Here is a 57,671-nt window from a genome sequence, read left to right on the forward strand (position 1 = left end):
CCGCCGTCCGGGGTCTTCCGGACGGCGGCGGGCGCCGCTGCCTTCACCTGCCTTCAGGGATGCGGAGCCAGGCTCTTTACTTGGTGGTGCCGATGTTCAGGTAGTCGTACTCACCCGAGAAGGCCGGGGTGGACGCCAGGTTGGTGGCGCTGTCCGGGCGGTACAGGAAGACCTTGAAGTCCGTCAGCGGGACGTACACCGCGTTCTCCATGACCTTCTTGTCGATGTCGCCGTAGATCTTCTCGCGGGCGGCCCGGTCCGGGTTGACCGCGGCGTCGTCCAGCATCTTGTTGACGGCCGGGTCGTTCAGCTGGGCCAGGTTGCTGTTGCCGGAGGCCTTGATCGCGCGGCCGTCGACGATCTGCTGCAGGAAGCCGTAGCCGGTCGGCCAGTCGGCGCCCCACTGCATCATCATCAGACCGATGTTGTGGTCCTGGGTGTACTGCGGCGCACCGGCCGAGTCGGTCAGGTACTTGCCCTGCGGGAACTGCTGGATCTCGGCGTTGATGCCGATGTTCTTGAGCTGCGCCTGGATCGCGGTGGCCGCGGCGACCTCGGTCGCGCGCTCGGTGCGGGCGGACAGCACGGTGGTGAAGCCGCCGTCCTTGCCGCAGGCCTTCAGGGCGTCCTTGGCCTTGGCCTGGTCGCCCTTGTTGTCCTTGGTCTCGAACAGGTTGAAGTCCTGGTGGCCCGGGATGTCCGGCGGGAGCACGGTGTTGGCCACCTGGCCGCGGATCGGGCCGCCGAGCGCGGTCTGCACCGCGACCTTGTCGACCGCGAACTGGACGGCCTTGCGGCACTCGATGTTGTCGAACGGCGCGACCTTGGTGTTGATCGCCATGTAGACCAGGCGGCCGCCGTAGGCGTTGTCGGTCTTCGCCTTGAGCTTCGGGTCGCGCAGGATCTGCGCCTGGGTCTGCGGGTCGACGCCGCCGCCGACCAGGTCGACCTGGGCGTTGCCGGCCAGCAGGTCCTTGTCGATGGTGGCCTGGTCGATGTTCATCTTGAGCACGATCTTGTCCGCGAGCTGCTTGCGGATCGGGTCGGTGCTCTTGTCCCAGTTGGTGTTCGGGACCAGGACGGCCTGCTTGCCGTCCTCGTAGGACTGGAACTTGTAGGTGCCCGAGGAGACGACGTGCTTCACGTAGTCGGCACCGGTGTCCTTGGCCTGCGGGACCGGCACCGTCTGCGGGGCGCTGACCAGGTAGTCGAAGTCCGCGAAGGGGTGCTGCAGGTGGAAGACGATCGTGGTGTCGTCCGGCGTCTCGATCGACTTGAGGTCGCCGGTCTTGTCCTTGTACGGACCCTGGTACGGCGTGGGGTTGTCGACCAGCAGGTCGTGGAAGTACGTCGGGCCGTTGGAGTTCACCTCGGGCGCGAAGTTCGAGCGCTCCACGGCGTACTTGACGTCCTTGGAGCTGATCGGGGTGCCGTCGTCGTACTTGAGGCCGGCGCGCAGCTTGTACGTCCAGGTCAGGCCGTCCGCGCTGGGCTGGCCCAGCGACTCGGCGAGGTCCGGGACCAGCTTGTTGCCGTCCGCGCCGGCGGCCGGGTTGAAGGTGGTCAGCGGACGCCCGTACAGGCGCGAGAAGTTGTAGATGTAGGCGTAGTAGGTGTTGCCCGGGTCGAGGGAGTCCGGGGTGCCCTTCATCTCGTAGGTGACCGTCCCGCCCTTCTTGTCCGAGGCGTTGACGATCTGCTTGGTGGCCGCGTCGGCGCCGCCACCGTTGGAGTCGGCCGAGTTGGAGCTTCCGCTGGCGCTCTTCGGGCTGGACGAGCAGCCGGTGACGACCAGGACCGCGGCAGCGGCCACGGCGGTCAACGCGACGGTACGGGACCTACGCATGGGTGGGATCAACCCCTTGAGGATGTGGAGGAGGGAGGGCCTGGCGCCTGCGCATTGACGCAGGGTCAGTTGCTCTTGGGATCGAGGGCGTCACGCAGCCCGTCGCCGAGCAGGTTGAACGCGAGCACGGTGATGAAGATCGCGACACCGGGGACCACCATGTACTGGGGGTCGACCTGGTAGTAGTTCTTCGCGTCCGCCAGCATGCCGCCCCAGGAGGCCTGCGGGGGCTGGATGCCGACGCCGAGGAAGCTCAGCCCGGCCTCGAAGAGGATGTTGGTCGGGATCAGCAGGGTCGAGTAGACCAGGATCGGGCCGACCAGGTTGGGCAGCAGTTCCTTGAACAGGATGAACGGGCCGCGCGCACCGAGGCTGCGGGCCGCGTGGACGAACTCCCGCTCGCGCAGCGAGAGGGTCTGTCCGCGCACGATCCGGCCCATGTAGGGCCAGTTGAAGAAGCCGATCACGAAGATCAGCACCAGGATGTGCAGCGGCAGGCCGTGCAGGCCGAACGCGCCGCCCTGGAGCGAGGCGGAGATCGCGATGGCGAACAGCAGCAGCGGGAACGCCAGGAAGACGTCCATCAGTCGGCTGATCAGGGTGTCCACCCAGCCGCCGTAGTAGCCGGCCATCACTCCGAGCACGGTGCCGATGGTGTTGGAGAGCACGGTCGCGCCGAAGGCGACCAGCAGGGAGACCCAGGAGCCGTCGACCACGCGGGAGAGCAGGTCACGGCCCTGCAACGGGTCGATGCCGAGCAGGTGGTCCCCGCTCATCCCGCCCCAGTCCCCGAGCGGGAGTCCGCCGAGGTTGGCGTCCAGCAGGTCCGGGTTCGGCTGGTCGGGGTCGAGCCCGAACAGGGCCTCGATCGGGCCGGACAGGACGGCCAGGAGGATCAGCAGGATCACCACGACGCCGCCGGCGACGGCGGCCTTGTCCCGCTTGAAGCGGGTCCAGGCGATCCGACCGAGGGAGCGGCCCTCGATCGTCTTGGCCGGGCTCGGGGAGGCGGGCGCCTCGGGTTCGTTCCCGGCGGTAGTGATGGGTGCGGTCATGGTCAGTTGGTCCCCTCGCCGACGGTGGCCGGCCCACGGGTGCCGGGCGCCGGCTTCGGCGGTACGGCTGCGGACGTGCGGAGGTGCTAGGAGCAGGTGGTCGCGGCAGTGCGTCGTGCACGGGCAATGCCTCCACGCGGGATGGGCGTCGCGTGGATCGAGCGGTCGGCGTGCGCGTTCACCTTCGTGGGGTTTCCAGTACGCGCGATGCGTTGCGCAGAACTCTCTGTCATCCGAACTGGCTTGCGCCAGCCCTGACAACCGACAGATGCCCAACTGTGATCTGCCTGCATGCACGCCTCCGATCTTCGGCATATACCTCTTCACATGGGTGTAACTGCCATGTCAAGCTGCCTCTGCGGAGAGTGGGGAAATTCGTCCGGAAAGCACCGAAGCCGACCTGATGGTGAATCAAGTCGGCTTCGGGTGACAGATTGTGGTTATCGGGTTTGGTGATCAGCGCCCGGGGTAGCCGGGCCACTGCGGCTGGGCCGGCTGCCCCCAGCCCTGCGCGGGCGGCTGGGTGCCGTACGCGTAGCCCGGCATCGACTGCCCGGGTACCGGCTGCCCCGGCACCGGCTGGCCCGGGTACGGCTGCGGCACCGGCGGGTACGGGCCGGTCTGCGGACGCCCGGCCTCCCGGTCGAAGAACGGCCGCGCGTTGGCGCGCATCCACAGCGCCACCGGGTCGAACTCGTCCGCCATCGCCACCGTGGACACCGCGAGCCCCTCCGGGGCCACCGCGATCGCGCGCTGCATCAGCGCCCGCACCGCCTCCACGGCCGGCGGCGAACTCTCGTACAGGTCCAGGCCGATCGCCAGGTACGGCTCCCCCACCGCCGGCTGCACCCAGGCCCGGCGCAGCGCCCGCACCGCGCGCACCTCACCGGCCTGCCGCTCCAGCAGCGCGAAGAACTGCTGCGCGTCGACCTGCGGCTCGCTCAGCTTCAACGGACCGGCCGGCAGCCGGTCCAGGCCCGCGGCGACCCGCCGCAGGTCCGCCCAGGGCACGCCGACCCCGCCGCCCGGCGCGTGCGGGTTCAGCCACAGGCCCCAGCGGGTGCGGTACAGCGAGGCGGCGATCTCCCGTCCCGAGATGACCTCGTGGGCCCGCGCCCAGCCGGAGGCCGTCAGCTGCTCGGGCGAGGTGACGGCCGGCGCGTAGCCGTGGCCGCTGATCTCCATGTTCCCGTACTGCGCGTCCGGGCTGCCCGGCGTGCCGTGCCAGAGCAGCATCCAGACCTGGCCGTCGGCCAGCGCGTGCAGCAGCCGCTCGTACGCGTCGAAGCGCTCCGGCGCGACCTCGCGCAGAGCCTGCTCCAACCCGCCCGGGTCCGCGCCCGGGCGCCCGGCCGGTGCCTGGCCCCAGGGCCCCGGCGCCCCGCCCGCTCCCGTTCCCGCACTCATGCGCCCACCTCGCCGCGCCTCTTTCCTGAACCCGCCGGCCCGTCAGCCGCCTGCACGCACCCTATGGCGCGGCACCGGCCGCCGCCACGGCGACGTGCCTGTGAAGGATCCCCGCTCACACCCGCGAGTAGAAGGGCATGACCCGGGTCGACAGCCACTCGACCACCGGGTCGTCGGCGAGGTCGAGCAGCACGAGGTGGACGCCTCCCGGCAGCGGTGCGGTTCCCAGGGCTCGGCCGAGCGCCTCGTTCACCGCCCCCGGGTCGGCCGGGGCCGCCGGATCGAGCTGCACGCCCACGAACATCACGGTCGGCTCGCCCTCGATGCTGGCCAGCGCCCGGCGCGCGGTCAACACCCCCGGCAGGGCCGACAGTTCGGCCCGGCAGGCGGCCAGGAAGTGCTCCGGGTCCTCGCCCGGCACCGGCTCGCGCAGGGCCACCCGGCCGCCGGTCGGCCCCTCCGGCTGCTGCTCCCAGCGGTCCTCCCGGGGGCCGCGGCGCAGCTCCGCCACGCCCTGCGGGGGCACCGGGATGCCCACCGCCGCCTCCGGGTTGACCGCGATGCCCACGCCCAGCGGCAGCCCGCGGGCGAACTCCCAGGCCGGCGCGACGGCGAAGGCCATCCCCGGCGCCTGCTGCAGGAACACCTCCTGCGAGGAGAACACCGGTACGTACGGGGCCCCGGCCAGCTCGACGGTCGGCAGGTCCAGCGACTGCCCGGCCGGGTCGCCCCCGGCCGGCAGCGGGATCCACACCTGGCTGCGGGCCAGCACCTCGATCACCCGCGGGGTCGCCCCCGGGTCGCCCAGCGCGGCCGTCAGCACCTGCTCCAGCTCGTTCGCGGGCCACGCGCCGCCCGACGGCGCCGCCTGCGGCCCGCCCCACCCCTGCTGCTGCTCCACCGGGTACTCCATGCGCCGCCGATCCGGCCCAGGGCCGGGTCGGCCGCCCACTGCTGCGCCGACGCGATGATTTTAGGGCCCGGGTCCGCCCGACCGCGGTGTGACCGGGTCCCCTCTCCCCTCCTCCGCGAGGACGTGCCATGATGTGCGCGTCCGACGGCATGCGCCGCGGGCCCCCACAACTCCACACCGGCCGCTCGAACCCGCGCGGGAGAGCCCGGAATGCCCCTCGGGGGGCACAGCCGGCGCCGAAGGAGCAAGTCCTCCCCGGAATCTCTCAGGCCCCCCTACCGTGCGGGTTAGGCACATCTGGAAAGCGGCGCACGACCCGGTCGCGCGCCCACCCACGGTGCAAGCCGCCGTCCTGTCCCCGATGCTGGAACCAGCCGACGCTGGTGCCGGCTGCGGGCAGGTGGGCGGTGAAGCTCTCAGGTTCGACGACAGATGGGGAGACCCACGCCGCCGCATGCCCGCGCGCGGGGTCGGTCCCCGAGCGGGTCCGGTCCGGCGCGCGCACCCCTGAGTGCCCCGACCGAGGAGTTCCTGGCCATGTCGTCCCTCCGCCTGACCGCGCTCGACGCGCTGCACCGCGCCCTCGGCGCGACCATGACCGACTTCGCCGGCTGGGACATGCCGCTGCGTTACGGCAGTGAGCGCGAGGAGCACCTCGCGGTCCGCACCAAGGCCGGTCTGTTCGACCTCTCGCACATGGGCGAGATCACCGTCACCGGCCCGCAGGCCGGCGAGATGCTGGACCACGCGCTGGTCGGCTTCGTCTCCGCGCTCGGCGAGCTGCGCGCCCGCTACACCATGATCTGCGCCGAGGACGGCGGCATCCTGGACGACCTGATCGTCTACCGGCTGCGCGAGGACGCCTTCCTGGTCGTCGCCAACGCCTCCAACGCCCAGCTGGTGCTGGACGAGCTGATCGCCCGGGCCAAGGGCTTCGACGCCGTCGTCACCGACGACCGCGACACCTACGCGCTGATCGCCGTCCAGGGCCCGGAGGCCACCGCGATCCTGGCCGAGACCACCGACGCCGACCTGCCCGGCCTCAAGTACTACGCGATCCTCCCGGCCACCGTGGCCGGCCGGGAGGTGCTGCTGGCCCGCACCGGCTACACCGGCGAGGACGGCTTCGAGATCTTCTGCGCCCCGGCCGACGCCGAGCCGGTCTGGCGGGCGCTGACCGCCGCCGGCGAGGGCCGCGGCCTGGTCCCGTGCGGCCTGTCCTGCCGCGACACGCTGCGCCTGGAGGCGGGCATGCCGCTGTACGGGCACGAGCTGTCCACCGACCTGACCCCGTTCGACGCCGGCCTGGGCCGGGTCGTGCGCTTCGACAAGACCACCAACGAGGGCGCGTTCGTCGGCCGCAGGGCGCTGGAGCAGGCCGCCGCCGCGGCCGAGACCAACCCCCCGAAGGTGCTGGTCGGCCTGGTGTCCGAGGGCAAGCGGGTCCCGCGCGCGGAGTACACGGTGGTCTCCACCGAGGGCGCCCCGATCGGCCGGATCACCTCGGGCGCGCCGTCCCCCACGCTGGGCAAGCCGATCGCGATGGCCTACGTGGACGCGGCCCACGCCGCCCCCGGCTCCACCGTCGCGGTGGACGTCCGCGGCAAGCACGAGCCGGTCCAGGTCGTGGCGCTGCCGTTCTACAAGCGCGCCCGCTGAGGCCGTCGCCGCCCCTCGTTTTCCCATCGGCGCACGTCGGAGCCGTCCGTGCGGCGGCCCGCTGCGTCGTACCCGCTTCCCATCCTGGAGAATGACGCCATGAGCAACCCCCAGCACCTGCAGTACACCAAGGAGCACGAGTGGCTGACCGCCGCCGAGGACGGTGTCTCGACGGTCGGCATCACCAAGCACGCCGCCGACGCGCTCGGTGACATCGTCTACGTGCAGCTCCCCGAGGTCGGCGACACGGTGACCGCCGGCGAGACCTGTGGCGAGCTGGAGTCGACCAAGTCGGTCAGCGACCTGTACTCCCCGGTGACCGGCGAGGTCACCGAGGTCAACCAGGACGTCCTGGACGACAACAGCCTGGTCAACAGCGCCCCGTTCGAGGGCGGCTGGCTGTTCAAGGTCCGCGTGGAGGCCACCGACACGCTGCTCAGCGCCGCCGAGTACGACGCGCTCACCCACGCCGAGGGCTGAGCCCCGCCGGGACGGGCCGCAGCACGGCGGTCCGTCCCGCTCTCCCACCGTCCCTCCGCTCTCCTCCCCGGGAAGACCACACCATGACGGTTCTCAACCAGTCCCTGCACGCCCTCGACCCGGAGATCGCCGCCGCGGTCGACGCCGAGCTGCACCGCCAGCAGACCACGCTGGAGATGATCGCCTCCGAGAACTTCGCCCCGGTGGCGGTCATGGAGGCCCAGGGTTCGGTGCTCACCAACAAGTACGCCGAGGGTTACCCCGGCCGCCGGTACTACGGCGGTTGCGAGCACGTCGACGTGGTCGAGCAGATCGCGATCGACCGGGTGAAGGCCCTGTTCGGCGCCGAGCACGCCAACGTCCAGCCGCACTCGGGCGCGCAGGCCAACGCCGCCGCGATGTTCGCGCTGATCCAGCCGGGCGACACCATCCTGGGCCTGAGCCTGGCCCACGGCGGTCACCTGACCCACGGCATGAAGATCAACTTCTCCGGCAAGCTCTACAACGTGGCCGCCTACCACGTCGACGAGAAGACCGGCCAGGTCGACATGGCCGAGGTCGAGCGCCTGGCCAAGGAGCACCAGCCGAAGCTGATCATCGCCGGCTGGTCCGCCTACCCGCGCCAGCTGGACTTCGCCGCGTTCCGCCGGGTCGCCGACGAGGTCGGCGCGCTGCTCATGGTGGACATGGCGCACTTCGCCGGCCTGGTGGCCGCGGGCCTGCACCCGAACCCGGTGCCGTACGCGGACGTGGTCACCACCACGACCCACAAGACCCTGGGCGGCCCGCGCGGCGGCGTCATCCTGTCCAAGGCCGAGTGGGCCAAGAAGATCAACTCGGCGGTCTTCCCGGGCCAGCAGGGCGGTCCGCTGGAGCACGTGATCGCGGGCAAGGCCGTCGCCTTCAAGGTCGCCGCCTCGGAGGACTTCAAGGAGCGCCAGGAGCGCACCCTGGAGGGCGCCAAGATCCTCGCCGAGCGCCTGCTCCAGGCCGACGTCGCCGAGGCCGGCGCCTCGGTGCTGTCCGGCGGCACCGACGTCCACCTGGTCCTGGTCGACCTGCGCAACAGCCAGCTCGACGGCCAGCAGGCCGAGGACCGGCTGCACGAGGTCGGCATCACGGTGAACCGCAACGCCGTCCCGAACGACCCGCGCCCGCCGATGGTCACCTCGGGCCTGCGGATCGGCACCCCGGCCCTGGCCACCCGCGGCTTCCGGGCCGAGGACTTCCGCGAGGTCGCCGACGTCATCGCCGAGGCGCTCAAGCCCGCCTTCGACGAGACCGTCGCCGCCGCGCTCAAGGCCCGGGTCACCGCCCTGGCCGAGAAGTACCCGCTCTACCCGAACCTCTAGTTCGGCCGCGGGTGACCGGCCTCACTCCGGCCGGACACCTGTCACTCCGGGGCACCGCGCACACTGGAAGTGCGCGCGGTGCCCCGTTCCGTGCACCGCCCAGTCCCTCCACGAGACCAGACAAGGACGTCCCCCGTGGCCCTCAGTGTCTTCGACCTCTTCTCCATCGGCATCGGCCCGTCGAGCTCCCACACCGTCGGCCCGATGCGCGCCGCCCGGATGTTCGCCCGCCGCCTGCGCTCCGAAGGCCTGCTGGAGCAGGTGACCGCCGTACGCGCCGAGCTGTACGGCTCGCTGGGCGCCACCGGCCACGGCCACGGCACTCTGAAGGCCGTCCTGCTGGGCCTGGAGAACAACTCGCCCCGCACCGTCGACGTCGACCAGGCGGACAAGGACGTCGAGCGGATCGCCGCCGAGAAGCGGATCAACCTGCTCGGCGAGCGCCCCATCGACTTCGACCCCGACAGCCAGGTGATCCTGCACCGGCGCCGCTCGCTGCCGTACCACGCCAACGGGATGACCCTGTGGGCGTTCGCGGCGGACGGCTCGACGCTGCTGGAGAAGACCTACTACTCGGTCGGCGGCGGCTTCGTCGTGGACGAGGACGCGCTCGGCGCGGACCGGGTCAAGCCCGACGACACCGCGCTCAAGTACCCCTTCCGCACCGGTGACGAACTGCTCCGGCTCAGCCGGGAGACCGGGCTGTCGATCTCCGGCCTGATGCTGGAGAACGAGAAGGCCTGGCGCAGCGAGGAGGAGATCCGCACCGGGCTGCTGGAGATCTGGTCCGTGATGCAGGAGTGCGTGCGGGCCGGCATGAGCCGCGAGGGCATCCTGCCGGGCGGGCTGAAGGTCCGCCGCCGGGCCGCCTCGGGCGCCCGGGCGCTGCGCGCCGAGGGCATCGGGCCGGCCAACGCGATGGAGTGGGTGACCCTCTACGCGATGGCGGTCAACGAGGAGAACGCCTCCGGCCGCCGGGTGGTCACCGCCCCGACCAACGGCGCGGCGGGCATCATCCCGGCCGTCCTGCACTACTACCTGAACTTCATCCCGGGCGCGGACGAGGACGGCATCGTCCGCTTCCTGCTCGCGGCCGGCGCCATCGGCATGCTCTTCAAGGAGAACGCCTCCATCTCCGGCGCCGAGGTCGGCTGCCAGGGCGAGGTCGGCTCCGCCTGCTCGATGGCCGCGGGCGGCCTCGCCGAGGTCCTCGGCGGCAGCCCCGAGCAGGTCGAGAACGCCGCCGAGATCGGCATCGAGCACAACCTCGGCCTCACCTGCGACCCGGTCGGCGGCCTGGTCCAGATCCCCTGCATCGAGCGCAACGGCATGGCCTCGGTCAAGGCCGTCACCGCGGCCCGGATGGCGCTGCGCGGCGACGGGCGCCACCACGTCTCGCTGGACAAGGCGATCAAGACGATGAAGGAGACCGGGGCGGACATGAAGATCAAGTACAAGGAGACCTCGCGCGGCGGCCTCGCCGTGAACGTCATCGAGTGCTGATCTCGGCCCGCTGACGAGCGGCCCCCGGGCGGAACCCCGTACCGCCCGCGGGGCGCTCGCGCTTTCTCGGGCCCCTACCGCCCCCGGCGGGCGGCAGGGCTACGGCGTGGCCGCCCGCACCGCCGGGCTCGGGCTCGGCTCGGGGCTCGACGACGGGGCCGGGTTGGCAGCCGGGGTCGGCTTTGCGGCCGGGTTCGGGTTCGGCCGGGCCAGGAGGGCGACCGCCGTCGCCACCGCCGCCAGGCCGAGGCCGCCGGCCACCGCGCCGTGCAGCCCGCTGGTGACCGCCGCGCCGACGGCGTCCCGGACGGCCGGGGGCAGGCCCGCCAGCGTGGCCGGGGTGAGCCCCCCGCCGCCGGTCAGGTGGGCGGCGTCGGCCGGGCTCAGCCGCGCCTCCAGGCCGGCGGTCAGCCGCGCCGTGTAGACCGCGCCGAGGGCGGCCATGCCGAGCGAGCCGCCGAAGCTGCGCAGCAGGGTCACCACGCCCATCGCCGCGCCCATGTCCTGGCGCGGCACCGCGCCCATCGAGGTCAGCATGGTGCTCTGCATCAGCAGCCCGATGCCGATCCCGGCGACCGCCGTGAGCCCGGAGGCCACCGCCACCGGCGTGTCCGTCCCCAGGAACAGCAGCAGCACCGACCCGGCCAGGGTCAGCGCCCCGCCCAGCACCGGGTAGCGCCGTTCACCGCCGGGCCGGCCCATCAGCCGGGCGGTGACCAGCTGGGTGCCCATCATGCCGAGCATCAGCGGCAGCAGGAGCAGCCCGCCGGTGGTCGGTGTCGCGCCCTGGACGAACTGCAGGTACTGCGGCAGGTAGCCGATCAGGGCGAGCATCACCGCACCGGCCAGGAAGCCCAGCACCTGGGCCACCGAGAAGTTGCGGCTGCGGAACAGCGCGGGCGGGATCAGCGGTCCCGGGGCGCGCAGTTCGACCGGCACGAAGGCGGCCAGTGCGACCACCGCGACCACGCCGGTGCCGAGGATCAGCGGCGAGGTCCAGGCGTACGTCGTCCCGCCCCAGCTGCTGACCAGGGTGAGTCCGAGGATGCCGGTGGTCAGCAGGGCGACCCCGGCCCAGTCGAAGGGGACGCGGACCCGTTCGGCCTTCGGCAGCCGGACCGCGAGGGCGACCGCGGCCAGGGCGAACAGGCCGACCGGCAGGTTGACGTAGAAGGCCCAGCGCCAGCTGAGCCGGTCGGTGAGGAAGCCGCCGAGCAGCGGCCCGCCGACGAAGGCGATCGGCATCAGCACCCCGATCACCGACTGCACCCGGCCCCGGTCGGTGGCGGGCACCAGCACCCCGATCACCGAGAGCGCGCCGACCATCAGCCCGCCCGCGCCGACCCCCTGGAGCGCCCGGAAGGCGATCAACTCGCCCATGTCCTGGGCGAGTCCGGACAGTGCCGAGCCGAGCAGGAAGACCGCCACCGCCCACTGGTAGGCGCCCTTGCGCCCGTACAGGTCGCCGAGCCGGCCCCACAGCGGGGTGGCGGCGGCGGAGGTGAGCAGGTAGGCGGTGACCGCCCAGGAGAGGTGCTCCAGTCCGCCGAGGTCGCCGACGATGGTGGGCAGCGCGGTGCCGATGATCTGCCCGTCGAGGGCCGAGAGGAAGATGCCGAGCATCAGCCCGAGCACGCCGAGCAGCGGCGGCTTGGGGCGGTCGTCGGTCGGTTCCGTGGTCATGGCGGTTCCCCCTGTCCCGTCCGGTTCAGGCGGTGAACGGCCGGGCCTGCCGGGCATCCCGCAACGCCTGCGCCCACCAGTCCAGTTGGTCGAGCAGGGTCTTGGCGGCGGCATCGGCGGCCGGGTCCTTCGGCTTCCCGTCGGCGTCGAAGGCCTGGGCGGCGCCGTGGAAGCTGACCGTGTTGCGGATCGTGACGGAGTTCAACTCGGCCATCACCACGCGCAGTTGCTCGACCGCCCGGAGGCCGCCGGAGAGTCCGCCGTACGAGACGAAGCCGATCGGCTTGCCGTGCCACTGCTGGTTGTGCCAGTCGATGGCGTTCTTCAACGGCGCGGGGAAGCTGTGGTTGTACTCCGGCGTGACGAACACGAAGGCGTCGGCGGCCGCCAGCCGGGGCGACACCGCGGCGAGCAGCTCACGTTCCTGCTCCGGCAGTTCCGCACCCCAGGACGGCATCACGGTGGGCAGCGGAGTGGCCGCCAGGTCGATCAGGTCGGCGGTCATGCCGCCGCGGGCGTCGAGGTGGCCGAGCAGCCAGTCGGCGACGACCGGGCCGAAGCGGCCGTCGCGGGTGCTGCCGAGCACGACCGCGACCTTGAGGTTCTGCTCCGTGGACATGGGGGTCCCCCTCCAAGATGATGTGTACGCCGTATCGGCGATGGATACAACGTACACACTGATGCGTACGGCGTCTACTAGACGGATACGGTGTACACGCGAGTGATACGGTGGCCCCTCCCACCGGAAGGAGCCCGCCCCCCATGCCCGCTCAGCAGGCCCCCAGCGGGGACGACGACCAGGACAAGCCGCAGCTCTCCCTCTGGGAGCGGCTCGACCGCCCGGCCGCCGCACCGCGCACCACCCTGACCCCGCACCGGATCGCCGAGGCCGCGGTCGCCATCGCCGACGCCGAGGGCCTGGACGCCGTCACCATGCGCCGGCTCGCCACCGCGCTCGGCGTGGCCCCGATGGCCGCCTACCGGTACGTCTCCGGCAAGGACGAACTCATCGAGCTGATGGCCGACTTCGTCTACGGCCAACTCCCCCTGGACGCCCCCGCCGACGGCTGGCGCGCGGCCATGCGCTCACTCGCCGTCCACCTGCGCGCGATGAACCTGGCCCACCCCTGGATGGTCCGGGCGGCCACCCCGTTCTCCCTCACCCCCCACCAGCTCGCCGTCCCCGAGCGGTCCTTCGCCGCCCTCGCCGAGCACGGCCTGGACGCCGACACCACCATGGCGATCTTCCGCACGGTGGCCGGCTACGTCCACGGCTCGGTCGCCTCCGAGGTCGCCCTGGCCGCCCTGCGCCGCGACCACAACTGGTCCGACGGCGACGAGACCCGCGCCGGCCTGGCCCCCCGGATGACCTACCTGATGGGCACCGGCCGCTACCCCGCCTACCAGCAGTACCTCCAGCGGGCCACCCGCAAGGACGACCCCGCCTGGCACTTCGAGACCGGCCTCGACTGCGTCCTCGACGGCATCGCCACCCACTTCGCCATCTAGCTCCCGGCTTCCAACCGGGCGGCGACCGCACCGAGGCGCCCCATCGCGTGGGCGACGCCGAGGCCGTCCATGTAGTCCCGGACGTGCACCAGCAGCCCGCCCCGGGCGCGCAGCACCAGCAGCCCCGGCAGGGCGAACTCCGCGCCGGTGGAGGCGACCGTGCCGATCACCAGCTGCTCCACGGTGAGCACCTCGGGGTCCGCCCCCGAATGGACGGCCACCTCCCGGACCTCCCGCGGCCGGGCGTCGCTCGCACCCCACGCGGCCCGGTACCCGGCCCGGACCTCCTCCCGCCCCCGGTAGCGCGCGGGCATCCCCGGGAACAGGAACGGGAACTCGTGCACCCCGTCCTCGGCGTACAGCCCGGCCAGCGCGTCCGCATCCAGGTCGAGCATCGCCCGCCGGTACCGGGCCAGTAGGTCGAGCGGGCCGGGTGTGACGGAATCGGACATGGCCTCAGGCCCCTTCGTCAGCGGACGGGGACGCCAGGATCCTTGTACGGCAACCCACTTGCCCCCGCGCGGATCACTCGATCACCCCACCCTACCCACCACTGAGCGGCGACTCCCCCGCCACCTGGCAGCCCACCCCGCTCCCCCGCCGCTCCAGCAGCCGCGCCGCCGTCGCACGGGCGGTGCCCGCCGGAGCCCCGACCTCCACCAGCGCCCGTGCCACCCGGTCCACCGCCCCGGCCGCCGACTCCGAGCCGTCCAGTGCGGGCAGCAGCAGGAGTAGCCGCTCGGCGGGGTGGTGCACGCCGTCGGCTGCCCGGTCGGGCGCGTCGGCGATGCGCTCCAGCTCCGGCCAGCCGAGCCCCGCCCCGGTGCGGTGCCCGTCGTCCTGAACGAGCAGCTCCGGCCGGGACGACCCGGGGCCGATCAGCAGGTAGTCGATCCCGGCATCGCCGTCCAGATTGCGGTAGACCACCGCCACCGCCCGCCCGCCGTCGAACGGGATCCGGAACACCGGCCACGCCCCGGCGTCGTACAGCCGCTCGGACATCGCGTCGGCATCGGCACCGTCCGCCCCGAACCACTCGGGCTCCGGCCACCCCTCCCCGGGCCCGGGCCACCCCAGCCCGACCAGGTGGCACCACCAGAACCCGGCACACCCCAGCAATGGCTCGCCCGCCACCAACGGGTCGCCCCCGCTTCCAGGGACCAGCACCTCGGTCACAGCGTTCACGGCGCCAGTCAACCAGCCCCCGCCGCAGGGGAAGTCGGCCGGGCCGACTTCCGGTGCCGGCCTACGCAGGCGAGCCACTCGGGCGACACGCGGGGATTGCGCCCGCTCCGGCGGGTGGGGAGTTTGGGCCTGGGGCGCCCCGGCCCCGATCACCCACTCCCCAGGAGTCATCGTGCGACGTCTCGCGACCGTGTTCGGCGCCCTCGCCACCGCAGGGGTCATGGCCCTCACCCTGCCCGACACCGCCTTCGCCGCCCGCGGCGAGCTCGTCTTCGCCCCCGGCGAGGTCATCAAGAACCCGAGCGGCTGCTACAACGCGCCGATCGTTCCGCTGATCCTGGAGAACAGGACCGACGGGCCCGCCCGCGTGTACGACGGCGCGAACTGCACCGGAAGGGTCATCGCGGTCGTTCCTCCCGGGGGCCACACGGCACAGGAGTTCGGTGCCAGCGTGCGCATCGACTGACGGCGGGCCCGGCCCGGTTTCACCCGCTGCACCGGGAGTCGGCCGGGCCGACTTCCCGTGCAGATGTGCGTCTAGCGCCGTTCGGGGAGGGCGAGGAAGGCGAGGCCGGCAGCGAGGACGGCGAGGCCGCACCAGGATGCTGCCGGGAGGCGCTCGCCCAGGGCTGCGACGCCGAGGACGGCGGCGACGGCGGGTTCGGCGAGGGTCAGGGTGGTGGCGGTCTGGGCCGGGGTGTGCCGCAGGCCGTGGCCGTAGAGCCGGTACGCCAGGAAGGTGGTGACCACTCCGAGGTGCAGCACGACGCCCGCGCCGCGCGCCGAGGCCAGCCAGTGGAGGTCGCCGAGCAGCAGCACCGGGAGCACCAGCACCGCCGCCCCGCCGAACATCGCCCCCATCACCCCGGCGGCCGGCCGGCCGCCCCCGATCAGCCGCCCGGCGATCAGCGAGTACACCGCGAACGAGAGTCCGGAGAGCGTCGCCAGCAGCACCCCGAGGAGGTCCACCGCCCGCCCGCCACCGGCGAGTTCGGGCCCTAGCACGAGCACCGCGCAGCCGAGCACGGCCAGCGCCGTGGCCCCGGCCCAGCGCCCGCCGGGCCGCCCCTGCCGGGTGAGCCATGCCAGCAGTCCGGTGAAGACCGGCGCGCTGCCGAGCGCGATCACCGTCGCCACCGCGACCCCGGCGCGGGGTACGGCCGGGTAGAAGGTCAGCGGGTACCCCGCCACGGCGACGGCCCCGGCCGCCAGCAGCCACCGTTCCCGCGTCCGGCAGCGGCGGGGCAGCGACCAGGCGGTGCGGTCGGTGAGGAACAGCAGCAGCCCGCCGAGCACCAGCGCGGCCGCGCCGATGCCGGTGGCCGGGGCGCCGGCGGGCGCCAGCGAGCTGGCCGTCCCGGTGGTGCCCCAGAGCAGGGCGGTGACGAGGATCGGCACCGGCCCGTCGATCGGGCGGGTGCGGCGGGGGGCGGGGGTCAGGCGGGCGCGCGCGGGCGCGGACAGGCGATTCGGCACAGTCGTGAACTTCCGTCGTCGAAGACCGTCAGAGGAAAGGTTTCGAGAACGGGCGCACGCCGCTGAGCCCCTGGGCGGGGCTGCGGGGATCAAGCCACCGGAGCGGGCGCCCGATCAGGCGCGGAGGGGTGGCAGCGCGACGCGCCAGTACGGGTTCACGCCCCCGATGCTAGCGGGGCCGAAACGGCACCGCACGGGAAGTCGGCCGGTCCGACTTCCCGTGCGGCAGCGGTGAGCGGTCAGAGGAGCTGGAAGGTCCACTCCTGCTGCCAGCCCGACTTACAGGTCCACACGCCGAGCTGCTTGAAGTCGGCGTCGTGGGCGAGGCAGTTGTCGTCGTCGATCTGGACCCGGTACTTCCCCCCACCGAGGCTCTTGAACTGCCACTTCTGGTTGGAGGTGTCACCCCACGCCTGCTGCTCGGCGACGTAGGTGTCGGGGTTCTCGGTGAGGTTGTACCCGCGGTCGTTGACGATCCGGTAGCGGTCCCCGCCCAGCGGCTTGATCGTCCACTTGGAGCCCTTGTACCCCAGGACCCCGGCCACGATCGGCGAACCCCAGCTGGCGGTCTCGGTGGGCGCCGACGCGCCCAGCCCGTTGGCGAGCTTGAGGAACAGCGGCCGCTCGGTCGGAACGCTGGCGCCACCGCCACCGCCACCGCCGGTGACACCGCCCGTGCCACCGCCGCCGGTGCCGGGGTCGGGCTTGGTCGGCGTGGTCCCGCCGCCGGAGTAGCCCTCCAGCACCCACTCCTGCTGCCAGCCCGACTTGCACGTCCACACACCGAGCTGCTTGAAGTCGGCGTCGTGGGCGAGGCAGTCGTCCTCGGAGATCCGGATCCGGTACTTGCCGTTGCCGACCGGGACGAGCTGCCACTTCTGCCGGTCGGCGTTGCTCCACGGCTGGAGCTCGGCCATGTAGTTGCTGTTCTCGGTGAGTTCCAGCCCGTACGAGCTGGTGATCCGGTAGCGGCCGCCGCCCACCGAGGTGATCTTCCACTTGGACTCGTTGCCGCCCCGGATGCCCGGGACGACCGACGCGCCGGCCGAACCGCCGACCGGAACGGCGCCCAGCCCGTTGTCGAGCTTGAGGATCACGTCGGCGCCGTTGGCGGGCGTGGTCGGGGTGGTGGTCGGCGGGGTGCCGCCCCAGGCCCAGTTCTGGTTGGGCGCGTCCCGCTTGTCCTCGGAGCCGCAGCCCCAGGCCACCACCGGGCTGCCGTTGCCGGTCTGCGAGTTGAAGTCGTCGATGCAGACGTCCTTGGAGCGGTCCTCCTGGTCCACCAGGTGCCGGAAGCCGCCACTGGCCGACATGTTCCAGCGCTGCCCCGGATTGTCCAGGCAGTCCCAGACCTGGAGCTTGTTCCCGGGCGAGGTGTTGTTGCCGGGCAGGTCCAGGCACTTGCCGTTGGCCGCCTGGAGCCGGTACCCGTTGTAGGTCCAGCGCTGCGCGTCGCCGCCGTTGCACTCCCACATCTGCACGGGGGTGCCGTTCGCGGTGCCGTTGCCGCTGACGTCCAGGCAGGCGTGGTGGTCGCGGCTGATGTCGGGGGTCAGGCTGCCGGTCCGGGTGCCGTAGCCCGAGCGCCCGGGGAAGTGGATGCTGCGGACGTCGCCGTCGCACTTGTAGGGCCGCGCGGTGCCCGACCGGCAGGTCCACGACTCCTTCTTGACGCTGTCGCCGTCCTGGCCGACGAACGCCCAGTTCATGAAGCCGCCGTCGGTCCGGTTCCGGAAGGTCGAGTCCCCCTGGAAGACCCAGATCCGGAACACGTCGTAGCCGGAGGGGTCCTTCTTGTCCTTGTCCAGGAAATGGTTGAGCTTGTACGTGGTGTCGAGCAGCACGCCCTTCATGTCGGCCTTGTACTCGCCCTTGAACCATTCGGTGTCGTACAGGTCGGTGCCCACCGTCTTGTACACCAGGACGTTGAACCCCGGGAACTTCTGGCTCAGCTTGGACGCGGTGCTCTGGGTGAACTCCGCGTTGTCCAGCTTGTTGTTGTTCGCGGCGGCGCGCATGCCCCGGATCATGTCGAAGGCCGAATTGATCAGCGCCGTCATGCAGTTGCCGCCGCCCACGGAGGCCGGGGTGCCGCAGGTCGTGTCCACGGGGGGCGCCGCCGACGCCGTCGGGGCCTGAACAGCGAGGCCGCCGGACACGGCGACTGCGGCGAGCCCACAGGCCAGGGCTCGTTTCAGGCGGGACAGGGATTGCACGTCAATTCCATCCTTCTTCTCGGTAAAGCTGGATGGTAGGGCCGGAAATCCCGCTGCAACGGCACTGTTGACGGCATTCATACGTCCCGAGCGAAAAGGCGTGAGGATTTTTACGCGCTACCCCGGAAGCACCGGACGGTTATCACGAATTGATGTCTTTCGGCGCCGCATGGGCGCCAACACTGTTGGGGCCTGCACAGGAAGTCGGCCCCGCCGACTTCCTGTGCAGGGCGCGGGCGGACGCCACGTCCGCCGCGAAGTCCTCATCCGGCCCGAGCCGCCGGAGAACGTCGTTGAGCGCGGCACCATTTCCCACAGGCCTCGGCCCGCTCACCGCGATGCGACGAGATCACCCGGGGCAGGGCCGGCGGGCGAGGGGAGGGCGAGTTCGAACCAGACGGTTTTGCCGATGTAACCCTTGCCACGCGGCTCGGCGCCCCAGGAGGTGGCGAGGGCGGCGACGAGTTCGAGGCCCCGGCCGGACTCGTCCTCGGGAGCGGCGTGCCGGGGCACGGGCAGCTTGGGGCTCGCGTCGGAAACCTCGACGCGGAGGAGGGTGGGGGTGGGGAGGAGCAGGCGGACACCGATCAGGCGGTCGCGCGGGCCGCGGGCGTGGTGGCACGCGTTGGTGACGAGTTCGCTGAGGAGGAGCAGGGCGGTCTCGGCGGACTCGACGTCGATCTCCCACTCGAAGGCCTGCCGAAGGAGCCGGATCCGGGCACGGCTCGCACTGCGGGGGTGGCGGGGGAGCGTCCACTCGACGGCGTCGGCGGGCTGAGTGATCATCAGAATCCTTGAGGGGATGGATTGCCGGGCGTCACTCGCAAGGGCTGAGTTCGGCCATTTCACCCCTCAAGAGTCGGGAGCCGGGCATACCCTCAGTAGTCACACCGTCGGTACAGCGTGAGAGTCGACCGCTGGATGACCAGGGGCGATGAGGGGGTTCGGGATGACCACGCCGAAGCAGAACCCGATGGCCTGGAAGTACTGCGGCGATCAGATCAAGCGGTGGCGGGAGCAAGCCGGGGTCACCCGCGAGCAGTTGTGCAAGGCCGCGAGCTACGACTACGAGAGCGTGCGGTCGATGGAGGCGGGGAGGCGGAAGCCCTCGCTCAAACTTCTCACCGTGGCAGACGAGTTGTGCAACGCACGGGGGATGCTGCTGGGGGCAACGGATTTCTTGAAGCCGGAGAAGTTTCCAACCTTCTCGCAGGACTTCATGAGATACGAGCCCGAGGCAACCGTCCTGAGCTCATACGAAAACCAGCTCGTCCCTGGGCTTCTCCAGACAGAGGCCACAGCCCGTGCGCTCCTCAATGCACATTGGCCTCCGCTGGACGATGACACGGTGGAGGAACGAGTAGCGGCTCGACTGGGGCGCCAAGAGATCCTCAACAAGCAGACGAAGTCGTTCAGCTTCGTCATTGAGGAGTTCGCCCTCATGCGCCAGGTCGGCACCGCACCAGAACACAAGGAACAGCTGGAACACCTCATCGACGCCGGCAAGCCCAGGAACATCGACGTTCAAGTCGTACCCGCCAAATGTGTCCACCCGGGAGTCAACGGCCCGTTCGTTCTACTGGAGACCGCTGACCATGAGCGGCTCGCCTACGAGGAGGGCCAGTCCATCGGAGTCCTGTATGCCGACCCAGAGAAGGTCAATCTGCTCTGGCAACGCCATGCGATGATCCTCCGGCATGCACTCACTCCCGAGGAGTCGGCATGCTTCATCAACAAGCTGGCGGAGGAGCTATGAGCACCAACCTGGTCTGGTCCAAGTCCAGTTACAGCGGAACCGAGGGCGGGAACTGCGTCGAGGTGGCCTCCTCCCCCTCCACCATTCACGTCCGGGACTCCAAGGACAAGACCGGCCCGGTCCTCACGTTCTCCCCCGCAGCGTGGTCCGCCTTCATCGCCGAAGCTCAAGCCGCCGACGCCGAGTGACCCTTTAGTCGAATGGGTGGGTAACCACCTTCCAACCACCCCTGCACGCAGCACATATGACTTATCGTCACGACTTCACCACCACCCGTCGCGCCGTGTAGCGTGCCCATAACGAGAACAACCCCCGACCGGTGCTACCAACACCGAACGGGGGTCTGACCACCCCGATCGAAGAGAGACTCGATCCTGTGGCTACCCATGACTCTACCGCCATGGCCTCCCCCGGATACGGCAAGCAGTCCGCCCCGGGGGAACTCCCCCGGGCCGCCGACGACTTCGGCCACCTCCCGGCCCGCGAGGCGTACCTCGCCTCGTTCGTCGACCACCTCCCCGACGGTGCCGCGATGGACGTCAAGACCCTCGCCGCCATCAACCCCCTCTTCGGGCAGATGGCCGTCCGCACGGCCCTCAACAACCTCTCCACCGCAGGTCACCTGCGTCGCGTCCGCGAGCGCGTGAACGCCGACCGTCCGCAGTGGGTGTTCCGCACCTACTTCTCCCGGACGCCCCGCTCCGACGCCTGGTGGAACCACTTCATCTCCACCGGGGAGGAACTCCAGGCCCCGGAGGCGTCAACGGATTCGGCGCCCGATCCCCCGGAAGAGCGACGCGCCGTCGTCTCGCCCGCTTACGCCGCCCTCGCCGGCCTCGGCCTCACGGACGCCCGCCTCCCGCTCTCCGCCGCCGACTGCGCGGCCCTCGAACCGCTCGCCGCCGAGTGGTTCGCCCGGGGCGCCACCCCGGCCCTCTTCACGGCCGCCCTCACCGCAGGCCTCCCGCCGGACGGCATCCACAGCCCGGTGGCCTTCACCCGCCGCCGCCTGCTCGACAAGCTGCCCCCGGAACGCCCGCTCCCCCAACAGCAGGCCGCCCGCATCGCCGAGTGCACCGACTGCCGCACCCCGTGCCGCCCGCACGCCCTCCTCGGCGGCCTCTGCCGCACCTGCCGCGGCACCCCCACGGCCCCGCCGCCGTCGCACCGGCACCTCTCCCCGGCCGCCGTCCGCGCACATGCCGCACGTGTCCGCCGAGCGGTGATCACATCAGCGCGATCGTGAATATTCACAGGCCGGAGCGTGAACCTATGCAAAATCCCAAGGTGAAGTAGGTTACAAACCTTGCAATCCAAGACGCCCGGTTTGCCCACATGCTGAGATCCGTGCGATAGTCAAGACATCGAGAACTTCGGCGGGCCCGACCTGGCACTGCCGACACCCATCGCGCGACACGCACCCCCTTGGCCGCGCGATGACCTGCACGGGCCCCCACCGCCGACCACGGCGAATCCGGGGGCCCTGCGCGTATCCGGACCCTGACGCCCGGGCCCGGAAACCAGGACCCGGAAGCCCGCCCCTCAGCCCCGCTCCCGGACCTTCAACTCGAACCAGACGCCCTTGCCTCGCGGCAGCAGGTCCGCACCCCACCGGTCCGCCAGGTCGTCGACGATCTTCAAGCCGCGCCCGCGCTCGTTCACCGGCCGGGGCTCGGCGAGGATCATGCAGGGCAACGCCCTCGACGAATCGCGGACCTCGATCCGCAGCCACCCGGGCTTGCGGCTGACGTGCAGCCCGATGGTGCGCCCGGCGGCGTGCCGCACCGCGTTGGCCACCAGCTCGCTGGTGAGCAACTCACCGGCCTCCAGGTGCTGGTGGAGCTCCCAGGACTCCAGGACGTTCAGGACCAGCCGACGGGCCACCGGGCCCGACTCCGGCCGGGACGGCAGCCGCACCTCGTTGGGCGCGGACTGGTCGCACAGTCTGCCGGAGTACATCTCCTGCAGCTCCTCGGAGCTGAGCCGCTCCAGCGCCGCGAGCGCACCCTGGACGTCGATCCACGACGCCTCCGCGACCCTGCCGGCCACGGGAACCGATGACTGATCTGCTTCGCCCCAACCCGCCATGCCGTCCATCATTGCGGAACGCAAGCGGCCGCGTACGGACAATGAGCAAACGATCTCGCCCGAGTCGGCATATGCCTCCAGCAACCCGGCCCCGGAAAAGCGTCGACCCGGGCCGACCGAAGTCAAGCCCGGGTTGACGTCTCACCGCAGCGACCTGCTGGTTACCACTTGCTCCACGGCAGGTTCCAGCCGCTCAGCCCGTTCGCCGGGTCGAGCGTCTCCTTCTTGATGGAGTTCTTCACGGTGACGACGTCCCCGACCAGCGTGTCCGCGTAGAACTTGCCCATCGAGGTGGAGTCCCCGCCGCCCTTGACGTCGCGCAGGCCCACGCAGCCGTGGCTGACGTTGTCCTCGCCGAAGGCGGAGCCGCTCCAGTAGTTGCCGTGCACGTACGTCCCGCTGGTGGTCAGCCGCATCGAGTGCGGCACCTGGAGGTCGTAGGACGCGCCGGTCATCCCGGGCAGGGTGCTGGACTGCATCCGCACCGTGCCCTCCTTGGACATGACCACCATCGTGCCGTTCCAGGTGGGGTGTTCGTCCGAGCCGGAGGTGATGTCGATGGAGTTCGACTGGCCGTCCCGGACCACCGTCATCGTGTGGGCGGCGGCGTCAACCGTCGAGACCTGGGATCGCCCGATCGTGAAGGGCTCGTCCCGGTCGCTGCCGTACACCCCGGGGGCGATCTCCACGCTCTTGAGGCGGTAGTGCACCGTCACCTTGGTGCCCGGCTTCCAGTACTCCTCCGGACGGAAGTCCACCCGGCGGTCGTCGAACCAGTGGCCCTTGACCTTGGTGCCGTCGCTGGCCTCGAAGGTGATGCCGTTCAGGACGGCGTCCTTGTTCTTGACGTCCTTGCTGAAGTCCACCGAGACGATCATGCCGACGCCGTACATCGCGTTGTCGTCCACGTTGTCGGAGGCCTTGGCGAGCGCCGCCGGGGTCAGCGTGGTGAAGCTGCTGTCCGCCTCGGCGACCGCGCCGTTGGCGTCCGCCGCCATCGCGCTGACCTGGTAGGCGGTGCCCACCGAGAGCCCGGCGGACGGGGTCCAGCTGGCGCCGTCCGCGGCGATCGTGCCGGGGACCTCCTTGCCGGCCTTGTCGCTCACCTTGACGGTGGTCAGCTTGCCGCCCGTCGCACCGATCTTGAGCGTGCCCGGCGCCACGTCCACCGCGCCGTTCTTCGGCTCGATGCTCACCGCGGCCGTGGACACCTTCGGCGCCGAACTGCCGGGCGCCGAGGCGGACGCCGAGGCCCCGGCACCGGCCCCCAGATCGGCCTTGGCGGCGCCGCTCCCGCTGCCGCCCCCGTTGCCGCCGCCACAGGCCGCGGTCAACGTCATCGCCCCGCCGACCAAACCGACGGCCACCACTCTGCGTATCGACCTCATCGCCGATTCCCTCCCTTGCTCCCCGCGGTCACGACGGACCCGCCCCATAGATGTGCCGGGCCACCGGAAAGGTTGCGCCGTTCGAGGGGCTTTCTGCCCCGAAAACCGAGCGGCCCGACCACCCCAACGGGTGAGTCCGGGCCGCTCGTACAGAAATCCGACCGGGCCTACCAGTTGGCCCAGGCGATGTTCCAGCCGCCCAGCCCGTTGGAGGGCGAGACGGTCTTCTCCTTGCTGTTCACGACCTTCACGACGTCGCCGACCATCGAGTCGTTGTAGAACTTGCCGGCCACCGAGGAGTCGCTGCCGCCCTGCACGTCCTGCATCGAGATACAGCCGTGGCTCCCGTTGAGGTTGCCGAACGGCATGCCCTTGTACCAGTAGTTGCCGTGCACGAAGGTGCCGGAGGTGGTCAGCCGGATCGCGTGCGGCACGTCCTTGATGTCGTACTCGCCGCCCAGGCCGACGGTGCGCGAGTCCATGTGGGTGATGCCCTCCTTGGCCATCACCACCATCGTCCCGCTCCAGGACGGCGTCGCGTCCGCGCCCATGGTGACCGGCAGGGTGGTGCTCTTGCCGTCCCGCTCGACCGTCATCTTGTGGGACTTGGCGTCGGCGGTGGAGACCATCGAGCGGCCGATGTTGAACGGCTCGTCCTTGTCCACGTCGCCGTAGACGCCCGGCGCGATCTCGACGCTCTTCAACCGGTACTTGATGGTCACCTTGGTGCCCGGCTTCCAGTAGTCCTCCGGGCGGAAGTCCACCCGGCGACTGTCGAACCAGTGGCCCTTGACCTTGGTGCCGTCGCTGGCCTCGAAGGTGATGCCGTTCAGGACGGCGTCCTTGTTCTTGACGTCCTTGTTGAAGCTCACCGAGACGATCATGCCGACGCCGTAGGTGCCGCCGTCGGCGATGTTGTCGTTGACGGAGGCCTTCTTCTCCGGCGTCAGCGTGGTGAACGAGGTCGTCGACGCGGCCACCAGCCCGGCGTCGTCCTTCGCCTGCGCGTTCACCTTGTACGCCATGCCGACGGCGAGCGCCGCCGCGGGCTTCCAGCCGGCGCCGTCCGGGGCGATCGCGCCCTCGACCGGCTTGCCGTTCTTGTCGGTCACCTCGACCGCGGTCAACTTGCCGTTGGAGACCGAGACCTGGAGCGCGTTCGGCGCGACGTCCTCGGCACCGTCCTTCGCCGACACCGAGAGCACCGCCGCCGAGGTCTTCGGCGTGGCCGCACCGCCGCCGCCGGGGGCGGCCGTCCCGCCGGCGTCCGCCGGGGCCGCCGCCGTCGCGTCACCCGAGGTGGCGCCCTTGTCGTCGTTGCACGCCGCGGTGAGCAGCAGCACGCTCCCCATGACCAGTGCCATCGCGCCCCTGCGCCGGTAGCGCCCACCGGTGCGTATCGCAGCGCCGGCCGTGTTCCCCGTCTTCACGGAATCTCCCCTCCAGGTATTCACTCACTTGACGCGATGGGCGCCCGGAAGAGTTGCACCGGGTCCCGATCTTTCGCATCGGGCCCGACGCGTCGGAGCAGGATAACCGTGCGGTCCGAGCGGATCCCGGGGAGGTGGCTGGGGGGAGGTGGCTACCGCAGCGCGCTGCCCGCCACCCACTGGTCCCACGGCACGTTCCAGCCGTTCAGCCCGTTCGACGGCGGCACGAAGTCCCCGGCCGAGGCCCGCACCTCGATCACGTCGCCCGGGACGGTGTGCTCGAACAGCCACCCCGCCGGGGTGTCCTTGCCGGCGCCCCCCTTGGCGTCCGCCAGCCCGATGCAGCCGTGGCTGGTGTTCGCGGTGCCGAACACCCCTTGGTCCGCCCAGTAGTTGCCGTGCAGGAAGGTACCGGAGGTGGTCAGCCGCATCGCGTGCGGGACGTCCTTGATGTCGTACTCGTCGCCCATCCCGACGGTCTGCGAGTTCATCCGGGTCAGCTTGTACTTCTCCGACACCACCATCACCCCCCGGTAGGTGGAGTGCTCGGGGCTGCCCCCGGAGACCTTGAGCACCCGCACCACCTTGCCGCCCGGCCCGGACCGGACCGTCAGGGTGTGCGCGTCCAGGTCCACCGTGGACACCTGGGCCCGGCCCACCGTGAAGCGCAGGTCCCGGTTCTGGCTGCCGAACGCCCCCGGCGCCCCCTGCACGTCCTTGAGCCGCAGCGCCACCGTCACCTTGGTTCCGGCCGCCCAGTACTGCTGCGGGCGGACGTCCAGGCGCTGGTTGCCGAACCAGTGCGCCGCCACCGGCACCGGCGGGTCCGCGGTGACCTGCACGGCCCGCTCCACCGCCGCCCGGTCGGCGATCGGCCTGCTGAACCGCAGCGAGACCGGCATCCCGACCCCGACCGTGGACCCGTCCTCCGGCGTGAAGAACGCCACGAAGGTGTGCGCCCGGGCCGCCGTGGAGAACTCCGAGTGCTGGGCCGCCCGCTGGCCCTGGTCGTCCTCCGCGACCGCGTCCAGGGTGAAGGCCGTCCCCAGCGGCAGCGCCCCCTCCGGCGCCCAGCTGGCACCGTCCGCGCCGATCGCCCCCGGCAGCTCGACCCCCTTCGCGTCGGCCAGCCGCACCGACACCAGCCGCCCCTGCGTCACGCCCACCCGCACCGGCCCCTCCGGCGGCACGTCCTGCGCCCCGTCCGCGGGCACCGCCGCCAGCACCGCCCGCGACGGCGGCGGAGGCGGCGTGGGCGCCCCGGCCCCCACCGCGTCCCCCGCCGGCGCCCCGGCCGACCCGCCGCAGCCGCTGACCACGGCCAGACAGCACACCGCCGCCGCCACCCGGCGCGCCCACACCCCACCTCGGCGCCGCATCCCGGGGCCTCCCACTGCTCGGGTCCGACGCCTGGAACACCGGACTCCGGGAACAACGACCCCGAACCACCCCGGGACACGCGCCCACCACCCGCACCACCCCATCCCCACCGACCACCCCCACCCCCCGACCGGGGCGAGCGGGACACGCTGCGGGAGGGGACGGTGGAAGGGGTGGGTGCGGAGAGGGGCGTAAACGGGAAAGAGAAGGTGAACGGGGCCCGGGACCCCCCGTTCAGGGAGGGCACGACCATGACCTCAGGCCAGGACCTGGAAGCCGAGGAGGCCGGGGTACGGCCGGGCAGCTGGCAGCCCCTGGGCGCCCGCTTCCGGACGGACCGGCCGGGCGGCCCCGGCACCAACTTCGCCCTCTGGGCGGCCGGTGCCGAGGCCGTCGACCTGTGCCTGTTCGACGAGGACGGCCGGGAGCACCGCCACCGCCTCACCGAGCAGGACCTCCAGGTCTGGCACGCCTTCCTCCCCGGCGTCCGCCCCGGCACCCGCTACGGCTTCCGGGTGCACGGCCGCTGGGACCCGTGGACGGGCGCCCGCTGGAACCCCGCGAAGCTGCTGCTCGACCCGTACGCCCGCGCCGTCGACGGCTGCTACACCTCCCACGACGCCGCGTGCTCCGCCGTCCGCAACTGGCCGGAGGCCGACGTCGCCGACACCGTCCGGGACAACCGCGACTCCGCCCCGTACGTGCCCAGATCCGTGGTCGTCCACGACGACGACGACTGGTACGACGACCACCGCCCGAAGACCCCCTGGGCCGAGACCGTCCTCTACGAGCTGCACGTCCGCGGCTTCACCATGCGCCACCCCGACATCCCCCCGCACCTGCGCGGCACCTACGCCGGCCTGGCCCACCCGGCCGCCCTCGCCCACCTCACCCGCCTCGGGGTGACGGCCGTCGAGCTGCTGCCGGTGCACCAGTACGCCAGCGAGGACCACCTCCAGTCCCGCGGCCTGGTCAACTACTGGGGCTACAACACCGTCGGCTACTTCGCCCCGCACGCCGGCTACTCCGCCTCGGGCTCACGCGGCGGCCAGGTCGGCGAGTTCAAGCGGATGGTCCGCGCCCTGCACGCCGCCGGGATCGAGGTGATCCTGGACGTGGTGTTCAACCACACCGCCGAGGGCGCCGAGCTGGGGCCCGCCCTCTCCCTGCGCGGCATCGACAACGCCGGCTACTACCGGCTGGCCCCGCACCGCCCGCGCGGCTACGCCGACTACACCGGCTGCGGCAACACCCTGGACACCCGCCGCCCGCAGGTGATCCGGCTGATCACCGACTCGCTGCGCTACTGGGTCTCCGAGATGGGCGTGGACGGCTTCCGCTTCGACCTCGCGGCCGCCCTGGCCCGGGCGAGCGACGGCGTCGACATGGAGCACCCCTTCCTCGCCGCGATCGCCCAGGACCCCCTGCTGAGCCGGGTGAAGCTGATCGCCGAGCCGTGGGACGTCGGCCCGGGCGGCTACCAGGTCGGCGGCTTCCCCCCGCTGTGGGCCGAGTGGAACGACCGCTACCGCGACACCGTCCGGGACTTCTGGCGCGGCGCCCGCCCGGACGTGCGCGAGCTCGGCTACCGGCTGGCCGGCTCCTCCGACCTCTACCAGCGCGCCGGCCGCCGCCCGTACGCCTCCGTCAACTACGTGACGGCGCACGACGGTTTCACCCTGCGCGACCTGGTCTCCTACGACCGCAAGCACAACGAGGCCAACGGCGAGGCCAACCGGGACGGCACGGACGACAACCGCTCCTGGAACCACGGCACCGAGGGCGAGACCACCGACCCGGAGGTGAACGCCCTGCGGCTGCGCCAACTGCGCAACCTGACCGCCACGTTGCTGCTCTCCGCGGGCGTCCCGATGATCACCGCCGGGGACGAGCTGGGCCGCACCCAGGGCGGCAACAACAACGCCTACTGCCAGGACGGCGAGGTCAGTTGGCTGGACTGGTCGCTGCTGGAGCAGCCCGGCTGGCAGGAGCTGTGCGCACTGACCGGGCGGCTGGTCCGGCTGCGCCGGGCCCACCCGGTGCTGCGCCGGCGGGCGTTCTTCTCCGGCCGGGCCGCCACCCCCGGCGGACAGCCGGACCTCGCCTGGTTCACCCCGCTGGGCAAGGAGATGACCGAGGCCGACTGGTTCGGCCCCACGGCCTGCCTCGGCATGCTGCTCTCCGGCGCCGCGCTGCCCGAACGGGACGACACCGGGCTCCCGCTGGCCGACGACAGCTTCCTGCTGCTGCTCAACTCCGGCCCCGAACCGGTGGCGTTCACCCTGCCCGGCGAACCCTGGGCGGAGCCGGAGGCCGCCTACGAGACGGTGCTGGACACGGCCGCCGCGGGCACCGGCGAGGCCCGGCCGCGGGGCGCGGTGGTACTGGGCGGGCGCTCGCTGCAACTGCTGCGCGCACCCGCCCGCGACGCCCTGGTCAGTTGAAGGGGTGGCTGACCTCGACGTTCTCCAGGACGCCGAGCGCGTCCGGCACCAGCACCGCCGCCGAGAAGTAGGCGCTGACCAGGTAGGAGGAGAGCGCCTGCTCGTTGATGCCCATGAAGCGGACGTTCAGGCCGGGCTCGACCTCGTCCGGGATGCCGACCTGGGTGAGGCCGACCACGCCCTGGTCGTCCTCGCCGACGCGCAGCGCGAGGAAGGAGGTGGTCCGGTCGGCCGCCACCGGGATCTTGTCGCAGGTGAGGATCGGCACCCCGCGCCAGACCGGCCGCCGCTTGCCCAGGACGTCGACCGTGCCCGGGTCGATGCCGCGCTTGGTGCACTCCCGCTCGAAGGCGGCGATCGCCTTCGGGTGGGCGAACAGGAAGTCGGTGTCGCGGCGCATGGAGAGCAGCTCGTCCAGGTCGTCCGGGGTGGGCGCGCCCGAGTGGGTCTGGATCCGCTGGTCGAAGTCGGCGTTGTGGAGCAGGCCGAACTCCGGGTTGTTGATCATCTCGTACTCCTGCCGCTCGCGCAGGGCCTCGATGGTCAGCCGCAGCTGTTCCTCGGTCTGGTTCATCGGCTTGCTGTAGAGGTCGGCGACCCGGGTGTGCACCTTGAGCACGGTCTGCGCGACGCTCAACTCGTACTCGCGCGGCGCCAACTCGTAGTCCACGAAGGCGCCGGGCAGCTCGTACTCGCCCTGGTGGCCGGCCGAGAGGTCGATCTCCGCCTCGCCGTGGGCGTTCTGCGCCTGGGCGGCGTCGGCGGCGAAGCCCAACAGCTGCTCGCGCAGCGGCGCGGAGCGGTCGACCAGCTCCTGCAGCCCGGCCGCGTTCAACGCCATGGCGACGCCGGCGGTGCCCGCCCGCACGGTGTACGGCCAGCTGCCGCCGGGCTCGGTGATCACCTCGTCGCCGACGTGGTCGCCGTCCGCGAGGGTGCCGAGCACCGTCTCCTCGCCGTACTTGCCGGTGCCGATCCGGTCGACCTTGCCGTGGGCGATCAGGAACACCTCCTCGATCGGCGCCCCCTCCCGCACCAGGACGTCGCCCGGCGCGAAGTCCCGCTGCACGAAGCGGCGGGCCAGCTCGGCCAGCACCTCCTGGTCCTCGAACCCGCGCAACGCCGGCACCTCGGCCAGCGAGGGCGCGATCACCGTCACCGTGGAACCGGCCTTGGCGAAGCCCACCCGGCCGCGCCCGGGGGCGTAGCTGAGGCGACGGTTGACCCGGTACGTACCCGCGCTGACCTGCACCCACGGCAGCACCCTGAGCAGCCAGCGGGAGGTGATCTCCTGCATCTGCGGCTTCGACTTGGTGGTCGTCGCCAGGTTGCGGGCGGCCGTGGTGCTGAGGCTGAGCTGGGCCCTGACCTGCACGGTTGCCGATCCTGGGCCGGGGGTGGGCTCGGTGTCGACCGTCATGTCCACACACTCCTGTCACTCGCTTGCCAATGGGCATCCGTCAGGAGATGTAATCGGCCGTTCGGCAGGCGCCCGCAAGAGGCGCACGGCGCACTCCTCCCTGCACGAACGGCTCCGCACTCCCCTCAGCACGCCCTCGCCTCACCCGTTCGGGTGGCCGGTTCTCGGCGGCCTTCACCGACAGGGGCGAAAAACCGGATGAGAAATGACGGGCACTCTGCCTACCCTCACCGCGATGGCCGAGAACCGACAAGACTCCGACCGCACGACCGGGCGACGCCGCTCCACGGTCCGCTCACTGCTGCGCCTGTGGCCCTACGCCCGGGCCGTCCGCGGCCGGCTCCTGGTCTCGGTGTCGGCCGCCACCCTCGCCATGCTGAGCACCCTGGCCGTCCCGGTGGTGCTCGGCCGGATCGTCGACGGCCCGCTCGCCCGGCACGACCTCGACGCGCTGTGGCCGCCGATCGGCCTGCTGCTGCTCCTCGGACTGGTCGAGGCCGCCCTGTTCTACACCCGCCGGGTGGTGCTGTCCCGCCCGCTGGGCCGGCTGGAGGCGGCCATGCGCGCCGACCTCTACGCCAAGCTCCAGCGGCTGCCGGTCTCCTTCCACGACCGCTGGGGCTCCGGCCAGATGCTTTCCCGGGCCACCACCGACATGAACGCCATGCGGCTCTTCCTGGCCTTCCCGCTGGTGTTCCTGGTCGTCAACTCGGTGACCTTCCTGGCCGGCACGGTGCTGATGTTCGCCCAGGACTGGCGGCTCGCCGTGATCATCCTGCTGCCCGCCGCGCCGCTGCTGGTGCTCACCCGGCGCTTCGAGTCCGAGTACTCCGTCACCGCCCGGCTCGCCCAGGACCAGAACGGCGACCTCGCCACCGTGGTCGAGGAGTCGGTGCTCGGCATCCGCATCCTCAAGGCCTTCGGCCGGCACCGCGCGATGGCCGAGCACTTCCGCGCCCAGTCCCACCGGCTGCGCCGCACCGAACTGAGCAAGGCGCACCAGCTCGCCAACCTGTGGGCGGTCATCGTCGGCCTGCCGGAGATCGCGCTGGGCTGCGCCCTGGCCGTCGGCGCCTACCTGGTCGCCCACGACGAGCTGAGCGCCGGCACCCTGGTCGCCTTCCTCTCCACCGCGCTCGCGCTGCGCTGGCCGGTCGAGTCGCTCGGCTGGCTGCTCGCCTACGCCAACGAGGCCGCCACCGCCACCGACCGGTTCTTCGAGGTCATCGACGAGCCCGAACCCGCCGAGCCCGCCGACCCGGCCACCGCGACCGCCGCCCCCGGCCCGCCGGGCACCCCCGGCACCCCGGGCACCCGGGACGGCATCCGCTTCACCGGCGTCCGCTTCCGCTACCCCGACGCCCCCGACGACACCCCCGACCTGCTGGCCGGCATCGACCTGCACGTCCGCAGCGGCGAGACGATGGCCCTGGTCGGCGCCACCGGCAGCGGCAAGACCACGCTCACCGCCCTGCTCCCCCGGCTGTACGAGGCCACCGGCGGCCGGATCACCCTGGACGGCCGGGACATCGCCGAGCTGCCCCGGCAGGAGCTGCGCGAGCTCGTCGCGGTCGCCTTCGAGGAGCCCACCCTGTTCTCCGCCACCGTCCGGGAGAACGTCCTGATGGGCGCCCCCGGCGCGGACGACCGGCAGCTGGCCTCCGCCCTGGCCACCGCCCAGGCCGGCTTCGTCGAGAAGCTCCCGGCCGGGGTGGGGACCGAGGTCGGCGAGCAGGGCCTGAGCCTGTCCGGCGGCCAGCGCCAGCGCCTCGCGCTGGCCCGCGCCGTGGTCGGCGACCCGCCCTTCCTGGTGCTGGACGACCCGCTCTCCGCGCTCGACGTGCACACCGAGGCCCTGGTCGAACGGGCACTGCGCGAGGTGCTCGGCTCCACCACCGCCCTGGTGGTCGCCCACCGCCCCAGCACGGTGCTGCTCGCCGACCGGGTCGCGGTGCTCGCCGACGGCCGGATCGAAGCCGTCGGCACCCACCAGGAACTGCTCCGGGACTGCCCCCGCTACCGCGAACTGATGTCGGGCGAGGCCGCCCCGGTGCCCGAGGGCCCGTTCGTCCTTGAGGAGGGCTCCACCCGATGACCACCACCGTCGAACCCGCCGGGCCCGCCGCGGCCGACCGGAGCGACCAGACCGACCCGACCGTCCCGGCCGAGGAGGAGCTGCCCGCGCCCCCGGCGGACGAGGAGGACATCCCCGTCCCGCCCGGCGCGCCCCGGGCACTGCTGCGCTCGCTGCTCGCCCCGCACCGGGCCCGGATCACCGTCGCCATGGTGGTGATCCTGGTCCAGCAGGCCGCCCTGCAGTCCGGCCCGCTGCTGGTCGCGGTGGCGATGGACCGCGGCATCCCGGCGCTGCGCGCGCACGACTCCGGCCCGCTGGTCGCGGTGGTGGCCGGCTACCTCTTCTGCGCCCTGCTCAGCCCGCTGCTGCAGTGGGTGTTCATCAAGATCAGCGCCCGGGTGAACCAGGACGTCCTGCTGGACCTGCGCGGCCGGATCTTCCGGCACGCCCAGCGGCTCAGCCTGGACTTCCACGAGCGCTACACCTCGGGCCGGATCATCTCCCGGGCCACCAGCGACATCGACGCGCTGCGCGAACTGCTCTCCGAGGGCCTCCAGGAGCTGCTGACGGTCTTCCTGTCGGTCTGCTACATCTCGGTGCTGCTGGTGGTGCTGGACTGGCGGCTGGGCCTGGCCTCGCTGGCGGCCTTCCTGCCGCTGGCCCTGGTCGCCCACTCCTTCCGCACCCGCTCGCGCCGGGTCTACCGCCGCTCGCGGACGGCCGCCGCCTCGATGATCGTGCGCTTCACCGAGACCATGAACGGCATCCGCCCGGTGCAGGCCTTCCGCCGCGAGAAGGCCAACGACGCCGCCTTCGGTGTGGTCAACCGCCAGGCCTCGGCGGCCAACGCGGAGGGCTTCATGGAGCTCGCCCGGTACGTCGGCCTCTCCCGCGCCACCGCCAACGTCTGGTTCACCGGCATCGTGCTGATGGGCGCCTACCTGGTCGCCGACGACGCGCTGGAGCTGGGCGTGCTGACCGCCTTCGCGCTCTACCTGCGCCGCCTGTTCGACCCGATCGACCAGCTGGCGATGTTCCTGAACAGCTACCAGGCCGCCGCCGCGGCCCTGGAGAAGATCGCCGGCCTGCTCGCCCACGAGCCGACCGTCGCCGAGCCGGCCGAGCCGGTCGAACTGCCGCCCCCGCCCCGAGCCGAAGGGCGCGCCGGTGCCGAAAGCGATGAGCGACAAGCGACCGACGAAGGAGGGAGTGCCGGAGCGAAGAACGTCGGCACCGGGTCGGAGCGCCCGGAGGCGAGCGGGCGAGTCACAGCCAAGGGACGAACGGTCTCCTTCGAGGGGACGCGCTTCGCCTACCGCACCGGCAAGGAGGTGCTGCCGCCCTTCGACCTGCTGATCCCGGCCGGGCAGACGGTCGCGGTGGTCGGGGCGACCGGCGCCGGCAAGTCGACGGTCGCCAAGCTGCTGGCCCGCTTCTACGACCCGACGGACGGCCGGATCCGGCTGGACGGCGTGGACCTGCGCGACCTCGCCACCCCGGAGCTGCGGCGCGGGGTGGTGATGGTGACCCAGGAGTCCTTCCTGTTCTCCGGCACCGTCGCCGAGAACATCGCGATCGGCCGCCCCGGCGCCACCCGCGCCGAGGTCGAGCAGGCCGCCCGGGAGATCGGCGCGTACGGGTTCATCGCCGCGCTCCCGGACGGCTTCGACACCGACGTGCGCAAGCGCGGCGGCCGGATCTCCGCCGGGCAGCGCCAGTTGGTCGCCTTCGCCCGCGCCCTGCTGGCCGACCCGGCCGTGCTGATCCTCGACGAGGCGACCAGTTCCCTGGACGTGCCGGGCGAGCAGGCCGTGCAGCGGGCGATGCGCACGGTGCTGGCCGGCCGCACGGCGGTGATCATCGCCCACCGGCTCTCCACCGTGGAGATCGCCGACCGGGTGCTGGTGATGGACCAGGGGCGGATCGTCGAGGACGGCTCGCCGCGGCAGCTGATCGAGGGGGAGGGCCGTTTCGCCACCCTGCATCGTGCCTGGCGGGACAGTCTGGTGTAAGAAAGGCCCTGGCCGCAGGGCCCCACAGTTGTGCCCGTCCGGGTGCGCCGTCACGCACCCGGGCGGGCCGCTCCATGTCCGGGCCCCGCGGGCCCCGGCCGCGTCAGTTCACCGTCACCACGTAGTCGGTGTGCCAGTCCGGCGAGGGGCGGTCCTCCACCGCGGCCACCACGTCCAGCGTGCCGCCCGGCAGCACCTGCCCGGCGACGGCCGAGGAGTCGATCACCACGGCCGGGTCGATGAAGACCGCGTCCTGGAACCGCGGCCCGCTCGCGTAGTGACAGGTCAGCGTGCGCGGCCCGGTGGCGGTGCAGCCGTACGGGGGCGTGCCGGTCAGCGTGGTGTGCTCGGGCACGGTGACCGCCAGGTCGATCGGGTGCCGCGAGTACGAGGGGCCGGCGTTGTACACCCACAGCGGCAGGTCGATCGTCGCCCCGGGCCTGCCGGTGAGGTCACCGGGCTGCGGGACGGGGTGCCCGGCCTGCCAGGCCGAGGAGGCGCCCACCATGAAGTGGGCCCTGGTGTCGGCGGTGGTCAGGCTGTACGCGGTGGTGTGGCCGGACTGGTCCGGGTCACCCGGGTAGAAGGCCTGGACGTCGCCGTCGATGGTGAGGAAGGGCTCGGTGATCGGCGCGACGTACAGCGCCAGCCGCTCGACCGAGGCCGCCCCCGGTGCCAGCCCGGCCGGGATCGTGTACGAGCTGCCGGTGCCGAAGTAGGTCAGGGTGACGGCCGGGTCGGCCGACCGGACCACGCCCGGCGCGGGGAGGTGCACCACCACCAGGGTGTCGTCGGTGGTGGCGGCCGGCCCCTGGTTGGTGACCTTCACCTCCAGCATCCCGGTCCCGCCCGGGACCACCGGGTCCTGCGGCGGGCAGACCTCCAGGGACAGCCGCGCGGTCGCCGGTGGCGCCGGGAGGGGGGCGGTGGCGGCCTGGGCCGGCCACGCCACGAGGAGCACGGAGAGCGCGGCCAGGGCGGCGGCGCGCAGGGTTCGCATCATGGCCTTCACGCTCCCCCCGCCCGTCACCCGGGGCAAGCGGGTGGCTGCCGTCCGTAGCAACGGCGGACGGCAGCCACCCGGTCCGGGGCCTCAGCGCAGCAGCCCGGCGTCCATCCCCGTCGACTCGGCCGGGAGGGCGACCAGCCCCAACTCGGCCGGCGACGCCAGCCGGGGGTGCGCGGGCAGCACCCGCACGGTGTACCCGAACGGGCCGGTGCGGCCGAGCTCCAGCGCGCCCTCGTAACGGGTGCGGCCGTCCAGGTCTGGCCCGCCGACCGGCTTGAGGGCGAGCACCTCGGCGTCCGAGATGCCGTCCGTCTCGTCGACCCGGCCGGAGACCGCCTGCACCTCGACGTCGCCCGGCTCCAGCGCGCCGAGCGCGACCTGCACCCGCAGCGCCAGCGAGCTGCCCAGCTCCTGGGCCTCGGCCGGACAGTCCGCCTCGACGTGCTCGACCCGCACGCCCGGCCAGCCCTCCCGGACCTTCGCCTTCCAGCCGGCCAGCTCCCGGGCACAGGCGTGGTCGCGGACCGCCAGCTCGCGCTGGGCCAGCGCCGCCGGGGTGTACAGCCGCTCGACGTACTCGCGGACCATCCGCCCGGCCAGCACCTTGGGGCCGAGGGTGACCAGGGTGTGCCGGACCATGGCGATCCAGCGGTGCGGCAGCCCGTCGGAGCCCCGGTCGTAGAACCGGCCGGCGACCTGCTCCTCGATCAGGTCGTACAGCGCGGCGGCCTCGATGTCGTCGCGCCGCTCGGCCTCGCTGCTCTCCGGGTAGAGCACGCCGGCGTCCTCGTCGGCGGTGGGGATCGCCCAGCCGTTCTGGCCGTCGTACCACTCGTCCCACCAGCCGTCCAGGACGGACAGGTTGAGGCAGCCGTTGAGCGCGGCCTTCATCCCGGAGGTGCCGCAGGCCTCCAGCGGCCGCAGCGGGTTGTTCAGCCAGACGTCGCAGCCCGGGTAGAGGTGCTGGGCCATCGCCATGTCGTAGTCCGGCAGGAAGACGATCCGGTGGCGCACCGTCGGGTCGTCGGCGAAGGCGACCATCTGCTGGATCAGCCGTTTGCCCCCGTCGTCGGCCGGGTGGGCCTTTCCGGCGACCACGATCTGCACCGGCCGGGTGGGGTGCAGCAGCAGGGCGCGCAGCCGGACCGGGTCGCGCAGCATCAGGGTGAGCCGCTTGTACGAGGGCACCCGGCGGGCGAAGCCGATGGTGAGCACGTCGGGGTCGAGCACCGAGGAGACCCAGCCGAGCTCGGCCTCGCCGGCCCCGCGCTGGCGCCAGGAGGCGCGCAGCCGGCGGCGGGCCTCGTCCACCAGCTGGGCGCGCAGGCTGCGGCGCAGGTCCCAGATCTCGGTGTTGCCGATCCGCTCCAGGCCGGTCCAGCGCTGGGTCTCGCCGGTGGTCATCGCCTCCTCGGCGCGTTCGGCGCCGATCTCGGCGGCGCCCAGGCGGACCACGGCCGGGTCGATCCAGGTGGCGGCGTGCACCCCGTTGGTGACCGAGGTGATCGGCACCTCGGCGGGGTCGAAGCCGGGCCAGAGGCCGTTGAACATCGAGCGGCTGACCTCGCCGTGCAGGGTGGAGACCCCGTTGGCGCGCTGGGCGAGCCGCAGGCCCATGGCGGCCATGTTGAAGAGCTTCGGGTCCCCGCCGGCCCAGGTCTCGGCGCCGAGCGCGAGCACCGGCTCGACCGGGACGCCGGGCAGCGCGGCGTCGCCGTCGAAGTGACGGGCGACCAGCTCCCGGTCGAAGCGGTCGATGCCGGCCGGGACGGGCGTGTGGGTGGTGAACAGGGTGCCGGCCCGGACGGACTCCAGGGCGGCGGCGAAGTCCAGCCCGGCCCCTGCGGCGACCAGTTCGCGGATCCGCTCGACGCCGAGGAAGCCGGCGTGGCCCTCGTTGGTGTGGAAGACCTCGGGGGCGGGGTGCCCGGTGAGCCGGCAGTAGGCCCGCACGGCCCGGACGCCGCCGATGCCGAGCAGCATCTCCTGGAGCAGCCGGTGTTCGCTGCCGCCGCCGTAGAGCCGGTCGGTGACGTCGCGCTCGGCGGGCGAGTTGGCCTCGATGTCGGAGTCGAGCAGCAGCAGCGGGACCCGCCCGACCTGGGCCTTCCAGATGTGCGCGGCGAGGGTGCGGCCGCCGGGCAGGGCGAGGTCGACCCGGCAGGGGGTGCCGTCGGCCTCCCGGAACAGGCTGACGGCCAGTTCGTCCGGGTCCAGCAGGGGGTAGCGCTCCTGCTGCCAGCCGCTCCGGTCGAGGGACTGGCGGAAGTAGCCGTGCCGGTAGAACAGCCCCACGCCGATGATCGGGACGCCGAGGTCGCTGGCGGCCTTGAGGTGGTCGCCGGCCAGGATGCCGAGGCCACCGGAGTACTGGGGCAGCGCGGCGGCGATGCCGTACTCGGGCGAGAAGTAGGCGATGGCGGTGGGCGGCGGGGTGGCGCCGCCGTCCTGTTGGGCCTGGTACCAGCGCGGGCCGGTGAGGTACTCGCGCAGGTCGTCGGCGAGGTCGCCGAGTCTGCGCAGGAAGCGCCGGTCGGCGGCGAGCGCGGCCAGCCGGGCGGCCGGGACCTCCCCGAGCAGCCGCACCGGGTCCTCGCCGGTCGCGGCCCAGACCTCCGGGTCCACGGACCGGAAGAGGTCCCTGGTCTCGGGGTGCCAGGACCAGCGCAGGTTGAGGGCCAGCTCGTGCAACGGCTGGAGTTGTTCGGGCAGGACGGTGCGGACGGTGAATCTGCGGATTGCCTTCACAGCGGTGAAGCGTAGCCTCGACGCCCGGTCCGACTACGGGTCAAGTGGACTATTGGGCATCCGTTCGGGCTATTGATGAGATCGCATTCGGCGCATTGGTCTGCACGGGGGGCGCGCGAGGCGCACATTTCCGGTCGTCGCGCTACCAATGCGTGAACTCTGCGGAACAGATCCATTTCCGGCTGATCCACGGCCCCGGACAAATCCCGAAACTACTGTCGTACCGCTGCGAAAACCGTGTCGCCGGTGCGAGGATGGCCGAAGGTCGTTGATGCTGCGGGGACAACGACGACGGGTGGCGTCCCCCGTGGAGCAGCACGTCCGAATCCTTTTCGCGTTGATCCTTCCCCTTCTCCCTTAGCCCGTTCGGCGCTCGCCGCGCACCGGCGCGTGTCCTCGCGCACGGTCGGCTCGTTCACGGGTCGACCGGCCCGCCCGGGGGCGTGCCCGCGGAGGCGTGCGCCGGAACGCGCACCGGTTCCGGGGCGCCCCGCCACCGGTTCGGCGGGCGCCGGGCAGGTTGCCGGGGACAGCGGCGCGGGCAGGCTTCCGGTCGCACGTCCACCCCACCCAGCAGTCCTCCCGGTACTCCCCCCGGCCCACCCCCGGCCCGCGCGGGAGCTGCCGCTGATCTCGGGCAGGAGTTTGGCATGCACGGCGACACGCGGGACCAGTCCACACCGGTGGCCGACACCGTCGACGCAGCGGTCGCGGAATCCGCCGGACGGATGGATTCTGACACTCGGACAGACCCGGCGATGCCGTCGCCCCGGGTGTCCGGGGCGGTCCGTACCGAATCCTCCGCAGCACAGGCTCCCACGGCGCAGCCCTCCGCAGCGGCCCCCCAACCCGGGGCCGAGGAGGGCCCGGCGGCGGCACCGCGCAGGCGCACCACCACCACGCGCCGCAGCACCGCCACCGCGGGGGCCGGCTCCGGGGCCACCCCGCCGGAGCCCTCGGGAACCGCCGCGAGGACGCCCGCGCGCAAGGCCCCCGCCCGCAAGACCGCCACCAAGACCGCCACCAAGCCCTCCGCCCGCAAGACGACAGAGAGCGACACCGTGATCGGCCGCATCCCCGTCCTGGACGTCAGCCCCCAGATCGACGCCGGCCGCCGCCCGGCCAAGGCCGTCGTCGGCGAGACCTTCCCGGTCACCGCGACCGTCTTCCGCGAGGGCCACGACGCCGTCAACGCCAACGTGGTGCTGCGCGACCCGCGCGGGCGCAGCGGCCCGTGGACGCCGATGCGCGAGCTCGCCGAGGGCACCGACCGCTGGGGCGCGCACGTCACCCCGACGGGCCCGGGCCGCTGGTCGTACCTGGTGGAGGCGTGGAGCGACCCGGTCGCCACCTGGCGGAAGACCGCCGCGGTGAAGCTGCCGGCCGGGATCGACACCGCGCTGGTCCTGGAGGAGGGCGCCCGGCTGCTGGAGCAGGCCGCCGCCGGGGTGCCGAAGAAGGACGGCCGGGCGCACGTGCTGGCCGCCGCGGACGCGCTGCGCGACCCCGGCCTGCCGCCGCTGTCCCGACTGGCCGCCGCGCTCGCCCCCGAGGTGCTGGAGCTGCTGGCCCGCCACCCGCTGCGGGAGCTGCTCAGCGCCTCCCGCCCGCTGCCGCTCCAGGTGGACCGCGAGCGCGCGCTGTTCGGCTCCTGGTACGAGTTCTTCCCGCGCTCGGAGGGCGCGGTGGTGGACCCGAACGGGGTCGAGCCGCCGCGCTCCGGCACCCTGCGCACCGCCGCCGAACGGCTGCCGGCGGTCGCCGCGATGGACTTCGACGTGGTCTACCTGCCGCCGGTGCACCCGATCGGACGAGCCTTCCGCAAGGGCCCGGACAACACCCTGACGGCCGGTCCGCACGACGTCGGCTCGCCCTGGGCGATCGGCTCGCCGGAGGGCGGCCACGACGCCGTCCACCCGGACCTCGGCACCATCGAGGACTTCGACCACTTCGTCGCCGAGGCCAGGGCGCTGCACCTGGAGGTGGCGCTGGACTTCGCCCTCCAGTGCTCCCCCGACCACCCGTGGGTGAACAAGCACCCGGAATGGTTCAGCCACCGCGCCGACGGCACCATCGCGTACGCCGAGAACCCGCCGAAGAAGTACCAGGACATCTATCCGGTCAACTTCGACCAGGACATGGACGGAATCGTCAAGGAAACCGTCCGGACCCTCCGGTTCTGGATGTCGCACGGCGTCCGGATCTTCCGGGTCGACAACCCCCACACCAAACCGGTGGTGTTCTGGGAGAAGGTGCTCGGCGACATCGCCCGGACCGACCCGGACGTGGTGTTCCTGGCGGAGGCGTTCACCCGCCCCGCGATGATGCACACCCTGGCGAAGATCGGTTTCCACCAGTCGTACACGTACTTCACCTGGCGCACCACCAAGCGCGAACTCACCGAGTACCTCACCGAACTCACCGGCGACGCGGCCGCCTACATGCGCCCCAACTTCTTCGCCAACACCCCGGACATCCTGCACGCCTACCTCCAGCACGGCGGCCGCGCCGCCTTCGCGATCCGCGCCGTGCTCGCCGCCACCCTCTCCCCCAGCTACGGCGTCTACGCCGGCTACGAGCTGTTCGAGAACGAGCCGGCCCACCCCGGCTCCGAGGAGTACCTGCACTCGGAGAAGTACGAGCTCCGCCCCCGCGACTGGAACCGCACCGACACCCTCGCCCCGCTGCTCACCGTGCTGAACCGGCTGCGCCGGCGCCACCCGGCCCTGCAGCAGCTGCGCGACCTGCGCTTCCACCCGACCGACAACGAGCAGGTGCTCGCCTACTCCAAGACCGCGACCACCGCCGACGGCCTGACCGACCGGGTCATCACCGTGGTCAACCTCGACCCGCACCACGTCCAGGAGGCCACCGTCACGCTCGACGGCGACGGGCCCCACGCGGTGCACGACGAGCTCACCGGCGCCGCCTACACCTGGGGCCGGCACAACTACGTCCGGCTCGATCCCTCAGCCGAGCCGGCTCACCTCCTCACGGTTCGGAGGAACCCAGCGTGACAGTGAACGAGCCCGTCCCCGACACCTTTCCGGAGACCTCGAAGAAGAACCTGGACCCGGAGTGGTTCAAACGTGCGGTCTTCTACGAGGTGCTGGTGCGGTCCTTCCAGGACAGCAACGGCGACGGGGTCGGGGACCTCAAGGGGCTCACGACCAAGCTCGACTACCTGCAGTGGCTCGGCGTCGACTGCCTCTGGCTCCCGCCGTTCTTCGCCTCGCCGCTGCGCGACGGCGGGTACGACGTCGCCGACTACAAGTCGGTGCTGCCGGAGTTCGGCGACCTCGCCGACTTCATGGAGTTCACCGACGCCGCACACGCCCGCGGCATGCGCGTGGTCATCGACTTCGTGATGAACCACACCAGCGACCAGCACCCGTGGTTCCAGGCCTCCCGGGCGGACCCGGACGGGCCGTACGGCGACTTCTACATGTGGGCCGACGACGACAAGCAGTACCCGGACGCCCGGATCATCTTCGTCGACACCGAGACCTCCAACTGGACCTACGACCCGGTGCGCAAGCAGTACTACTGGCACCGGTTCTTCTCCCACCAGCCGGACCTCAACTACGACAACCCCCGCGTCCAGGACGAGATGATCGCCGGGCTGCGGTTCTGGCTCGACCTCGGCATCGACGGCTTCCGGCTGGACGCGGTGCCGTACCTGTTCGCCCGCGAGGGCACCAACTGCGAGAACCTGCCGGAGACCCACGAGTTCCTCCGGCGGGTCCGCAAGGAGATCGACGCCGACTACCCGGACACCGTGCTGCTCGCCGAGGCCAACCAGTGGCCGGAGGACGTGGTCGACTACTTCGGCGACTTCACGGCCGGCGGCGACGAGTGCCACATGGCGTTCCACTTCCCGGTGATGCCGCGGATCTTCATGGCCGTGCGCCGGGAGTCCCGGTACCCGGTGTCGGAGATCCTGGCCAAGACCCCGGCGATCCCGGGCGGCTGCCAGTGGGGCATCTTCCTGCGCAACCACGACGAGCTGACCCTGGAGATGGTCACCGACGAGGAGCGCGACTACATGTACGCGGAGTACGCCAAGGACCCGCGGATGCGCGCCAACGTGGGCATCCGCCGCCGGCTCGCCCCGCTGCTGGAGAACGACCGCAACCAGATCGAGCTGTTCACCGCCCTGCTGCTCTCCCTGCCCGGCTCGCCGGTGCTCTACTACGGGGACGAGATCGGCATGGGCGACAACATCTGGCTGGGCGACCGGGACGGCGTGCGCACGCCGATGCAGTGGACCCCGGACCGCAACGCGGGTTTCTCCTCCGCCGACCCGGGCAGGCTCAGTCTGCCGCCCATCATGGACCCGGTGTACGGCTACCAGGTGACCAACGTCGAAGCGCAGCAGAGCAGTTCGAGTTCCCTGCTGCACTGGACGCGTCGCATGATCGAGATCCGCAAGCTCAACCCGGCGTTCGGCCTGGGCACCTACACCGAACTGCCGTCCAGCAACCCCGCCGTGCTGGCCTTCGTGCGCGAGTACGAGGGGGACCTGGTCATGTGCGTGAACAACTTCTCGCGGTTCGCGCAGCCGACCGAGCTGGACCTCCGGCAGTACGGCGGGCGGTACCCGGTCGAGCTGATCGGCGGAGTGCGCTTCCCGTCGATCGGCGAGTGGCCCTACCTGCTCACGCTGGCCGGCCACGGCTTCTACTGGTTCCAACTCCGGCAGCCCCCGCGCACGAGCGGAACCGGGCGGTCGAAGTAACGATCCGCCGAGCCCTGCCACCAGCGGCCCGCACAGCACCACCAGACCCTCCGGGGGCGCGAGTTGACCCCCGCGCCCCCGGAGTTCTCTGCACCACCGCGTACGGAGAACAGCCCAACGGCCACCCACACGAAGGCGTGACACCCGAGCCGTGCTCGCGTGCCGCGACCGCCGCGCCGCCGAAATCCGGAAGACTGACGGACCCCGGCCACGACCCGTCGGGCCGTCCGCGTGCTTCCGGGGAAAGGGAGTCATGTCCGAAACCTCCCGTTCGCAAGCCCATGTGCAGCACGACGCCCCGGCCGGCTCCGCGCCGCACCCGGGCGCGCGGGGCACCGGGGTCCGGAGAACGGCCCTGGGGGTCAGCGAGCTCGTCCAGGCGGCCCTGCCGCTGATCGCCGACTGGCTCCCCACCCAGCGCTGGTACGCCGGGAAGGGGCGCCCCATCACCGGCCTCGTCCCGGTGGTCGGCACCCCGCTGCAGGTCGGCGACCCGGCCCTGCTGCACCTGCTGCTGCGGGTCGAACACGCCACCACGGCCGGCCTCCCGCACGGCGACACCTACCAACTGCTGCTCGGCATCCGCTCCCAGGGGCCCGCCGGGATCGAACCCGGCGCCGTGCTCGGCCGGCTCACCCAGGGCCCGTACGACGGCGCCGCCCTCTACGACGCCGTGCACGACCCCGAACTCACCGGACGCCTCCTGGAACACCTGGCCACCGGCGACCGGTTCGGCTCGCTCTCCTTCCGCCGCACCCCCGGCTCCGGACTGCCCGCCAACCTCCCCGGCCGCGCCTCCACCGCCGAACAGTCCAACAGCTCGGTCATCTACGGCACCTCGTACATCCTCAAACTGTTCCGGCGCGTCCACCCCGGCACCAACCCCGACCTGGAACTCTCCCTCGCCCTCTCCCGGGCCGGCTCCACCCGCATCCCCCGGGTCGCCGCCTGGTTCGAGAGCCGGATGGAACGCGCCGAACCCGCCACCCTCGGACTGCTCCAGCGCTACCTGCCGGACGCCGAGGACGGCTGGGAACTCGCCCTCGACCAGGTCGGCCGGCTCAAGGGCGACCGCTCCCCCGGCAACTTCGCCATCGAGGCGCACCGGCTCGGCCGGGCCACCGCCGAGGTGCACCGGGTGCTCGCCCGCTCCATGCCCGTCGCCCGGCTCGACCGCACCGAGACCGGCCGGCTCGCCACCGCGATGGCCGACCGGCTGGACAGCGCCGTCGCCGCCGTCCCCGGCCTGCTGCGCTTCCGCGCCGCCCTGCGCGCCGCCTTCCAGCAGCTCGCCGACGCCCACCCGGACGGCCTGCCGGTCCAGCGCATCCACGGCGACCTCCACCTCGGCCAGGCCATGCGCACCCCGCACGGCTGGGTGCTGCTGGACTTCGAGGGCGAGCCCGCCAAATCCGTCAACGAGCGCCGCGAACCCCAGCCCGCCCTGCGCGACGTCGCCGCGATGCTGCGCTCCTTCGACTACGCGGCCGCCCACCTGCTGGCCGGCGGCCCGGTCGACCCCGAGCTGGCCCACCTCGCCGCCGCCTGGGCCCAGCGCAACCGCACCGCCTTCTGCGCCGGCTACACCGCCGGGGGCGGCGCCGACCCGGCCGCCTCACCCGAGCTGATGCGGGCGCTGGAGATCGACAAGGCGGTGTACGAGGTGGTGTACGAGGCCCGGCACCGGCCCAGCTGGCTGCCGATCCCGCTCGCCGCGATCAACCGGCTCGCCCTGTCCGTCTGACCCCGCGCTCCCGTCCCGCCCGCCCGCCACGAGTTCGCCCATCCCCGCCGCTGGAGGACCACGCCGTGACGCCGCTCGACCCGACCGGCCGCCCCACCCGCCCCGTTCCGGCCACCTTCCTGGCCGGGGCCGCCGAACCCGGGGCCGCCGACCGCGGGGGCTCCGAACGCGGGGGCTCCGAACGCGGGACCGACCGCAGGGCCGCCGCCCCGGCCGGTCCCGCCGCGGACGCCCCGGTCGGCGCCCTGCGCCTGCCCGAGGCGCCGCTGCCGCCGGCCGAGGTGGACCGGCTGGTGAACGGGCAGCACCACGACCCGCACGCCCTGCTCGGCGCCCACCCGGTGCACGGCGGGACGGCGATCCGGGTGCTGCGCCCGTTCGCCGACCGGGTGGTGGTGGAGACCGCCCACGGCCCCGCCGAACTCACCCACCAGCAGGGCGGGTTGTTCACTGGCCTGCTGGCGGGCGGCGAACAACCGGACTACACCCTGCTGGTGGACTACCCCGACGGCGAACCCCAGCGCCAGCACGACGGCTACCGCACTCCGCCCACCCTCGGCGAACTCGACCTGCACCTGATCTCCGAGGGCCGGCACGAACAGCTGTGGCAGGCGCTCGGCTCGCACGTGCGCACCGTCGACGGCGTGGCCGGCACCGCCTTCGCGGTCTGGGCGCCCAACGCCGCCGGAGTGCGGCTGATCGGCGACTTCAACCACTGGAACGGCAGCGGCCACCCGATGCGCTCGCTCGGCTCCTCCGGCGTCTGGGAGCTGTTCGTCCCGGGCGTCGCCGAGGGCGCCACCTACAAGTACGAGATCCACACCCGGCAGGGCTGGGTCCTCGACAAGGCCGACCCGCTCGCCCGGGCCGCCCAGTGCCCGCCCGGCACCGCCTCCGTCGTCACCTCCTCCACCCACCGGTGGCAGGACGACGAGTGGATGGCCCGCCGGGCCCGCACCGCGCACCACCGGGCCCCGATGTCGGTGTACGAGCTGCACCTCGCCTCCTGGCGGCCCGAGCTCACCACCTACCGCGCCATCGCCGAGGAACTGCCGCGCTACCTCAAGGAGTTGAACTTCACCCACGTGGAGTTCATGCCGGTGATGGAGCACCCCTTCGGCGGCTCCTGGGGGTACCAGGTCTCCGGCTACTTCGCCCCCACCGCCCGGCTCGGCAGCCCCGACGACTTCCGGTACCTGGTCGACACCCTGCACCGGCACGGCATCGGCGTGATCGTCGACTGGGTGCCCGCGCACTTCCCCAAGGACGACTTCGCCCTCGCCCGCTTCGACGGCGAACCGCTGTACGAGCCCGCCGACCCGCAGCGCGCCGAGCACCCCGACTGGGGGACGCTGGAGTTCGACTACGGCCGCACCGAGGTGCGCAACTTCCTGGTCGCCAACGCCGTGTACTGGTGCGAGGAGTTCCACATCGACGGCCTGCGGGTCGACGCGGTCGCCTCGATGCTCTACCTCGACTACTCCCGCGAGGGCGGCGGCTGGACGCCCAACCAGTACGGCGGCCGGGAGAACCTGGACGCGGCCGCCTTCCTCCAGGAGATGAACGCCACCGTCTACCGGCGCTGCCCCGGCGTGATCACCATCGCCGAGGAGTCCACCGCCTGGGACGGCGTCACCCGGCCCACCGACGCCGGCGGCCTCGGCTTCGGGCTCAAGTGGAACATGGGCTGGATGCACGACTCGCTGGTCTACATGTCCAAGGAGCCGGTGCACCGCAAGTACCACCACAACGACATCACCTTCTCGATGGTGTACGCCTACTCCGAGAACTACGTCCTGCCGATCTCCCACGACGAGGTCGTCCACGGCAAGCAGGCCCTGGTCTCCAAGATGCCCGGCGACTGGTGGCAGCAGCGCGCCAACCACCGCGCCTACCTGGGCTTCATGTGGTCCCACCCCGGCAAGCAACTGCTCTTCATGGGGCAGGAGTTCGCCCAGGGCGCGGAATGGGACCACGAGCAGGGCCCGCAGTGGTGGGTGCTCGACGAGCAGTGGCCCGCCCACCAGGACCACCGGGGCGTGCGCCGCCTCGTCCGCGACCTCAACCGGGCCTACCGGGACACCCCCGCCCTCTGGGAGCTGGACACCACCCCGGACGGCTTCCGCTGGCTCGACGGCGGCTCCGCCGAGGACAACCTGCTCTCCTTCGTCCGCTTCGCCGCCGACGGCACCCCGCTGGTCGCCGTCTGCAACTTCTCCCCCGTCGTCCGCCACGGCCACCGGGTCGGCCTGCCCGCCCTGGACGGCCGCGAGCAGCTCTGGGAGGAGCTGCTGAACACCGACGCCGAGGCCTACGGCGGCAGCGGCACCGGCAACTCCCGCCCGATCAAGGCCGATCCGGTCGAGTGGAACGGCCAGCCCCGCTCCGCCGAACTGGTCCTCCCCCCGCTCGCCACCCTCTGGCTCCGCCCGGCCTGAGCAGCCCCGGGCGCCCGCCCCCACGGGCGGGCGTCACCGGGGGGCCGTGACCGGGAACCCGAGCTCCTCGGCGGCCCGGCCGAGCTCGCGGTCGTAGGTGACGAAGTCGGTGAGTTCGGCCCGGAAGGGCTCCGCGCTGGCAAGGTGGAGCGCGTCCAGCGATCCCAGCCGCGGAGTGCGGTAGGCGAGCGCCCTGGCCAGCACCGCGCTGCTGAGGTCGACCCGGTAGGCCCCCCGGAGCGCCTGGTCCACGTGGTACGGGACCAGCTGGTGCGACAGGCCCGCACGGATCAGCGTGCGGGTGATCTCCAGCCGGGCCAGTTCACTGGTGATCAGTTCGGTGCCGTCGGGCAGCGCCTCCCGCCAGGCTCGCAGCGCGGCGGTCTCCGGCTCCGGCTTGATGAACTTCAGCAGCGCGCAGGAGTCCAGGTAGATCAACGGTCGCGCTCCCGGTTCCGGTCCTCGATCAGCAGGTCCGACAGGCTGCCGACGTCCGGCAGCAGGTCGAGGGCGAGCTCGGGCATGCCCTGCTCGGTGGGCGGAGTGACCTCGCCGGCCGCGACCAGGCGTTCGAGGGTCGACTCCGGGGCCGCCTCCGGCACCAGTCTCAGCACGGGCCGCCCGCGGTCGGTCACGACGATCGTCGCGCCGGCCCGGACCCGCGCGACCGCCTTCGACGGGTTCTGGTTCAGCTCACGCAGTCCCATGGTCTCCATACCAGCCAATGTAACTACATAACGTAGGTACATCAAGGGCTGGTGTCGACGCAAGTCCTCGGTCCGGGCCCTTGGTCCCTTGTCCCTCTCCCCCGCCTCTGCTCGCGGACGGGCGTTCGTGGTGCGAAGGTATGGTCGATATGACCAGCTTCCGAGGCGACGGGACGGAGACATCCGCGTGGCGCGCAGCGTGTACGTGACCGGGATCGACCGGGGGGACGGCCGGCAGGCCGTCGAACTCGGGGTCATGGAACTGCTCACCCGTCAGGTGGACCGGGTCGGGGTGTTCCGTCCGCTGGTGCACGCGGCGGCGCCCGGCGGGCCGGGGTCGGACCACGTCGTCGAGCTGCTGCGCGGGCGGTACCGGATCGACCTGCCGGGCCCCGAGCTGTACGGGCTCACCTACGAGGAGGCGGCCGCGCTGCAGGCCGCCCAGGGGCAGGACGAGCTGGTCTCCGCGCTGGTCGACCGCTTCCGGGCGCTGGAGCGGCGCTGCCAGGCGGTGCTGGTGCTCGGCACCGACTTCGCCGACACCAACATCCCGGACGAGCTGGCCTTCAACGCCCGGCTCGCCAACGAGTTCGGCGCCGCCGTACTGCCGGTGGTCGGCGGCCAGGGCAAGGACCCGGAGGCCGTGATCGCCGAGGTGCGCAACGCCCACCGGGCGTACACCGACCTCGGCTGCGAGACCCTGGCGATGATCGCCAACCGGACCTCCCCGGGCGCCAAGCAGCGGATCCAGCGCACGCTCACCGAGAAGCTGCCGATCCCGGCGTACGTGATCCCGGAGGAGCCGGCGCTGGCCGCGCCGACGGTCGCCCAGCTGGTGGAGTCGACCGGCGCCGAGGTGCTGCTCGGTGACGCGGCCGGGCTGGCCCGGGACGTCCGCGGCTTCGTCTTCGGCGGCGCCATGCTGCCCACCTTCCTGGACGCGCTGACCGAGGGCGCCCTGGTCGTCACCCCCGGGGACCGCGCCGACCTGGTGATCGGCTCGCTGGCCGCGCACGCGGCCGGCGCCCCGCCGATCGCCGGCGTGCTGCTGACCCTCGGCCAGCACCCCGGCCCGAACGTGATGGCGCTGGCCGCCCGGCTCGCCCCCGGCACCCCCGTCGCGGTCGTCCCCGAGGGCAGCTGGCCCACCGCCGCCACCCTGACCCACCTGGAGGGCAAGCTCACCGCGGCCAGCCCCCGGAAGGCCGAGATCGCCCTCGGACTGTTCGAACTGCACGTGGACACCGCCGAGTTGACCAACCGGATCGAGGTCGGCCGGTCCGAGCGGGTGACCCCGATGATGTTCGAGCACGAGCTGCTGGAGCGCGCCCGGGCCGGCCGCCGGCACGTGGTGCTGCCCGAGGGCACCGAGGAACGGGTGCTGCGGGCGGCCGAGATCCTGCTGCGCCGCAACATCTGCGACCTCACCCTGCTCGGCGAGGTCGACGCGGTGCGCCGCAAGGCCGCGAGCCTGGGCATCGTCCTCCCGCAGGACGACACAGGCGCCGACCGCGCCCAGGTCCGGGTCGTCGACCCGAGCACCAGCCCGCTGCGCCGCCAGTTCGCCGAGCTGTACGCCCGGCTGCGCGCCCACAAGGGGATGACCGTCGAGCTGGCCCTGGACGTGGTCACCGACGTCTCCTACTTCGGCACCCTGATGGTCCAGGAGGGCATCGCCGACGGCATGGTCTCCGGCGCGGTGCACTCCACCGCGGCGACCATCCGGCCCGCCTTCGAGGTGATCAAGACCTCCCCGGGCGCGTCCATCGTGTCGAGCGTCTTCTTCATGTGCCTGGCCGACAAGGTGCTGGTGTACGGCGACTGCGCGGTCAACCCGGACCCGGACGCCCAGCAGCTGGCCGACATCGCGATCCAGTCGGCCGCCACCGCCGCCCAGTTCGGGGTGGAGCCGCGGGTCGCGATGCTCTCGTACTCGACCGGCACCTCCGGCTCGGGCGCGGACGTCGACAAGGTCCGCAAGGCCACCGAGCTGGTCCGCGCGCTGCGGCCGGACATCCTGGTGGAGGGCCCGATCCAGTACGACGCGGCGGTGGACGAGCACGTCGCGGCCACCAAGCTGCCGGGCTCGCCGGTGGCCGGGCGGGCGACCGTGCTGATCTTCCCGGACCTCAACACCGGCAACAACACCTACAAGGCCGTCCAGCGCTCGGCCGGCGCGGTCGCGGTCGGCCCGGTGCTCCAGGGGCTGCGCAAGCCCGTCAACGACCTCTCCCGCGGCGCGCTGGTGGAGGACATCGTCAACACCGTGGCGATCACCGCCATCCAGGCCCAGGACGACAAGGAGCCGCAGGCATGACCGCAGGGACGCGCGTCCTCGTACTCAACGCCGGCTCCTCGTCGGTGAAGTACCAGCTGATCGACATGCTGGACGGCGCCCGGCTCGCCTCCGGGCTGGTGGAGCGGATCGGCGAGGCGGGCGGCCGGCTGGTGCACACCCCGCGGGCCGGCGAGCGGCGCGAGCTGGTGCAGGCCTTCCCGGACCACTCGGCCGCGTTGAAGGCCGTCGCCGAGGAGCTGGCCGCCGACGGCATCGGGCTGGACTCCCCCGAGCTGGCCGCGATCGGCCACCGGGTGGTGCACGGCGGCAAGCGGTTCACCGAGCCGACGGTGATCACCGACGAGGTGCTCAGGGAGATCCGCCGGCTGATCCCGGTCGCGCCGCTGCACAACCCGGCGAACATCACCGGCATCGAGGTGGCCCGGGCGCTCCGGCCGGACCTGCCGCAGGTGGCCGTGTTCGACACCGCCTTCCACGCCTCGATGCCCGAGTACGCGGCCCGCTACGCGATCGACAAGGCCGTCGCCGACGAGCACCGGGTGCGCCGCTACGGCTTCCACGGCACCTCGCACCAGTACGTCTCGCGGGCCACCGCCCGGCTGCTCGGCAAGGACCCGGCCGAGGTCAACGTGATCGTGCTGCACCTGGGCAACGGCGCCTCCGCCTCGGCGGTCAGCGGCGGCCGCTGCGTGGACACCTCGATGGGCCTCACCCCCCTGGAGGGCCTGGTCATGGGCACCCGTTCGGGTGACATCGACGCGGGCGTGGTGTTCCACCTGCACCGGGTCGGCGGCCTGTCCGTCGACCAGATCGACGACCTGCTCAACCGCCGCAGCGGGCTGCGCGGCCTGTGCGGCGAGAACGACATGCGGGAGATCATGCGTCGCGCCGACGAGGGGGACGCGGACGCGAGGCTCGCCTTCGACGCGTACGTCCACCGGCTGCGCAAGTACATCGGCGGCTACTACGCGGTGCTCGGCCGGGTGGACGCGATCGCGTTCACCGCGGGCGTCGGGGAGAACGCCGCGCCGGTGCGCGCGGCGGCCACCGCGGGACTGGAGGAGCTGGGCATCGCCGTGGACCCGGAGCTGAACTCGGTGCGCTCGGGCGACGCCCGGATCATCTCGCCCGGGTTCTCCCGGGTGGCGGTCGCGGTGGTGCCGACCGACGAGGAGCTGGAGATCGCCCGGCAGGCCTTCGCCCTGGTGCACCGCGAGAGCGAGCTGTCCGAGGACTGACACGGAATCGTCTCGTTCCTCGGGATCATTCGTCGGCGATTCCTCCCGGTCCGTGCCGAATGCACCTATAACACGAACGGATAGACTGATCCATATGCGCCGAGCGAAAATTGTCTGCACCCTGGGTCCGGCCACGGACTCCTACGAACAGCTGAAGGCCATCGTCGAGGCGGGCATGAACGTCGCCCGACTGAACATGAGCCACGGCAACCACGCGGACCACGAGGAGCGGTACCGCAAGGTCCGCCAGGTCTCGGAGGACACCGGCAAGGCCATCGGCGTCCTGGCCGACCTCCAGGGTCCCAAGATCCGTCTGGCGACCTTCGCCAACGGCCCGGTGACCGTCGACAACGGCGACGAGTTCACCATCACCACCGAGGACGTCCCCGGTGACCAGCACATCTGCGGCACCACCTACAAGGGCCTGCCCGGCGACGTGAAGCCCGGCGACCCGATCCTGATCAACGACGGCGTCATCGCCCTGGAGGTCGTCAGCGTCGACGGCCCGCGGGTGAAGACCGTGGTGGTCGAGGGCGGCGTGCTCTCGAACAACAAGGGCATCAACCTGCCCGGTGCGGCCGTGAACGTCCCCGCCCTGTCCGAGAAGGACAAGGACGACCTGCGCTTCGCGCTGCGTCTGGGCGTCGACATGGTCGCGCTGTCCTTCGTCCGCAACGCGGAGGACATCAAGGACGTCCACGAGGTCATGGACGAGGTCGGCATCCGGGTGCCGGTCATCGCCAAGATCGAGAAGCCGCAGGCCGTCGAGGCCATGGAGGAGATCGTCCTCGCCTTCGACGCCATCATGGTCGCCCGCGGCGACCTGGCCGTCGAGTACCCGCTGGAGCGGGTGCCGCTGGTCCAGAAGCAGCTGATCACCCTGGCCCGCCGCAACGCCAAGCCGGTCATCGTCGCCACCCAGATGATGGAGTCGATGATCCACGCCTCGCGCCCGACCCGCGCCGAGGTCTCCGACGTCGCCAACGCCATCCTGGACGGCACCGACGCGGTGATGCTCTCCGCCGAGTCCAGCGTCGGCAAGTATCCGGTCGAGACCGTCCGCACCATGAGCCGGATCTGCGAGAAGGCCGAGGAGGAACTGGTCTCCCAGGGCCTCCAGCCGCTCAACCCGGGCCGCAAGCCGCGCACCCAGGGCGGCTCCGTCGCCCGCGCCGCGTGCGAGCTGGGCGACTTCCTGAACGGCAAGGCGCTGATCGCGTTCACCAAGTCCGGTGACACCGCGCGTCGGCTGTCCCGCTACCGTTCGCCGATCCCGGTGATCGCGTTCACCCCGGACTCGGCCACCCGCAACCAGCTCTCGCTGAGCTGGGGCGTCGAGTCGTACGTCACCGAGCAGGTGGCCACCACCGACGCGATGGTCGCGCAGGTCGACCGCGAGCTGCTGAAGCTGGGCGAGCTGGGCGAGGGCGACACCGTGATCGTCACCGCCGGTGTCCCGGTCGGCATCCCCGGCACCACCAACATGGTGCAGGTGCACCGCGTGGGCGGCCACGGCGAGTGACGCCCCGGTAGAACGAACGCCGGTGGGGCGGTCCTCCCGTTACGGGAGGGCCGCCCCACCGGCGTTTTCGCGTCCGCTACCCGGCGCCGTGCGTCCGCCGCTCGGCGGTCACTTGTCGCTGTAGGGCGCGTCGTCGTTGAACAGGTGCATCCCCGGGATGTGCAGGGTGCCGCCGAACTGGCCGGCCTGCTTGGCCGTCACCCCGGTCAGCTCGATGTCCAGCGGGATCGGGATGGCGCCGATCAGGTCGTACAGCCAGCGCGGCAGGGTGTCCGGGGTGAGGGTGATCTCGCCCAGGTCGATCGGGATCGGCAGGCCGAGCAGCTTGGACAGGTGGCCGGACAGCCGCTCCACGTACATGGTGACCGGGCCGTTGCGCATGGTCGAGGTCGAACCCGGGGCGCTCTGGACGTGGAAGGTGACGCCGTTGCCCTCCAGGGTCGACATGTCGAGGTTCTCGATGTCGACGCTGTCGACCACGAACTTCAGCACCCGCTTGGTGCCGGTCGGGGTCTTCACGTCGTAGACGCCGTGGAAGGCCGCGCCGTGCAGGCCGAGGCGGCTGGTCTGCAGCGTCCAGTTCTGCTCCGGGACGACGTGCTCGGCGGTGGCCGCACCGGCGGTCAGGTTCCGGGCGTCCACGTCGCAGTTGGGGTTCGCGGTGGGCGAGCCGGACGGGGTGGCGGCGGCCGAGGAGCCCGCCGACGGGGTCGTGGACGGAGCCGCCTTGCCACTCGCCCTGCCGCCCGCCTTGGCGCCCGAGGCGGTGGCGGCCGGCGAGGGCTGCCCACCCGAGGGCTGGTCGGCGGCGGACTTCCCGTCCGGGGACTGTGCTGCGGGCGGCGCGGCCTGCTGGGTGCCGGCGGCCGGGCCCTGGGGGGTGGCACTCGGTGTCGCGCTCGGCGAAGGAGTGGCCGAACCGCCCGGGTTCAGCAGGTGGTTGATGCCGCCGACGAGGTCGTCGATCAGCCCGGCCCGGCTCGCGGTGGCCGTGCCGCTCCCGGTGCCCGGGTAGACGGCGCTGACCGCGCCGGAGCCGCCGGTGGTGGCGGAGCGGACGGCCGACTGGGTGGCCGCCGTCGCCGGGGGCTTCACCGGCGCGGTGGTCGGCGCCGTGGTCGGTATCTGGGTCGGCGCGGTGGTCGGCGCGGTGGTCGGCAGCGAGCTCGGGCCGGACGAGGGCGTCGTCGTCGGGCTCCCGGTCGCCCCCGGCGTACCGGTCGGCGCGGGCGGCGGCTCGGGCAGCTCGCTCTTGGGGACGGGCGTCTCCTCGACCGGCGCCACGTCCGGCACGGCCACCGGCGCGTTGCCGCACGGCTTGCCCGCGGCGGACTCGGCGACCGCCGGGTTGGGCGTGTAGGCGGCCGCCATCAGCAGCGCGGTCGGCACCGCGGCCATCGCCAGGGCGCGGCCTCTCAGCCGGACCCGGACCGGCGTGCGCGGCGCGGCGTGCCGGCCGGAGCGCTGCGCGGGGACGGCCGTGCCCTCTGCTTGCTCGGCCGGCCCGGTCACCGCGCCCCCTCCTGCTCCCCGGCGGTGCCCTGCTTCGGAACGGCGGCCTCGGCGGCGGCCTCTGCGGCGGGCTCGGCCGCGGGCTCGGCCGCCTGCTCCACGGGCCCGCCCTGGGCGGGCAGCTTCGCGGTGGGCGCCTCGACGGCGGCGGTCTCGGTGGCGACCTCAGCGGTGGCGACCTCAGCGGTGGCAGCCTCGGCGGTGGTGGCCTCGGCAGCGGCGCTCTCGGTGGCGACGCTCTCCGCCACCGCACCGTCCGCCTGCCGACCGCGCCGTGCGCGCCGCCCCTTGGCCGGCGCGGTGGACGGCTCCGGCAGCGGCGCCCAGGAGACCATCAGTCCGCCGCCGATCAGACCGGGCAGCAGGGCGAGGCCGAAGCCCGCGAGGTTGGAGACCGGGATCGAGACCAGCGTCAGCAGGATGGTCGCGATGCCCGCGAAGACCCGGACGGCGGGCTGGAACCAGGCGGTCAGCCCGAGGATGATCATCAGTACCCCGATGATCAGCGACCCGGCACCGGCCGTGGTGGACATCGCGATGGTCAGCCCGCCGAAGGTGAGGTGGGCGTACGGGAAGTAGAGGATCGGGACGCCGGCGATCATGGCCAGCAGGCCGCCCCAGAAGGGCCTGGAGCGGCGGAATTCACGGAAGTGCCGCCAGAGCCACCCGACGGGGTTCTGCTGACGGGGCCGCGTCTCGACCGTTGCGCTGGACATGGTGCAGCTCCTCGACGTCGCTACGAGGGAAGAACGAAAAAGGTGGGTGCCGGGGGTGGCGGTCGCCCGCCGCCCCCGGCCCCGGGTTGCCCAGTCATCCGGGCACGCCGGTCGGCGTGCCGTCAGACGTGGCTCAGAAGCACTCGTTGCCGGCGCCGTCGCCGCTCTTGAGCGCGAGGTTGAGGCCGTTCAGCTTGAACGTGCCGGCCGAGGTGGCCCGCGCGGTCTGCTGGACGCCGCTCAGGTCGGCGGTCTTGGCGGACTGGGCGAAGCCGGTCGCGCCGGTCGGCAGGCCGGCGCCGCCGCCCGCCTTGGTGACACCCGCGTGCGGGGCCCAGCCCTGGGTGGCCGTACCCGAGAGGGTGGAGGCGTCCTGGCCGATGTTCATCTGGGTGAAGGTCGCGTCCGCCTTCAGCTGCTCCAGGTCGATCAGCAGGTTGTCGGCCTGGACCGGCTTGCCCGCCTCGGTACCGGCGTGCAGCTGGAGGGTGATCTTGCCCAGCCCGAAGCCGGACAGGTCCGTCACCACCGACTGGCACAGGTTGGTGATGTCGGCGTGGTCGAAGGCCGAGACCGCGACCGGGTGGGGCTTGCCGTTCGCCTCGATGTCGACCGAGCCGAACTGGGAGAAGTTGGTGCCGTGCAGCTGGTCGGTGCTGACCTTGAACTGCTGGCCGGAAATGCTGAACGAGGCGGCGAGCGCACTGTTGGCGATCGAGACGCCGACCATCGCGGTGGCCGCGACGCTCGGCACCATCACCAGGGCGAAGCGCTTCCAGCGGGTCTTGCCGTAGGTCTTGGACATGCGAGTCCTCCTTCTAGGACGTACATCTCCGGCTTCCCGGCGGCGCGTCCCGCGCCGGTGGGAGCCTGGGATGGGAGAGAGCTACGTCCTCGGTAGCGGAGAGCGCCTTGGGCGTCGTCGGACGCGGGAGCGGCCTGCGTACTGCGGCACTCCCGTCCCGAAACCGGCCGTCCTTGCGGGACGACGGGTCGGACCGACGACATCGGCGATCACCCCCGAGCGACAACCAGCGACCGCGCAGGGCCGCGCGGCCGGTCGAGGACAGGAACCGCCGTGGGACCGCGGATACCCCCCTGCCCTCCCTACCGCCGACCGGAGCCGGCGGATCACCCGGTGGGGATCCCGCGCTCCGCGTGGCCGACGGGCTGTCGGAGGGTGTGGAGTCTGGGACCGGGCGTGGCCGATCGTGCTTGAATCCCGGGCGAAGCACAAGGGGTGCCTTACTGACGGGTAATGCAACACCAGGTGGCATTGATCATGGAATTGACCCGAGTTGCACCGTGCGTGACGCGTTGAAGGAAACGTGACGGCGAAATCTGCCGGAAACAGGAGCGAAACACCCGTGGGTGGTCACGGAAAGTGACCACCCACGGGTGAAATCAAGATTTGGTAAACCTCTGTCCGGTTGACCGGATTGTCGCCAAATCACCAGGCGACACCGCAGGTCATCCGAGGTGCCAGGCACCCGGTGCCAGCACCGGGCCGGGCCGCCGCGGGAGCGGCTCGGAACGGCGGGCTCAGAACAGCACGCGGCTCAGAACAGCACGCGGGCCAGCGCCGCACGGGCCACGACCACCCGCGGGTCCTCCGGGCCGATCACCTCGAACAGCTCCAGCAGGCGCAGCCGGGCGGTGTCCCGGTCCTCGCCGAAGGTCCGGCCGACGGTGTCCACCAGGCGCCCGAAGGCGTCCTCGACGTGACCGCCCACCAGGTCCAGGTCAGCGGCCTGCAGCTGGACGGCGACGTCCTTCGGGTCGGCGGCGGCGGCCGCCCGGACCGACTGGAGGTCCAGGCCCTCGACCCGGTGGAGCAGCTCGGCCTGCGCCAGGCCCAGCTTGGCCTCGGTGTTGCCCGGCTGGTCGACCAGCACGTTCCGGTACGCCTGGACGGCGCCGCTCAGGTCGCCGGCGTCCAGCGCGTCGTGCGCGGCGGCCAGCGCCGGGTCCTCCGGCCGCTGCACCGCGGCGTCGTCGGCCTCGCCCGGGACGACCGCGCCGCCGGAGATGCCGAAGCGCTGCTCGGCGACCAGGATCAGCTGGTCCAGCACCTTGCGGACGTTGGCGGCGCTCTCCGCGCCCTGGAACAGCGGCACCAGCTGACCGGCCACCACGGCCATCACGGCCGGGATGCCCTGGATGCCGAACTGCTGGGCGATCAGCTGGTTGGCGTCCACGTCGATCTTGGCGAGCACGAAGCGGCCGGCGTACTCCTCGGCCAGGCCCTCCAGGATCGGGCTGAGCTGCTTGCAGGGCCCGCACCACTCGGCCCAGAAGTCGATGACGACCGGCACCTCGGCGGAGCGCTGGACGACCTCGGTCTCGAAGGTGTCCTCGGTGACGTCGATGACGAGCGGGTAGGCGGGCTGGGGGGCGGCGACTCCGTCCGCTTCGGCGGCGGCCGCCTGACGGGCCCGCTCGGCCCGGGCCTGCTCGGCCTTCTGGGCGGCCTCACCGGCCGCCTTCACCGCGGCGAGGTCGACCGCACCGCGCAGGGAGGAGCTGTTGAGACGCGAATTCCGTGGCTGCATGGCACCATCCTCCCCCGTCCGTACTGCTCGCGGGCACCAACCTCCGGAAAGTCGCCCCGCGCGGGCTGCGCGGTGCGGGTTCCCGGTCGGTGCGCCCTTCCCCCGGTAGCCTGAACCGTTCGGCGCGGATCCCCACCCGCACCCGCGCCGCCCCGCCCCACGGGGTCGG

The 57,671-nt window shown here is 72.2% G+C and carries 43 protein-coding genes and 1 riboswitch; of the genes, 19 read left to right on the forward strand and 24 right to left on the reverse strand.

Annotated features, from left to right (window positions below; all coding sequences use genetic code 11):
- Positions 1 to 76: 76 nt before the first annotated feature.
- The 4 genes from ACFXPX_RS03800 to ACFXPX_RS03815 form a co-directional block, all read right to left on the reverse strand.
- Positions 77 to 1,846, reverse strand: a complete 1,770-nt coding sequence (locus tag ACFXPX_RS03800) for an ABC transporter substrate-binding protein (protein WP_375891533.1) — start codon at positions 1,844 to 1,846, stop codon at positions 77 to 79.
- A 65-nt stretch (positions 1,847 to 1,911) separates the two neighbouring features.
- Positions 1,912 to 2,901 (reverse strand): ABC transporter permease, encoded by a 990-nt coding sequence (locus ACFXPX_RS03805; protein WP_375891532.1) that lies wholly within the window; start codon positions 2,899 to 2,901, stop codon positions 1,912 to 1,914.
- Positions 2,902 to 3,357: 456 nt separating this feature from the next.
- Positions 3,358 to 4,308 (reverse strand): enhanced serine sensitivity protein SseB C-terminal domain-containing protein, encoded by a 951-nt coding sequence (locus tag ACFXPX_RS03810; RefSeq protein WP_380639506.1) that lies wholly within the window; start codon positions 4,306 to 4,308, stop codon positions 3,358 to 3,360.
- A 115-nt stretch (positions 4,309 to 4,423) separates the two neighbouring features.
- Positions 4,424 to 5,221, reverse strand: a complete 798-nt coding sequence (locus tag ACFXPX_RS03815; protein WP_380521926.1) for an enhanced serine sensitivity protein SseB C-terminal domain-containing protein — start codon at positions 5,219 to 5,221, stop codon at positions 4,424 to 4,426.
- A gap of 186 nt (positions 5,222 to 5,407) precedes the next feature.
- A riboswitch (glycine riboswitch) is annotated at positions 5,408 to 5,512 on the forward strand.
- A gap of 246 nt (positions 5,513 to 5,758) precedes the next feature.
- On the opposite strand from ACFXPX_RS03815, the gene gcvT reads away from it, so the two are divergent.
- The 4 genes from gcvT to ACFXPX_RS03835 all read left to right on the forward strand — a co-directional run bounded on the left by gcvT (position 5,759) and on the right by ACFXPX_RS03835 (position 10,215).
- Positions 5,759 to 6,880 carry a glycine cleavage system aminomethyltransferase GcvT gene (gene gcvT, locus ACFXPX_RS03820; protein WP_375891529.1) on the forward strand — a complete coding sequence of 374 codons (1,122 nt, stop codon included), beginning with the start codon at positions 5,759 to 5,761 and terminating at the stop codon, positions 6,878 to 6,880.
- A 99-nt stretch (positions 6,881 to 6,979) separates the two neighbouring features.
- Entirely contained in the window at positions 6,980 to 7,360 is a 381-nt protein-coding gene (gcvH, locus tag ACFXPX_RS03825) for a glycine cleavage system protein GcvH (RefSeq protein ID WP_375891528.1), read from the forward strand.
- Between the two features lie 83 nt (positions 7,361 to 7,443).
- Positions 7,444 to 8,712, forward strand: coding sequence for a serine hydroxymethyltransferase (gene glyA / locus ACFXPX_RS03830; protein WP_375891527.1), 1,269 nt, complete (start codon positions 7,444 to 7,446; stop codon positions 8,710 to 8,712).
- A 135-nt stretch (positions 8,713 to 8,847) separates the two neighbouring features.
- Positions 8,848 to 10,215 carry an L-serine ammonia-lyase gene (locus ACFXPX_RS03835; RefSeq protein ID WP_375891526.1) on the forward strand — a complete coding sequence of 456 codons (1,368 nt, stop codon included), beginning with the start codon at positions 8,848 to 8,850 and terminating at the stop codon, positions 10,213 to 10,215.
- A 99-nt stretch (positions 10,216 to 10,314) separates the two neighbouring features.
- Here the strand turns inward: ACFXPX_RS03835 and ACFXPX_RS03840 are convergent, their stop codons facing one another.
- Together ACFXPX_RS03840 and ACFXPX_RS03845 are read right to left on the reverse strand one after the other, a co-directional pair.
- Positions 10,315 to 11,898, reverse strand: a complete 1,584-nt coding sequence (locus ACFXPX_RS03840) for an MDR family MFS transporter (protein WP_380639508.1) — start codon at positions 11,896 to 11,898, stop codon at positions 10,315 to 10,317.
- Positions 11,899 to 11,923: 25 nt separating this feature from the next.
- Positions 11,924 to 12,517: an NADPH-dependent FMN reductase gene (locus ACFXPX_RS03845; protein WP_375891524.1), complete on the reverse strand. Its 594-nt coding sequence runs from the start codon at positions 12,515 to 12,517 to the stop codon at positions 11,924 to 11,926.
- A 143-nt stretch (positions 12,518 to 12,660) separates the two neighbouring features.
- On the opposite strand from ACFXPX_RS03845, the gene ACFXPX_RS03850 reads away from it, so the two are divergent.
- The gene (locus ACFXPX_RS03850) at positions 12,661 to 13,407 is read left to right on the forward strand and encodes a TetR/AcrR family transcriptional regulator (protein ID WP_380521932.1); all 747 of its coding nucleotides are present in this window, start codon (positions 12,661 to 12,663) and stop codon (positions 13,405 to 13,407) included.
- On the opposite strand, the gene ACFXPX_RS03855 is transcribed toward ACFXPX_RS03850, so the two are convergent.
- Together ACFXPX_RS03855 and ACFXPX_RS03860 are read right to left on the reverse strand one after the other, a co-directional pair.
- A complete protein-coding gene (locus tag ACFXPX_RS03855) occupies positions 13,404 to 13,859 on the reverse strand; it encodes a nuclear transport factor 2 family protein (protein WP_380639510.1) in 456 nt (151 codons plus the stop codon). The genes ACFXPX_RS03850 and ACFXPX_RS03855 overlap by 4 nt on opposite strands.
- A gap of 91 nt (positions 13,860 to 13,950) precedes the next feature.
- Positions 13,951 to 14,592: a hypothetical protein gene (locus ACFXPX_RS03860; protein WP_375891521.1), complete on the reverse strand. Its 642-nt coding sequence runs from the start codon at positions 14,590 to 14,592 to the stop codon at positions 13,951 to 13,953.
- Positions 14,593 to 14,764: 172 nt separating this feature from the next.
- Between ACFXPX_RS03860 and ACFXPX_RS03865 the strand changes: the two genes are divergently transcribed.
- Complete coding sequence (locus tag ACFXPX_RS03865) at positions 14,765 to 15,058, forward strand: hypothetical protein (protein ID WP_380639512.1); 294 nt, start codon at positions 14,765 to 14,767, stop codon at positions 15,056 to 15,058.
- Between the two features lie 71 nt (positions 15,059 to 15,129).
- Here ACFXPX_RS03865 and ACFXPX_RS03870 read toward each other — a convergent pair whose 3' ends face one another.
- From ACFXPX_RS03870 to ACFXPX_RS03880, 3 genes are all read right to left on the reverse strand, one after another.
- Complete coding sequence (locus ACFXPX_RS03870; RefSeq protein ID WP_380639514.1) at positions 15,130 to 16,068, reverse strand: DMT family transporter; 939 nt, start codon at positions 16,066 to 16,068, stop codon at positions 15,130 to 15,132.
- Positions 16,069 to 16,307: 239 nt separating this feature from the next.
- Positions 16,308 to 18,176 carry a ricin-type beta-trefoil lectin domain protein gene (locus tag ACFXPX_RS03875; RefSeq protein ID WP_380639516.1) on the reverse strand — a complete coding sequence of 623 codons (1,869 nt, stop codon included), beginning with the start codon at positions 18,174 to 18,176 and terminating at the stop codon, positions 16,308 to 16,310.
- 438 nt (positions 18,177 to 18,614) lie between these two features.
- Positions 18,615 to 19,070 carry an ATP-binding protein gene (locus ACFXPX_RS03880; protein WP_380639518.1) on the reverse strand — a complete coding sequence of 152 codons (456 nt, stop codon included), beginning with the start codon at positions 19,068 to 19,070 and terminating at the stop codon, positions 18,615 to 18,617.
- Between the two features lie 163 nt (positions 19,071 to 19,233).
- Between ACFXPX_RS03880 and ACFXPX_RS03885 the strand changes: the two genes are divergently transcribed.
- From ACFXPX_RS03885 to ACFXPX_RS03895, 3 genes are all read left to right on the forward strand, one after another.
- Complete coding sequence (locus ACFXPX_RS03885; protein ID WP_380639520.1) at positions 19,234 to 20,040, forward strand: helix-turn-helix domain-containing protein; 807 nt, start codon at positions 19,234 to 19,236, stop codon at positions 20,038 to 20,040.
- On the forward strand, positions 20,037 to 20,228 hold the full coding sequence (locus ACFXPX_RS03890; RefSeq protein ID WP_380639522.1) for a DUF397 domain-containing protein: 192 nt from the start codon (positions 20,037 to 20,039) through the stop codon (positions 20,226 to 20,228). The genes ACFXPX_RS03885 and ACFXPX_RS03890 overlap by 4 nt, the downstream gene beginning before the upstream one ends.
- Before the next feature lie 212 nt (positions 20,229 to 20,440).
- Positions 20,441 to 21,286, forward strand: coding sequence for a hypothetical protein (locus tag ACFXPX_RS03895; RefSeq protein WP_380586841.1), 846 nt, complete (start codon positions 20,441 to 20,443; stop codon positions 21,284 to 21,286).
- Positions 21,287 to 21,582: 296 nt separating this feature from the next.
- On the opposite strand, the gene ACFXPX_RS03900 is transcribed toward ACFXPX_RS03895, so the two are convergent.
- The 4 genes from ACFXPX_RS03900 to ACFXPX_RS03915 all read right to left on the reverse strand — a co-directional run bounded on the left by ACFXPX_RS03900 (position 21,583) and on the right by ACFXPX_RS03915 (position 26,325).
- Positions 21,583 to 22,089, reverse strand: coding sequence for an ATP-binding protein (locus tag ACFXPX_RS03900; RefSeq protein WP_380639524.1), 507 nt, complete (start codon positions 22,087 to 22,089; stop codon positions 21,583 to 21,585).
- A gap of 200 nt (positions 22,090 to 22,289) precedes the next feature.
- Positions 22,290 to 23,516 carry an Ig-like domain-containing protein gene (locus tag ACFXPX_RS03905; protein ID WP_375891512.1) on the reverse strand — a complete coding sequence of 409 codons (1,227 nt, stop codon included), beginning with the start codon at positions 23,514 to 23,516 and terminating at the stop codon, positions 22,290 to 22,292.
- Between the two features lie 167 nt (positions 23,517 to 23,683).
- Positions 23,684 to 24,880 carry an Ig-like domain-containing protein gene (locus tag ACFXPX_RS03910; RefSeq protein WP_380586838.1) on the reverse strand — a complete coding sequence of 399 codons (1,197 nt, stop codon included), beginning with the start codon at positions 24,878 to 24,880 and terminating at the stop codon, positions 23,684 to 23,686.
- A 218-nt stretch (positions 24,881 to 25,098) separates the two neighbouring features.
- Positions 25,099 to 26,325 (reverse strand): Ig-like domain-containing protein, encoded by a 1,227-nt coding sequence (locus tag ACFXPX_RS03915; RefSeq protein WP_375891510.1) that lies wholly within the window; start codon positions 26,323 to 26,325, stop codon positions 25,099 to 25,101.
- A 252-nt stretch (positions 26,326 to 26,577) separates the two neighbouring features.
- Between ACFXPX_RS03915 and glgX the strand changes: the two genes are divergently transcribed.
- Positions 26,578 to 28,770 (forward strand): glycogen debranching protein GlgX, encoded by a 2,193-nt coding sequence (gene glgX, locus ACFXPX_RS03920; RefSeq protein ID WP_380521951.1) that lies wholly within the window; start codon positions 26,578 to 26,580, stop codon positions 28,768 to 28,770.
- Here the strand turns inward: glgX and ACFXPX_RS03925 are convergent.
- A complete protein-coding gene (locus ACFXPX_RS03925; protein WP_380521953.1) occupies positions 28,763 to 30,190 on the reverse strand; it encodes a family 2B encapsulin nanocompartment shell protein in 1,428 nt (475 codons plus the stop codon). The two genes, glgX and ACFXPX_RS03925, sit on opposite strands and share 8 nt — an antisense overlap.
- Before the next feature lie 235 nt (positions 30,191 to 30,425).
- Here ACFXPX_RS03925 and ACFXPX_RS03930 point away from each other — a divergent pair, with 235 nt between their 5' ends.
- Both ACFXPX_RS03930 and ACFXPX_RS03935 read left to right on the forward strand, forming a co-directional pair.
- Positions 30,426 to 32,285, forward strand: a complete 1,860-nt coding sequence (locus ACFXPX_RS03930) for an ABC transporter ATP-binding protein (protein WP_380639526.1) — start codon at positions 30,426 to 30,428, stop codon at positions 32,283 to 32,285.
- Entirely contained in the window at positions 32,282 to 34,279 is a 1,998-nt protein-coding gene (locus tag ACFXPX_RS03935; protein WP_375891506.1) for an ABC transporter ATP-binding protein, read from the forward strand. The genes ACFXPX_RS03930 and ACFXPX_RS03935 overlap by 4 nt, the downstream gene beginning before the upstream one ends.
- Before the next feature lie 103 nt (positions 34,280 to 34,382).
- On the opposite strand, the gene ACFXPX_RS03940 is transcribed toward ACFXPX_RS03935, so the two are convergent.
- Positions 34,383 to 35,282 (reverse strand): hypothetical protein, encoded by a 900-nt coding sequence (locus ACFXPX_RS03940; RefSeq protein WP_380639528.1) that lies wholly within the window; start codon positions 35,280 to 35,282, stop codon positions 34,383 to 34,385.
- Positions 35,283 to 35,372: 90 nt separating this feature from the next.
- The gene (gene glgP, locus ACFXPX_RS03945) at positions 35,373 to 38,036 is read right to left on the reverse strand and encodes an alpha-glucan family phosphorylase (protein WP_380639530.1); all 2,664 of its coding nucleotides are present in this window, start codon (positions 38,034 to 38,036) and stop codon (positions 35,373 to 35,375) included.
- A gap of 1,061 nt (positions 38,037 to 39,097) precedes the next feature.
- On the opposite strand from glgP, the gene ACFXPX_RS03950 reads away from it, so the two are divergent.
- The 4 genes from ACFXPX_RS03950 (at position 39,098) to glgB (ending at position 46,956) form a co-directional block, all read left to right on the forward strand.
- The gene (locus ACFXPX_RS03950; RefSeq protein ID WP_380522063.1) at positions 39,098 to 41,053 is read left to right on the forward strand and encodes an alpha-1,4-glucan--maltose-1-phosphate maltosyltransferase; all 1,956 of its coding nucleotides are present in this window, start codon (positions 39,098 to 39,100) and stop codon (positions 41,051 to 41,053) included.
- Positions 41,050 to 42,774: a maltose alpha-D-glucosyltransferase gene (treS, locus tag ACFXPX_RS03955; RefSeq protein WP_380521959.1), complete on the forward strand. Its 1,725-nt coding sequence runs from the start codon at positions 41,050 to 41,052 to the stop codon at positions 42,772 to 42,774. The genes ACFXPX_RS03950 and treS overlap by 4 nt, the downstream gene beginning before the upstream one ends.
- Before the next feature lie 253 nt (positions 42,775 to 43,027).
- Entirely contained in the window at positions 43,028 to 44,518 is a 1,491-nt protein-coding gene (locus ACFXPX_RS03960; protein WP_375891502.1) for a phosphotransferase, read from the forward strand.
- Positions 44,519 to 44,583: 65 nt separating this feature from the next.
- The gene (gene glgB, locus ACFXPX_RS03965; RefSeq protein WP_380639532.1) at positions 44,584 to 46,956 is read left to right on the forward strand and encodes a 1,4-alpha-glucan branching protein GlgB; all 2,373 of its coding nucleotides are present in this window, start codon (positions 44,584 to 44,586) and stop codon (positions 46,954 to 46,956) included.
- A 33-nt stretch (positions 46,957 to 46,989) separates the two neighbouring features.
- On the opposite strand, the gene ACFXPX_RS03970 is transcribed toward glgB, so the two are convergent.
- Together ACFXPX_RS03970 and ACFXPX_RS03975 are read right to left on the reverse strand one after the other, a co-directional pair.
- Entirely contained in the window at positions 46,990 to 47,394 is a 405-nt protein-coding gene (locus tag ACFXPX_RS03970; protein ID WP_380521963.1) for a type II toxin-antitoxin system VapC family toxin, read from the reverse strand.
- Complete coding sequence (locus tag ACFXPX_RS03975; protein ID WP_380521965.1) at positions 47,391 to 47,672, reverse strand: type II toxin-antitoxin system Phd/YefM family antitoxin; 282 nt, start codon at positions 47,670 to 47,672, stop codon at positions 47,391 to 47,393. The genes ACFXPX_RS03970 and ACFXPX_RS03975 overlap by 4 nt, the downstream gene beginning before the upstream one ends.
- A gap of 178 nt (positions 47,673 to 47,850) precedes the next feature.
- Between ACFXPX_RS03975 and pta the strand changes: the two genes are divergently transcribed.
- The 3 genes from pta to pyk all read left to right on the forward strand — a co-directional run bounded on the left by pta (position 47,851) and on the right by pyk (position 52,722).
- The gene (gene pta / locus ACFXPX_RS03980; RefSeq protein WP_380639534.1) at positions 47,851 to 49,980 is read left to right on the forward strand and encodes a phosphate acetyltransferase; all 2,130 of its coding nucleotides are present in this window, start codon (positions 47,851 to 47,853) and stop codon (positions 49,978 to 49,980) included.
- On the forward strand, positions 49,977 to 51,200 hold the full coding sequence (locus ACFXPX_RS03985) for an acetate kinase (protein ID WP_380521968.1): 1,224 nt from the start codon (positions 49,977 to 49,979) through the stop codon (positions 51,198 to 51,200). The genes pta and ACFXPX_RS03985 overlap by 4 nt, the downstream gene beginning before the upstream one ends.
- Positions 51,201 to 51,294: 94 nt before the next feature.
- Positions 51,295 to 52,722 (forward strand): pyruvate kinase, encoded by a 1,428-nt coding sequence (gene pyk, locus ACFXPX_RS03990; protein WP_375891495.1) that lies wholly within the window; start codon positions 51,295 to 51,297, stop codon positions 52,720 to 52,722.
- A 108-nt stretch (positions 52,723 to 52,830) separates the two neighbouring features.
- Here pyk and ACFXPX_RS03995 read toward each other — a convergent pair whose 3' ends face one another.
- The 4 genes from ACFXPX_RS03995 to ACFXPX_RS04010 form a co-directional block, all read right to left on the reverse strand.
- Complete coding sequence (locus ACFXPX_RS03995; RefSeq protein ID WP_380639536.1) at positions 52,831 to 54,234, reverse strand: hypothetical protein; 1,404 nt, start codon at positions 54,232 to 54,234, stop codon at positions 52,831 to 52,833.
- Positions 54,231 to 54,950 (reverse strand): DUF6114 domain-containing protein, encoded by a 720-nt coding sequence (locus tag ACFXPX_RS04000; protein ID WP_380639538.1) that lies wholly within the window; start codon positions 54,948 to 54,950, stop codon positions 54,231 to 54,233. Before ACFXPX_RS04000 ends, ACFXPX_RS03995 begins: the two co-directional genes overlap by 4 nt.
- A 133-nt stretch (positions 54,951 to 55,083) precedes the next feature.
- A complete protein-coding gene (locus tag ACFXPX_RS04005) occupies positions 55,084 to 55,755 on the reverse strand; it encodes a DUF6230 family protein (protein WP_375891492.1) in 672 nt (223 codons plus the stop codon).
- 754 nt (positions 55,756 to 56,509) lie between these two features.
- Positions 56,510 to 57,502, reverse strand: coding sequence for a tetratricopeptide repeat protein (locus tag ACFXPX_RS04010; RefSeq protein WP_375891491.1), 993 nt, complete (start codon positions 57,500 to 57,502; stop codon positions 56,510 to 56,512).
- Positions 57,503 to 57,671: the final 169 nt, after the last annotated feature.

It is taken from the genome of Kitasatospora sp. NPDC059146 (genome assembly GCF_042786665.1).
GTDB lineage: Bacteria > Actinomycetota > Actinomycetes > Streptomycetales > Streptomycetaceae > Kitasatospora.

Bases quoted from the DNA above. Each gene is read 5' to 3' on its own strand.
- ACFXPX_RS03800 (WP_375891533.1), bottom strand. From the start codon at position 1,846: ATGCGTAGGTCCCGTACCGTCGCGTTGACCGCCGTGGCCGCTGCCGCG.
- ACFXPX_RS03805 (WP_375891532.1), bottom strand. From the start codon at position 2,901: ATGACCGCACCCATCACTACCGCCGGGAACGAACCCGAGGCGCCCGCC.
- ACFXPX_RS03810 (WP_380639506.1), bottom strand. From the start codon at position 4,308: ATGAGTGCGGGAACGGGAGCGGGCGGGGCGCCGGGGCCCTGGGGCCAG.
- ACFXPX_RS03815 (WP_380521926.1), bottom strand. From the start codon at position 5,221: ATGGAGTACCCGGTGGAGCAGCAGCAGGGGTGGGGCGGGCCGCAGGCG.
- gcvT (WP_375891529.1), top strand. From the start codon at position 5,759: ATGTCGTCCCTCCGCCTGACCGCGCTCGACGCGCTGCACCGCGCCCTC.
- gcvH (WP_375891528.1), top strand. From the start codon at position 6,980: ATGAGCAACCCCCAGCACCTGCAGTACACCAAGGAGCACGAGTGGCTG.
- glyA (WP_375891527.1), top strand. From the start codon at position 7,444: ATGACGGTTCTCAACCAGTCCCTGCACGCCCTCGACCCGGAGATCGCC.
- ACFXPX_RS03840 (WP_380639508.1), bottom strand. From the start codon at position 11,898: ATGACCACGGAACCGACCGACGACCGCCCCAAGCCGCCGCTGCTCGGC.
- ACFXPX_RS03845 (WP_375891524.1), bottom strand. From the start codon at position 12,517: ATGTCCACGGAGCAGAACCTCAAGGTCGCGGTCGTGCTCGGCAGCACC.
- ACFXPX_RS03850 (WP_380521932.1), top strand. From the start codon at position 12,661: ATGCCCGCTCAGCAGGCCCCCAGCGGGGACGACGACCAGGACAAGCCG.
- ACFXPX_RS03855 (WP_380639510.1), bottom strand. From the start codon at position 13,859: ATGTCCGATTCCGTCACACCCGGCCCGCTCGACCTACTGGCCCGGTAC.
- ACFXPX_RS03880 (WP_380639518.1), bottom strand. From the start codon at position 19,070: ATGATCACTCAGCCCGCCGACGCCGTCGAGTGGACGCTCCCCCGCCAC.
- ACFXPX_RS03885 (WP_380639520.1), top strand. From the start codon at position 19,234: ATGACCACGCCGAAGCAGAACCCGATGGCCTGGAAGTACTGCGGCGAT.
- ACFXPX_RS03890 (WP_380639522.1), top strand. From the start codon at position 20,037: ATGAGCACCAACCTGGTCTGGTCCAAGTCCAGTTACAGCGGAACCGAG.
- ACFXPX_RS03895 (WP_380586841.1), top strand. From the start codon at position 20,441: ATGGCCTCCCCCGGATACGGCAAGCAGTCCGCCCCGGGGGAACTCCCC.
- ACFXPX_RS03905 (WP_375891512.1), bottom strand. From the start codon at position 23,516: ATGAGGTCGATACGCAGAGTGGTGGCCGTCGGTTTGGTCGGCGGGGCG.
- ACFXPX_RS03910 (WP_380586838.1), bottom strand. From the start codon at position 24,880: ATGGCACTGGTCATGGGGAGCGTGCTGCTGCTCACCGCGGCGTGCAAC.
- ACFXPX_RS03915 (WP_375891510.1), bottom strand. From the start codon at position 26,325: ATGCGGCGCCGAGGTGGGGTGTGGGCGCGCCGGGTGGCGGCGGCGGTG.
- glgX (WP_380521951.1), top strand. From the start codon at position 26,578: ATGACCTCAGGCCAGGACCTGGAAGCCGAGGAGGCCGGGGTACGGCCG.
- ACFXPX_RS03925 (WP_380521953.1), bottom strand. From the start codon at position 30,190: ATGACGGTCGACACCGAGCCCACCCCCGGCCCAGGATCGGCAACCGTG.
- ACFXPX_RS03930 (WP_380639526.1), top strand. From the start codon at position 30,426: ATGGCCGAGAACCGACAAGACTCCGACCGCACGACCGGGCGACGCCGC.
- ACFXPX_RS03935 (WP_375891506.1), top strand. From the start codon at position 32,282: ATGACCACCACCGTCGAACCCGCCGGGCCCGCCGCGGCCGACCGGAGC.
- ACFXPX_RS03940 (WP_380639528.1), bottom strand. From the start codon at position 35,282: ATGATGCGAACCCTGCGCGCCGCCGCCCTGGCCGCGCTCTCCGTGCTC.
- ACFXPX_RS03960 (WP_375891502.1), top strand. From the start codon at position 43,028: ATGTCCGAAACCTCCCGTTCGCAAGCCCATGTGCAGCACGACGCCCCG.
- ACFXPX_RS03975 (WP_380521965.1), bottom strand. From the start codon at position 47,672: ATGGAGACCATGGGACTGCGTGAGCTGAACCAGAACCCGTCGAAGGCG.
- ACFXPX_RS03985 (WP_380521968.1), top strand. From the start codon at position 49,977: ATGACCGCAGGGACGCGCGTCCTCGTACTCAACGCCGGCTCCTCGTCG.
- pyk (WP_375891495.1), top strand. From the start codon at position 51,295: ATGCGCCGAGCGAAAATTGTCTGCACCCTGGGTCCGGCCACGGACTCC.
- ACFXPX_RS04000 (WP_380639538.1), bottom strand. From the start codon at position 54,950: ATGTCCAGCGCAACGGTCGAGACGCGGCCCCGTCAGCAGAACCCCGTC.
- ACFXPX_RS04005 (WP_375891492.1), bottom strand. From the start codon at position 55,755: ATGTCCAAGACCTACGGCAAGACCCGCTGGAAGCGCTTCGCCCTGGTG.
- ACFXPX_RS04010 (WP_375891491.1), bottom strand. From the start codon at position 57,502: ATGCAGCCACGGAATTCGCGTCTCAACAGCTCCTCCCTGCGCGGTGCG.